General features: G+C 69.1%; 52 protein-coding genes (2 of these 52 running past the window's edge). 25 read left to right on the top strand and 27 right to left on the bottom strand.

The features are described from left to right. From AC1D2H_RS02055 to AC1D2H_RS02070, 4 genes are all read right to left on the bottom strand, one after another. Positions 1-911: the 5' portion of an ATP-binding protein gene (locus AC1D2H_RS02055; protein WP_478009690.1), read on the bottom strand. Its footprint begins 901 nt before the window's first position; only the first 911 of its 1812 coding nucleotides appear in the window; its start codon is at positions 909-911; its stop codon lies beyond the left edge, outside the window. Between the two features lie 13 nt (positions 912-924). After that, positions 925-2265, bottom strand: coding sequence for an MFS transporter (locus AC1D2H_RS02060; protein WP_478009691.1), 1341 nt, complete (start codon positions 2263-2265; stop codon positions 925-927). A gap of 158 nt (positions 2266-2423) precedes the next feature. Further along, positions 2424-2933 carry a hypothetical protein gene (locus AC1D2H_RS02065; protein WP_478009692.1) on the bottom strand — a complete coding sequence of 170 codons (510 nt, stop codon included), beginning with the start codon at positions 2931-2933 and terminating at the stop codon, positions 2424-2426. 126 nt (positions 2934-3059) lie between these two features. Further along, positions 3060-4832, bottom strand: a complete 1773-nt coding sequence (locus tag AC1D2H_RS02070) for a DUF885 domain-containing protein (protein WP_478009693.1) — start codon at positions 4830-4832, stop codon at positions 3060-3062. Positions 4833-5213: 381 nt separating this feature from the next. Between AC1D2H_RS02070 and mfd the strand changes: the two genes are divergently transcribed. Continuing rightward, positions 5214-8678 carry a transcription-repair coupling factor gene (gene mfd, locus AC1D2H_RS02075; RefSeq protein ID WP_478009694.1) on the top strand — a complete coding sequence of 1155 codons (3465 nt, stop codon included), beginning with the start codon at positions 5214-5216 and terminating at the stop codon, positions 8676-8678. Here mfd and AC1D2H_RS02080 read toward each other — a convergent pair. After that, complete coding sequence (locus AC1D2H_RS02080) at positions 8665-11571, bottom strand: AAA family ATPase (protein ID WP_478009695.1); 2907 nt, start codon at positions 11569-11571, stop codon at positions 8665-8667. The two genes, mfd and AC1D2H_RS02080, sit on opposite strands and share 14 nt — an antisense overlap. Before the next feature lie 15 nt (positions 11572-11586). Continuing rightward, positions 11587-12345, bottom strand: a complete 759-nt coding sequence (locus AC1D2H_RS02085; protein ID WP_478009696.1) for a PEP-CTERM sorting domain-containing protein — start codon at positions 12343-12345, stop codon at positions 11587-11589. Between the two features lie 127 nt (positions 12346-12472). Here AC1D2H_RS02085 and AC1D2H_RS02090 point away from each other — a divergent pair, with 127 nt between their 5' ends. Genes AC1D2H_RS02090 through AC1D2H_RS02100 form a run of 3 tightly spaced genes read left to right on the top strand, consistent with a single transcriptional unit; the run spans position 12473 to position 14494 of the window. Then, positions 12473-13012 (top strand): PEP-CTERM sorting domain-containing protein, encoded by a 540-nt coding sequence (locus AC1D2H_RS02090; RefSeq protein WP_477928760.1) that lies wholly within the window; start codon positions 12473-12475, stop codon positions 13010-13012. 52 nt (positions 13013-13064) lie between these two features. Then, positions 13065-13772 (top strand): phosphoserine phosphatase SerB, encoded by a 708-nt coding sequence (gene serB / locus AC1D2H_RS02095; protein WP_478009844.1) that lies wholly within the window; start codon positions 13065-13067, stop codon positions 13770-13772. Beyond that, complete coding sequence (locus AC1D2H_RS02100; RefSeq protein ID WP_478009697.1) at positions 13769-14494, top strand: substrate-binding periplasmic protein; 726 nt, start codon at positions 13769-13771, stop codon at positions 14492-14494. Before serB ends, AC1D2H_RS02100 begins: the two co-directional genes overlap by 4 nt. A gap of 1 nt (position 14495) precedes the next feature. Here AC1D2H_RS02100 and AC1D2H_RS02105 read toward each other — a convergent pair whose 3' ends face one another. The 10 genes from AC1D2H_RS02105 to AC1D2H_RS02150 all read right to left on the bottom strand — a co-directional run bounded on the left by AC1D2H_RS02105 (position 14496) and on the right by AC1D2H_RS02150 (position 24947). Continuing rightward, positions 14496-15377 (bottom strand): PEP-CTERM sorting domain-containing protein, encoded by an 882-nt coding sequence (locus tag AC1D2H_RS02105; protein ID WP_478009698.1) that lies wholly within the window; start codon positions 15375-15377, stop codon positions 14496-14498. Positions 15378-15387: 10 nt separating this feature from the next. Further along, positions 15388-16137: a PEP-CTERM sorting domain-containing protein gene (locus AC1D2H_RS02110; protein WP_478009699.1), complete on the bottom strand. Its 750-nt coding sequence runs from the start codon at positions 16135-16137 to the stop codon at positions 15388-15390. Positions 16138-16151: 14 nt separating this feature from the next. Then, the gene (locus AC1D2H_RS02115) at positions 16152-18521 is read right to left on the bottom strand and encodes a pectate lyase family protein (protein WP_478009700.1); all 2370 of its coding nucleotides are present in this window, start codon (positions 18519-18521) and stop codon (positions 16152-16154) included. Between the two features lie 402 nt (positions 18522-18923). Then, positions 18924-20216, bottom strand: a complete 1293-nt coding sequence (locus AC1D2H_RS02120) for a metal-dependent hydrolase family protein (protein ID WP_478009701.1) — start codon at positions 20214-20216, stop codon at positions 18924-18926. A 49-nt stretch (positions 20217-20265) separates the two neighbouring features. Continuing rightward, the gene (locus AC1D2H_RS02125; protein WP_478009702.1) at positions 20266-20490 is read right to left on the bottom strand and encodes an RNA-binding S4 domain-containing protein; all 225 of its coding nucleotides are present in this window, start codon (positions 20488-20490) and stop codon (positions 20266-20268) included. Continuing rightward, the gene (locus AC1D2H_RS02130; RefSeq protein ID WP_478009703.1) at positions 20483-22195 is read right to left on the bottom strand and encodes a thiamine pyrophosphate-binding protein; all 1713 of its coding nucleotides are present in this window, start codon (positions 22193-22195) and stop codon (positions 20483-20485) included. The genes AC1D2H_RS02125 and AC1D2H_RS02130 overlap by 8 nt, the downstream gene beginning before the upstream one ends. Positions 22196-22252: 57 nt before the next feature. Further along, positions 22253-22675, bottom strand: a complete 423-nt coding sequence (locus tag AC1D2H_RS02135) for a hypothetical protein (RefSeq protein WP_478009704.1) — start codon at positions 22673-22675, stop codon at positions 22253-22255. A 67-nt stretch (positions 22676-22742) separates the two neighbouring features. Then, positions 22743-23159: an NAD(+)--rifampin ADP-ribosyltransferase gene (gene arr, locus AC1D2H_RS02140; RefSeq protein WP_478009705.1), complete on the bottom strand. Its 417-nt coding sequence runs from the start codon at positions 23157-23159 to the stop codon at positions 22743-22745. A 6-nt stretch (positions 23160-23165) separates the two neighbouring features. Continuing rightward, on the bottom strand, positions 23166-23621 hold the full coding sequence (locus AC1D2H_RS02145; protein WP_478009706.1) for a group II truncated hemoglobin: 456 nt from the start codon (positions 23619-23621) through the stop codon (positions 23166-23168). A 66-nt stretch (positions 23622-23687) separates the two neighbouring features. Continuing rightward, positions 23688-24947: an MFS transporter gene (locus tag AC1D2H_RS02150; protein WP_478009707.1), complete on the bottom strand. Its 1260-nt coding sequence runs from the start codon at positions 24945-24947 to the stop codon at positions 23688-23690. A 38-nt stretch (positions 24948-24985) separates the two neighbouring features. Here AC1D2H_RS02150 and AC1D2H_RS02155 point away from each other — a divergent pair, with 38 nt between their 5' ends. After that, on the top strand, positions 24986-25840 hold the full coding sequence (locus AC1D2H_RS02155) for an AraC family transcriptional regulator (protein WP_478009709.1): 855 nt from the start codon (positions 24986-24988) through the stop codon (positions 25838-25840). Positions 25841-25852: 12 nt separating this feature from the next. On the opposite strand, the gene AC1D2H_RS02160 is transcribed toward AC1D2H_RS02155, so the two are convergent. After that, a complete protein-coding gene (locus tag AC1D2H_RS02160; protein ID WP_478009710.1) occupies positions 25853-26386 on the bottom strand; it encodes a hypothetical protein in 534 nt (177 codons plus the stop codon). 268 nt (positions 26387-26654) lie between these two features. Here AC1D2H_RS02160 and AC1D2H_RS02165 point away from each other — a divergent pair, with 268 nt between their 5' ends. The 4 genes from AC1D2H_RS02165 to AC1D2H_RS02180 all read left to right on the top strand — a co-directional run bounded on the left by AC1D2H_RS02165 (position 26655) and on the right by AC1D2H_RS02180 (position 29251). Further along, complete coding sequence (locus AC1D2H_RS02165; RefSeq protein WP_477928733.1) at positions 26655-26852, top strand: YgaP family membrane protein; 198 nt, start codon at positions 26655-26657, stop codon at positions 26850-26852. Positions 26853-26854: 2 nt separating this feature from the next. Further along, complete coding sequence (locus AC1D2H_RS02170; RefSeq protein ID WP_477928732.1) at positions 26855-27391, top strand: RNA polymerase sigma factor; 537 nt, start codon at positions 26855-26857, stop codon at positions 27389-27391. Between the two features lie 83 nt (positions 27392-27474). Then, entirely contained in the window at positions 27475-28152 is a 678-nt protein-coding gene (locus AC1D2H_RS02175) for a hypothetical protein (RefSeq protein WP_477928730.1), read from the top strand. 121 nt (positions 28153-28273) lie between these two features. Continuing rightward, complete coding sequence (locus tag AC1D2H_RS02180; RefSeq protein WP_478009711.1) at positions 28274-29251, top strand: hypothetical protein; 978 nt, start codon at positions 28274-28276, stop codon at positions 29249-29251. Here AC1D2H_RS02180 and nadB read toward each other — a convergent pair. Then, on the bottom strand, positions 29248-30849 hold the full coding sequence (gene nadB, locus AC1D2H_RS02185; protein WP_478009712.1) for an L-aspartate oxidase: 1602 nt from the start codon (positions 30847-30849) through the stop codon (positions 29248-29250). The genes AC1D2H_RS02180 and nadB overlap by 4 nt on opposite strands. A 119-nt stretch (positions 30850-30968) precedes the next feature. Between nadB and AC1D2H_RS02190 the strand changes: the two genes are divergently transcribed. From AC1D2H_RS02190 to AC1D2H_RS02205, 4 genes are all read left to right on the top strand, one after another. After that, positions 30969-32966: an alpha/beta hydrolase family protein gene (locus tag AC1D2H_RS02190; protein WP_478009713.1), complete on the top strand. Its 1998-nt coding sequence runs from the start codon at positions 30969-30971 to the stop codon at positions 32964-32966. A 113-nt stretch (positions 32967-33079) separates the two neighbouring features. After that, the gene (locus AC1D2H_RS02195; RefSeq protein ID WP_478009714.1) at positions 33080-35080 is read left to right on the top strand and encodes a S9 family peptidase; all 2001 of its coding nucleotides are present in this window, start codon (positions 33080-33082) and stop codon (positions 35078-35080) included. Then, positions 35077-35244 carry a hypothetical protein gene (locus AC1D2H_RS02200; RefSeq protein WP_478009715.1) on the top strand — a complete coding sequence of 56 codons (168 nt, stop codon included), beginning with the start codon at positions 35077-35079 and terminating at the stop codon, positions 35242-35244. The genes AC1D2H_RS02195 and AC1D2H_RS02200 overlap by 4 nt, the downstream gene beginning before the upstream one ends. A 103-nt stretch (positions 35245-35347) precedes the next feature. Next, the gene (locus AC1D2H_RS02205; protein WP_478009716.1) at positions 35348-36049 is read left to right on the top strand and encodes a hypothetical protein; all 702 of its coding nucleotides are present in this window, start codon (positions 35348-35350) and stop codon (positions 36047-36049) included. Between the two features lie 120 nt (positions 36050-36169). Here the strand turns inward: AC1D2H_RS02205 and AC1D2H_RS02210 are convergent, their stop codons facing one another. Further along, positions 36170-37045, bottom strand: coding sequence for a sterol desaturase family protein (locus tag AC1D2H_RS02210; RefSeq protein ID WP_478009717.1), 876 nt, complete (start codon positions 37043-37045; stop codon positions 36170-36172). Positions 37046-37172: 127 nt separating this feature from the next. On the opposite strand from AC1D2H_RS02210, the gene AC1D2H_RS02215 reads away from it, so the two are divergent. The 3 genes from AC1D2H_RS02215 to AC1D2H_RS02225 all read left to right on the top strand — a co-directional run bounded on the left by AC1D2H_RS02215 (position 37173) and on the right by AC1D2H_RS02225 (position 40594). Beyond that, positions 37173-38159 (top strand): AraC family transcriptional regulator, encoded by a 987-nt coding sequence (locus tag AC1D2H_RS02215; RefSeq protein WP_478009718.1) that lies wholly within the window; start codon positions 37173-37175, stop codon positions 38157-38159. Next, the gene (locus AC1D2H_RS02220) at positions 38156-39139 is read left to right on the top strand and encodes a DUF2804 domain-containing protein (protein ID WP_478009719.1); all 984 of its coding nucleotides are present in this window, start codon (positions 38156-38158) and stop codon (positions 39137-39139) included. Before AC1D2H_RS02215 ends, AC1D2H_RS02220 begins: the two co-directional genes overlap by 4 nt. A gap of 114 nt (positions 39140-39253) precedes the next feature. Continuing rightward, positions 39254-40594, top strand: a complete 1341-nt coding sequence (locus AC1D2H_RS02225) for a GGDEF domain-containing protein (protein ID WP_478009720.1) — start codon at positions 39254-39256, stop codon at positions 40592-40594. Between the two features lie 30 nt (positions 40595-40624). On the opposite strand, the gene clpB is transcribed toward AC1D2H_RS02225, so the two are convergent. The 3 genes from clpB to AC1D2H_RS02240 form a co-directional block, all read right to left on the bottom strand. Continuing rightward, positions 40625-43219 carry an ATP-dependent chaperone ClpB gene (clpB, locus tag AC1D2H_RS02230; RefSeq protein WP_478009721.1) on the bottom strand — a complete coding sequence of 865 codons (2595 nt, stop codon included), beginning with the start codon at positions 43217-43219 and terminating at the stop codon, positions 40625-40627. Positions 43220-43280: 61 nt separating this feature from the next. After that, on the bottom strand, positions 43281-43637 hold the full coding sequence (crcB, locus tag AC1D2H_RS02235) for a fluoride efflux transporter CrcB (protein ID WP_478009722.1): 357 nt from the start codon (positions 43635-43637) through the stop codon (positions 43281-43283). 5 nt (positions 43638-43642) lie between these two features. Next, entirely contained in the window at positions 43643-44116 is a 474-nt protein-coding gene (locus tag AC1D2H_RS02240) for a molybdenum cofactor biosynthesis protein MoaE (RefSeq protein ID WP_478009723.1), read from the bottom strand. A gap of 113 nt (positions 44117-44229) precedes the next feature. Here AC1D2H_RS02240 and AC1D2H_RS02245 point away from each other — a divergent pair, with 113 nt between their 5' ends. The 5 genes from AC1D2H_RS02245 to AC1D2H_RS02265 all read left to right on the top strand — a co-directional run bounded on the left by AC1D2H_RS02245 (position 44230) and on the right by AC1D2H_RS02265 (position 49018). After that, positions 44230-45258 carry an SPFH domain-containing protein gene (locus AC1D2H_RS02245; RefSeq protein ID WP_477928708.1) on the top strand — a complete coding sequence of 343 codons (1029 nt, stop codon included), beginning with the start codon at positions 44230-44232 and terminating at the stop codon, positions 45256-45258. After that, positions 45251-46843 carry a DUF4178 domain-containing protein gene (locus tag AC1D2H_RS02250; RefSeq protein WP_478009724.1) on the top strand — a complete coding sequence of 531 codons (1593 nt, stop codon included), beginning with the start codon at positions 45251-45253 and terminating at the stop codon, positions 46841-46843. The genes AC1D2H_RS02245 and AC1D2H_RS02250 overlap by 8 nt, the downstream gene beginning before the upstream one ends. Before the next feature lie 12 nt (positions 46844-46855). Further along, on the top strand, positions 46856-47077 hold the full coding sequence (locus tag AC1D2H_RS02255; RefSeq protein ID WP_477928704.1) for a DUF350 domain-containing protein: 222 nt from the start codon (positions 46856-46858) through the stop codon (positions 47075-47077). A gap of 96 nt (positions 47078-47173) precedes the next feature. Continuing rightward, positions 47174-48511 (top strand): M48 family metallopeptidase, encoded by a 1338-nt coding sequence (locus tag AC1D2H_RS02260; RefSeq protein WP_478009725.1) that lies wholly within the window; start codon positions 47174-47176, stop codon positions 48509-48511. 159 nt (positions 48512-48670) lie between these two features. Beyond that, positions 48671-49018, top strand: coding sequence for a YciI family protein (locus tag AC1D2H_RS02265; RefSeq protein ID WP_478009726.1), 348 nt, complete (start codon positions 48671-48673; stop codon positions 49016-49018). Here AC1D2H_RS02265 and AC1D2H_RS02270 read toward each other — a convergent pair. Next, positions 49015-49836, bottom strand: a complete 822-nt coding sequence (locus AC1D2H_RS02270) for a PEP-CTERM sorting domain-containing protein (protein WP_478009727.1) — start codon at positions 49834-49836, stop codon at positions 49015-49017. The genes AC1D2H_RS02265 and AC1D2H_RS02270 overlap by 4 nt on opposite strands. A 184-nt stretch (positions 49837-50020) precedes the next feature. On the opposite strand from AC1D2H_RS02270, the gene AC1D2H_RS02275 reads away from it, so the two are divergent. Genes AC1D2H_RS02275 through AC1D2H_RS02290 form a run of 4 tightly spaced genes read left to right on the top strand, consistent with a single transcriptional unit; the run spans position 50021 to position 54485 of the window. Continuing rightward, a complete protein-coding gene (locus tag AC1D2H_RS02275) occupies positions 50021-50995 on the top strand; it encodes a TolB family protein (protein WP_478009728.1) in 975 nt (324 codons plus the stop codon). Continuing rightward, entirely contained in the window at positions 50992-52545 is a 1554-nt protein-coding gene (locus AC1D2H_RS02280; protein WP_477928694.1) for a polyamine aminopropyltransferase, read from the top strand. Before AC1D2H_RS02275 ends, AC1D2H_RS02280 begins: the two co-directional genes overlap by 4 nt. A 57-nt stretch (positions 52546-52602) precedes the next feature. Beyond that, positions 52603-52860, top strand: coding sequence for a hypothetical protein (locus AC1D2H_RS02285; RefSeq protein WP_477928692.1), 258 nt, complete (start codon positions 52603-52605; stop codon positions 52858-52860). A 38-nt stretch (positions 52861-52898) separates the two neighbouring features. Next, positions 52899-54485 (top strand): flavin monoamine oxidase family protein, encoded by a 1587-nt coding sequence (locus AC1D2H_RS02290; protein WP_477928690.1) that lies wholly within the window; start codon positions 52899-52901, stop codon positions 54483-54485. On the opposite strand, the gene speD is transcribed toward AC1D2H_RS02290, so the two are convergent. The 4 genes in view from speD to thrC are tightly spaced (each overlapping or abutting the next) and all read right to left on the bottom strand, a layout consistent with a single transcriptional unit that may run on beyond the window. Continuing rightward, on the bottom strand, positions 54443-54829 hold the full coding sequence (speD, locus tag AC1D2H_RS02295; RefSeq protein ID WP_478009729.1) for an adenosylmethionine decarboxylase: 387 nt from the start codon (positions 54827-54829) through the stop codon (positions 54443-54445). The two genes, AC1D2H_RS02290 and speD, sit on opposite strands and share 43 nt — an antisense overlap. Next, on the bottom strand, positions 54826-55083 hold the full coding sequence (gene moaD, locus AC1D2H_RS02300) for a molybdopterin converting factor subunit 1 (protein ID WP_478009730.1): 258 nt from the start codon (positions 55081-55083) through the stop codon (positions 54826-54828). The genes speD and moaD overlap by 4 nt, the downstream gene beginning before the upstream one ends. Next, entirely contained in the window at positions 55080-56288 is a 1209-nt protein-coding gene (locus AC1D2H_RS02305; protein ID WP_478009731.1) for a molybdopterin molybdotransferase MoeA, read from the bottom strand. Before AC1D2H_RS02305 ends, moaD begins: the two co-directional genes overlap by 4 nt. Continuing rightward, on the bottom strand, positions 56281-56502 hold the end of the coding sequence (gene thrC, locus AC1D2H_RS02310) for a threonine synthase (protein WP_477928683.1). It continues 1170 nt past the right edge of the window; only the last 222 of its 1392 coding nucleotides appear in the window; its start codon lies beyond the right edge, outside the window; it ends in the stop codon at positions 56281-56283. The genes AC1D2H_RS02305 and thrC overlap by 8 nt, the downstream gene beginning before the upstream one ends.

The raw sequence follows: 56502 nt of genomic DNA on the forward strand, positions 1-56502 counted from the left end.
ATCCAGCCCAGGGCCGCGGCCCAGGCGCGGCCGGCGGCGATCTGCTCGGCGCCGCGGATCTCGGTGAAGGACAGCAGCGTCCAGCCGCGGCTCTGCACGGGCTGCTCGGTGACGAGGGCACGCAGCTTCTTCGCCGCGGTGGCGATGCGCTCGATGCGCAGCTCGGTCGATGCGCGCGAGGGCTCGCGCACCAGCGCAGGCAGCGGCAGGTCGCCGTATTGCTGGGTGTCGTGCAACTCGGCGCGTATCGCATCCGACAGGGGCTGCAGCGTGCGGTACTTCCACTCCGGCCTGCTGGCCAGGAAGACCACGCCGCGCGCATCCGCCAGCATCAGCTCGCCGGCGCTGCGCGCCCAGTTGGCTTCCATCTCGTCCAGCGACACCTTCAGCACCACGACACCCGCCGCGGGGCCGGCCAACCTATGGGCGATGAAATAGCCCGGCGTACCAGTCGTGGAGCCGCGCGCATAGAAGTGACCGCCGCCACTCGCCATCGCGTCGCGGAAGTAAGGCCGGTAGGCGTAGTTCTGGCCGACAAAGGTCTGCGGCTCGCGCCAGTTGCTTGCCGCCAGCGTCAGGCCCTGGGCGTCGATGAGAAAGATGGCCGCAGCCGCCGCATCGTGGGCCACACCCTCGAGCAGCGTGTTGACGGCAGCCTGCTGCGCCTTGGACGTGGGCTCGGCCAGCAGGCCGGCCAGCGCCGGATGACGGGCCAGCACCTGCGGCACGGCCTCGTACTTGTCCAGGGCGCCGGTCAGCTCGTGGGCGACGAAGCGGAGGTGGCGCTGCGCGTCGTCGCCGGTCTGGGCCAGCGCCAGGTCCAGCGACAGCCGCCAGGCGGCATAGGCGACTGCCGCGCCGCCCAAGACCACCGCCAACAGCAGCGCGAGGCTGCGTTGCCAGCGGGCCATCTTCTTTGGGTGGTCAGTGGTGGACGGACTCGGCATCAATTCGCGAATGCCGGCGCGTGTCACGCATCAACAGGTAGACGAGCAGCGAGCAGGCGATCACCGCGGTAGCGTACCAATAGAAGCCGCTCTCCATGCCCTGCTGCTTGAACCACAGCGCGATGTACTCGGCGCTGCCGCCGAACACCGACACGGCGATCGCATAGGGCACGCCCACGCCGGTGGCGCGGATGGAAGCGGGGAAGAGCTCGGCCTTCACGACGGCGTTGATGGAGGTGTAGCCGCTGACGATGAGCCAGGCGCAGGCGATCAGGCCAAAGGCTTCCCAGGGCCCTTGTGCGTGGCGCAGCGCGGTCAGCAAGGGCACGGTGAAGATCGTGCCCAGCACCGCAAAGCCGAGCAGCAGCGGCTTGCGGCCGATGCGGTCAGACAGCGCGCCGTAGAGGGGCTGCAGCAGGGCCGCGAACACCAGGCTGGCGGCGGACACGGCCGTGGTCTGCGCGTCCGTCAGGCCGACCGACAGCTTCAGGAACTTCTGCATATAGGTCGTGTAGACGTAGAAGGCCAGGGTGCCGCCCATGGTCAGGCCGATGACGATCAGGCACTCGCGCGGGTGCTGCAGCAGCAGCTTGAAGCCGCCCATGCGGTCCTTGTTGCGCTGTTTTTCGGCCTTGAAGGCCTGGGTCTCTGGCAGGTCGGAACGCATGATCAGCGCCACGATGGCCAGCAGCGCGCCGATGAAGAAGGGAATGCGCCAGCCCCAGGCCTTGAGCTGGGCGGCGTCGAGCACGAAGTTCTGCAGCACCAGCAGCACGACCAGCGCCGTCAGTTGGCCGCCGATCAGCGTCACGTACTGGAAGCTGGCATAGAAGCCGCGGTGCTTGGACGTCGCCATCTCCGACAGATAGGTGGCGCTGGAGCCGTACTCGCCCCCCAGGCTCAGGCCCTGCAGCAGGCGCGCGAACAGCAGGATGGCCGGCGCCCAGACGCCGACGGCGGCATAGGTGGGCGAGCAGGCGATCAGCAGCGAGCCGCCGCACATCAACAGCACCGAGGCCATCAGCGCCAGGCGCCGGCCGTGGCGGTCGCCGATATAGCCGAACAGCAGGCCACCGACGGGTCGGATGAAGAAGCCGAGCGCGAAGATGGCCGCCGTCGACATCGACTGGGCCACCGGGTCGCTGGAGGGGAAGAAGGACGACGAGAAGTAGAGCGAGAAGGCCGCGTAGCAGTAGAAGTCGTACCACTCGACGAGGTTGCCGAGGGAGCCGACGAGGATGGCCTTCAGGCGGCTGAATTCGATGCGGTCGGGCGCTGCCGCCGAAGCGGTCGAAGCCGCGGGAAAGATCGCTGACATGGGGCTTGTCTCCTGGAGTTGTGCCCCAGGATGAGCAGCTTGCGTGCCAACAGCGTGCGCGGCGCCGCCCCAGGGTGGAGCGGCCATCAGAGAGTTGAATCTGGCGGATTTCCGCCGCCACGGCGGGTCAGCCCCCCGCCGCCGGCGGCGATCCGCCGCTAGAAGCGCAGGTCGATGCTCGCCATGTCGAAGCGGCTGCCCTCGCCGTCCGGTTTCACGCTGACGACACGAAAACGCTTGGCCGTGCCGACACGGTATTCCAGATCGCCAGCCTTGGGCGCGCTGGCCTCGCAGCTGAGCTTGTCGGAGTCCTTGGGCGGCTTGATGCGGTTGGCCGGCTCGCGGCAGTCCAGCACCTCGCCGTAGCGTCCCAGGGCCTTCACATAGAAGGCCGCCACGCGCTCGGGCGACGCGTTGCTGCGGAACTTCAGTGCATGGATCTGCAGCCCGAAGCCGCCGGCCCAGGCGCCCAAGCTGACGCCGGCCTTGTCATCACCGCCCTCCTTGAAGGGCACGGCACCCGCGTACACCGGCAGGCCCACGTCGGCCGCCTCGGTGCGGGCGTTGCCCTGGATGCCCATGCTGAATTCCTTGTTGCCGTCTCCGGCCAGGGCGGCCGAGGTAGCCAGCACGAGGGCGAGGCCGGCGAGGACATGGCGCTTGTTCATGAGGGCTATCCCCTGAGCGTTGTGGATGGATGCGCTCAGGCTATGCGCCGCCGGCCCGGCCTGCGACGCCGCCGCGACGGGCTGCACGCCGGCAGGGACAGGCCGCAGGGCCGGCCGACGGCCGGATCAACGCCTGGACTCGACCCACTCCATGATCAGCTCGCGCAGCACCGGCAAGGGCACCTGGCCGGCCGTCAGCACGACGCGGTGGAAGCCCTTGATGTCGAACTTCGGGCCGAGCGCTTTCTCGGCCTCGGCGCGCAGCTTGGTGATCTCCAGCTGGCCGATCTTGTAGCCCAGGGCCTGGCCGGGCCAGACGATGTAGCGCTCGACCTCGGAGACGACGTCGCTCTCGGCCATGGAGGAGTTGTCCAGCATGAACTGGATCGCGCGTTCACGGCTCCAGCCCTTGTGGTGCAGGCCGGTGTCCACCACCAGGCGCATGGCGCGCAGCTGCTCGTCGGAGAGGCGGCCATACCACTGGTAGGGGTCGGTGAAGAGACCCAGCTCCTTGCCCAGGCTCTCGGCGTACAGCGCCCAGCCTTCCACATAGGCGGTGTAGTTGCTGCCGAAACGGCGGAAGGCCGGCAGCGTGCCATCTTCCTGTGCGATGGAGATCTGGAAGTGGTGGCCCGGTGAGGCTTCGTGCAGAGACAAAGTCTCCATGCCGAAGATGGGCTGGGCCTTCAGGTTGAAGGTGTTGACGTAGAAGACGCCCGGCCGGGAGCCGTCGGTCGTGCCGTTCTGGTAGGACGCGCCGGCCGCGCTCTCGGCGCGGAAGGCCTCGACCTCCTTGACCTCGTAGTCGGCCTTGGGCGCGATGTCGAAGAGCTTGGGCGTCAGGCCGTTGATCTTCTTCTGCAGATCACGGTAGCCGGCCAGCAGTTCCTCGGGCTTGCTGTAGTAGTACTTGGGGTCGTCCTGCAGGTGCTTGAAGAAGGCCTTCAGATCACCCTGGAAGCCGACCTGCTTGCGCACACCCTCCATCTCGCCCAGGATGCGCGCAACCTCCTTCAGGCCGATGGCATGGATCTGGTCCGGCGACAGCTTCAGCGTCGTGGACTGCTGCACGCGCCAGGCATACCAGGCCTTGCCGTCTGGCAGGGCCGACCAGCCGGTGCTGGTGCGCGCCTTGGGCGTGTACTCGTCGCGCACAAAGGCCAGCAGGCGCGCATAGGCGGGCAGCACGCCGGTGGACAGCAGCTTGCGCATCTCGGCCGTGATGCGCTCGCGGTCGGCGGCCGGCACGGCGTCGGGGAAGTTCTTGATCGGCCCCCAGAACAGGCTTTGCTCGGGGTCGGCCACGGCGAGTGCCGTCAGTTGCGGCAGCACCTTCTCCATGACGGCGCGCGGCTGGGTCACGCCGGCCTTGAGGCCGTCGCGCATATTGCCGATCGTGCCGTCGAACAGCGGCACGGCCAGCGCCAGGCGCTTGAGCCAGTCGTCGTAGTCCTTGGTCGTCCTGAAGGGCTGGATGGACTGGCCCGTGCCCATCTGCGCCAGAAAGCTCGGCGTGCCACCGATCTGGCTGATGGGCTGCATCCAGTCCGGGAAGCGCTCGCCGGCCAGGCTCTGCTCCAGGTCGAGCTTGAGGATGCTGTAGGAGACGCGGTCCTTGGGGTCGAGCTTGGCTTTCTGGAAGCCGGCCAGGCCCTTGAGCTGGTCCTGCACGTCGCGCTTGGCCTGGGCGCGGTAGGCGGCCGTCGTGTTGTCGACGAGGCGGTCGTTGTAGCGCGGGTCGCCCAGCGACGTGGCGAGGACGGGCTGGCGCTGCAGCGTCAGCTCCCACTGGGCGTCCAGCCACTGATGGAAGCGTTCGCTCTCAGAGGAGACAGCCCAGGCGGGCAGGCTCAGGGACAGGGAAATCGCGAGCAGGCTCAGGGCGTGACGACGGCGCATGGAGTCTCCGGTTGAAGGCCGCGATGCTAGCGAGGTCCCTGCTGACAAGCCAAAGGACATGGCTTCCCTAGAATCGCGGGCCTGTTAACACCACGGCAATGGGCCGCGAAGGCCAGCCGCCAGGGCCAATCAAGGCGCAACGTGCCGCCCGCACTCATGTGCGGGCAAGCGGTGCAACGCAGAGTGGCCCTGGCAGATGGCCTTCCCGGAGGGTTGTGACCAGAAAAGCCGCGCGCGGCGTTGCAAATCCTCGCCGGGTGACCAACCCGGCTGCGGTTTGCGCCTTGCTCGCGACTTTTCTGGTCGCAACGCGGCCCATCGCCGTGGTGTCAACAGGCCCTTGCCCCGCCTTTGCGGGGCTGTTGTCGTTTGTAGGTACGCATGAGTCTTCCGTCGCTGCCGGCCATCCAGCCAGGCAAGAAGTTCACCCACCCCCGCCCCGTCGGCTCCGCCGACGCCCTGCTGCTCGCCCGCTTCGTGCAGCAGCAGCGCGACGCCGGACGGCTGGCCGCCATCTTCACCGCCGAGCCGGGCGACACGCAGCGCCTGGAAGACGAGCTGAAGGTCTTCGCGCCCGAGCTCAAGATCGCCGTCTTCCCCGACTGGGAGACCCTGCCCTACGACAGCTTCAGCCCCCACCAGGACCTGATCTCCGAGCGCCTGGCCACGCTGTGGGAGCTGCTGCAAAGCAAAAAAACGAAAAGCATCGACGTGGTGCTGATGCCGGCGTCGACCGCACTGACCCGTCTGGCGCCGCCGAGCTTTCTGGCCGGCACGACCTTCAATTTCAAGCAGAAACAGCGGCTCGACGAGGCCTCGCTGCGCTCGCAGCTGACGCTGGCCGGCTACACCAACGTCAGCCAGGTCGTGCAGCCCGGCGAGTACGCCGTGCGCGGCGGCCTCATCGACCTGTTCCCGATGGGCTCGGCCGTGCCCTACCGCGTCGACCTGTTCGGCGACGAGGTCGATTCCATCCGCACCTTCGACCCCGACACCCAGCGCAGCCTCTACCCGGTGCCCGACGTGCGCCTGCTGCCCGGCCGCGAGTTCCCGATGGACGAGGTGGCGCGCAAGAAGTTCCGCGAGCGCTGGCGCGAGAAGATGGATGGCGACCCGAGCAAGGCGCGCATCTACCGCGACATCGGCGACGGCATCGCCTCGGGCGGCATCGAGTACTACCTGCCGGTGTTCTTCGAGCAGACCGCCACCGTCTTCGACTATCTCGGTGGCGAAGCCGGCCTGGCCCTGCACGGTGAGGTCGACGAGGCCATCCAGCGCTTCTGGACCGACACGCGGGAGCGCCACCGCTTCCTGCAGCACGACCCCGAGAGGCCGCTGCTGCCGCCGGCAGAGATCTTCCTGACGGCCGAAGACTTCTTTGGCCTGACGCACTCGCACGCCGTGCTGTCGGTGCGCGGGACCGACCCGGTCGACTTCGCGCGGCCGCTGCCCGACATCAGCGTCGAGCGTGGCGCGCAGGAACCGCTGGCCCGCCTGGCGGCCCATCTCAAGGCCACGCCGCAGCGCGTGCTGCTGCTGGCCGAGAGCGAAGGCCGGCGCGAGAGCCTGCTGGAGCAGCTGCGCGACAGCAAGATCGACACGCCCTCCGTCAAGGACCTGGCGGAGTTCTTCGCCCAGGGCAAGGACGGCGAGAAGTTCGCCATCACGGCCGCGCCGCTGGCCGAGGGCTTCTTCTGGAACGACGCCGAGCACCCGGTCCAGCTCTTCACCGAGACCGAGCTGTTCGCGACGACGCCCACCACGCGGCGCCGGCGCAAGCAGGAGCAGGTCAGCGACGTCAACGCGCTGATCAAGGACCTGTCCGAGCTGAAGGTGGGCGACCCGGTCGTGCACATCAACCACGGCATCGGGCGCTACCAGGGCCTGGTCAACATCGACGTGGGCGACGGCAGTTCGGAGTTCCTGCACCTGGAGTACGCCGACAAGGCGACGCTGTATGTGCCGGTCGCGCAGCTGCACCTGATCGGCCGCTACACCGGCGTGAGCGCCGAGGAAGCGCCGCTGCACAAGCTGGGCTCGGGCCAGTGGGAAAAAGCCAAGCGCAAGGCCGCCGAGCAGGTGCGCGACACGGCCGCCGAGCTGCTCAACCTCTATGCCCGCCGTGCGGCCCGCGAGGGCCATGCCTTCCGCTACTCGGGCCACGACTACGAGGCCTTTGCCGCCAGCTTCGGCTTCGAGGAAACGCCCGACCAGCGCGCCGCCATCCACGCCGTCATCCAGGACATGATCAGCCCCAAGCCCATGGACCGCCTGGTCTGCGGCGACGTGGGCTTCGGCAAGACCGAGGTGGCGCTGCGCGCGGCCTTCGTCGCCGTCATGGGCGGCAAGCAGGTCGCCATCCTGGCGCCGACGACGCTGCTGGCCGAGCAGCATTACCAGAACATCGTCGACCGCTTCGGCGCCTGGCCGGTCAAGGTGGCGGAGATGAGCCGCTTCCGCTCCGCCAAGGAGATCAAGGCGGCGATGGAGGGCATTGCCGACGGCACGCTGGACATCGTCGTCGGCACGCACAAGCTGCTGTCCGCCGACGTCAAGTTCAACCGCCTGGGCCTGCTGGTCATCGACGAGGAGCACCGCTTCGGCGTGCGCCACAAGGAGGCGATGAAGGCCATGCGCGCCGAGGTGGACGTGCTGACGCTGACCGCCACGCCGATTCCCCGCACGCTCGGCATGGCGCTGGAAGGCCTGCGCGACCTGTCGGTCATCGCCACCGCCCCGCAGCGCCGCCTGGCCATCAAGACCTTTGTGCGCGCCGAGAGCAGCGGCACCATCCGCGAGGCCGTGCTGCGCGAGTTGAAGCGCGGCGGCCAGGTCTATTTCCTGCACAACGAGGTCGAGACCATCGAGAACCGGCGCCAGAAGCTCGAGGAGCTGGTGCCGGAGGCGCGCATCGTCATCGCCCACGGCCAGATGCCGGAACGCGAGCTGGAGCGCGTCATGCGCGAGTTCGTCGCCGGCAAGCACAACCTGCTGCTGTGCTCGACCATCATCGAGACCGGCATCGACGTGCCTTCAGCGAACACCATCATCATTGCCCGCGCCGACAAGTTCGGCCTGGCCCAGCTGCACCAGTTGCGCGGCCGCGTCGGCCGCTCCCATCACCAGGCCTATGCCTATCTGATGGTGCCCGACATGCAAGGCCTGACCAAGCAGGCCCTGCAGCGCCTGGACGCCATCCAGGCCATGGAGGAGCTGGGCTCGGGCTTCTACCTCGCCATGCACGACCTGGAGATTCGCGGCGCCGGCGAGATGCTGGGCGAGCACCAGAGCGGCAACATGATGGAGGTGGGCTTCCAGCTCTACAACGACATGCTCAGCGAAGCCGTGCGGTCGCTCAAGGCCGGCCGCGAGCCCGACCTGCTGTCGCCCTTTGCTGCCACCACCGAGATCAATCTGCACGCCCCGGCCCTGCTGCCCGACGCCTACTGCGGCGACGTGCAGGTGCGGCTGAGCCTTTACAAGCGCCTGGCCACGGCCGAGAAGAACGAGCAGATCGACGCCATGCTGGAGGAGATCACCGACCGCTTCGGCAAGCTGCCCAACCAGGGCCAGACGCTGTTCGACACCCACCGCCTGCGCGTGCTGGCCAAGCCCTATGGCGTGGCCAAGATCGACGCGTCGCCGGCGCTGATCAACATCAACTTCAGGCCCAACCCGCCCATCGACCCGATGCGCGTCATCGAGCTGGTGCAGAAGAACCGCAACATCAAGCTGGTCGGCAACGAGAAGCTGCGCGTGGAGAAGGCTCTCTCCAGCCCGCAGGACCGCGCCCAGGCCGTGCGCGAGGTGCTGAGGCTGCTGGGCCAGCCGATCAAGGCAGACTGAGCACCCCGCGCAGGGCCGCATCGGCGCGGCCCTGCAGCTCCGTGAAGCCCTGGTGCTGCGCCAGCTCCACGGCCTCCAGCAGCAGCGGCCGCGCGTCGCGGGCCGGCAGGGTGCAGGCCTGCAGCAGCAGGCCCTCGGCCAGCGGCTCCAGCAGGCCGGCGTCACGCGCGATGGCCACCTGGCGGGCCGCGGCGCCCGCATCGCCGGTCAGCAGTTCCAGCCGCGCCAGGCGGATCAGCAACAGCGGATGCTGGCTGCGCTGCGTCAATGCACGCAGGCGCTCTGCCAACGCCGGGTCGGGCGGCAAGCCCTGGGCTTCGCGCAGCAGGCCGCGCAGCCAGGCCAGGTGCGACACGCGCAGCGGGTCGCGACTCTCGGCCAGCAGCGGCTCGGCGACGGCCAGGTCGGCCGCGGCGAGGTCGATGCGACCACTCTGCCAGTACAGCCGCGCACGCCGTGTCAGTGCCTCGGCTTCGAACAGCGCCGAGCCTTGCGAGCGGCCCAGTTCCAGCGCGCGGTCCAGCACGCCGCGGGCCTCGCCGTAGCGGCCGGCACTCGTCAGCGTCAGGCCCAGCATCAGCAAGGCCAGCGTTTCCGTATGCGCCACGCCCTCCCAGCTCAGCAGGCTGCGCCGCGCCATGGCTTCGGCGCGCGCCAGCTCCCCCAGGGCCTGCAGCATGACGCCCAGGTCGCTCTCTATGGTCAGGCCGCGGCAGTAGTCGGGGTGGCGGTCGAGCAGCAGCTCGAAGGCATCGCGCGCGGCCCGCACCTGGCCGCCGAACCAGTGGATCTGGCCCTCGTAGCTCAGCAGCGAGGGCCGTGCCGGCGCCAGCTGGCGCAACTGCCCGAGCAGGGCCCAGGCGGCGGGGATGTCGGGCTCGCGCATGGCCAGCTCGATGAGCACCTCACAGGCATTGCAACGCTCGGCCAGCGCCAGGCGCGGCAGCAGCGGCCTCAATCGTTCCGCGAGCGCGGCGGCTTGGGCCAGGTCGCCCGAGAACACCGCGTTGTCGACCAGGCCGGCCAGCGCCTGGCCCTCGATCTGCTCGCGCTGCGCCGGGTCGGCCACCGCGCCGGCCAGCTCCAGCACCTGCTGCAACGCTTGCCGCCCGGCGGGCAGGTCATGCAGCAGCGCACATTCGGCCAGGCTCAGCCGCGCCTGCAGCGCCAGGGCCGGCTCGCGCGACTCGGCCGCGACCCGCTGCCACAGCGCCTGGGCCTGGTCGTAGCGGCCGCGCAGCTTCTGCTGGGCGGCGCCGCGGTGCAGCCAGGCCAATGCCGTCTGCGCCTCTCCGGCGGCCTCCCACAGGGCGGCCACGGCCAGCGGCTCGGCCGCGCCCTCAGCGCGCGCGCCCAGCGCCAGTGCGGCGCGCTGGCGCAGCGACTGCGCTTCAAACGCCGGCAGCACGGCGAGCACCGCCTCACGCACCAGGTCGTGTCGGCACTGCAGGCCGCCATCGGCCTCCTCGCGCAGCAGGGCCGCCTCGAGGGCCTGGCGGGCCGCGGGCAGCTGCTCGCCGTCGGCCACAGCAGCGACGCTGCCCAGCACCGCCAGCGGCAGCGGCCGGGCCAGCACGGCGGCCGCACCGATCAGGCCGCGCGCAGCAGGGCTCAAGGCCTGCCAACGCCGCAGCAGCAACTCGCGCACACGCGGCGAGACGGCCACGCCTTCGGCCCGCGCGCGCAGCAGCTCGCCCAGCACGAAGGCATTGCCGTGGCTGGCCGCGAGCAGGGCCGGCGCATCGGCGCTGCTCTGGCCGGCGCGGTCCAGCAGTTGCCGCACGGCGTCCAGCGCCAGCCCCGGCAGGGCCAGGCAACGCAGGTCCTGCTGGCGGGACAGCCACTGGCGATGTTCCGCCGGCAGCTCCTCACCGCGTGCCGCGCCGCGCCAGTGCAGCCGGCCACGGTGGCTCAGCAGGGCCAGCAGCTCCAGGCTGGCCGCGTCCACCCATTGCAGGTCGTCGACCAGCAGCACCGGGCCCAAGGCCTCCAGCACACGCGCCAGCGCCTCCAGCAGCCGGGCACGCGCGCTCAGTGCGTCCAGCGGTGGCAAGGCTTCGTCGACGGCCAGTTCGGGCAGCAGCCGCGCCAGGTCCAGCCGGTAGGCGGCCAGGCCGCGCTCGGGTTGGCGCAGCAGCGCGCGCAGCGTGTCCAGGCGCGGCAGAAGCAGCTCGACGACGGGGCGGTAGGGCATCTGCGCCAGCCCCTCGCGGCCCTGCAGCAGCGGCGCACCGGGGAAGGCGGCCTTCAGCACGCTGGTCTTGCCCACGCCGGCCTCGCCCAGCAGCACCAGGGCCGGTGCGGCCTCGCGGCGGACCTGGCCCAGCCAGTCGGCCCGGCCGCACAAGACCTCGTCGGCGGCGGGCTCAGGCGCCCCGCCCTGCTCCAGCAAGGCCCGCAGCGGTGACTGCCAGGCGGCGCTGCCGACGCGCCGCAGCGCACGGCGGGCGGCGTCGTCCCAGCGGCGCTGCAGCAAGGCGCCATGGTCGTCGGCCCAGCGCCAGAACTCGTCGAAGCCGGCAAACCTGAAGCCCTGCAGCCAGGCCGCGGCCGGACGGGCCAGCAGTTCGGCGCCGTCGGCCTCGGCGCACGCCATCTCCAGCAACGCCAGATCGTGCGGCAGCTGCAGGCAGACGCGTTGGCGCTCGGCCACCAGCGCGTCGGCCTGGCCGAAACCCGCCAGCAGCTGGCGCAGGCGGTGCAGGTTGATGCGCAGATGGTGGCGGGCCTGCTCGCGCTCGGCGTCGGGCCAGAACAGCGCGGCGAGCTGGCCGCGCTCCGCCCATTGGCCTGCGCAGGCCAGATGGATCAGCAGGCAACCCGGCAGCGTGGCGGGCAGCGGTGTTTCGGCGGCACCGGCCTGCCAGGTCGGCACTCCCAGCAGCTTGAGCATGCCGAGCAGTGTGCTTCAGCCGCGGCGGCGGCGCAGCAGGGTCAGGCCCAGGCCCGCCACCAGCAACATCCAGGTCGAGGGCTCCGGCACTGCCGCGGCCATCGGCGTCAGCGTGGCCGAGAAGTTGTCCAGGCTGAGGAAGGCGCTGCCGCCGGTGCAGCCGTTGGCGCTGTTGCAACTGGTGCCCAGCGTGTAGCGGAAGCCCACGTAGATCGGCAGTGCGCCGGCGCTGAAGTCGGGGCGCTGCGCAGACCCGGCCACCGGTGGCACCCAGTCGGCCGCCGTGGCCGCGAAGGACCACTGCTTCGACAGGTAGTCGGGCTGGATCATCGCCTTGCCGGTCACGAGGTCGCTGCCGACGACGGTGTAGGTCACGCCGTTCTGCATCAGCGCCGGGCGGATGCTGCCGAGCGTGTCGAAGGCAAAGCTGCTGGACAGCCCGCGGATGTCGGCACTGAACTCCAGCTTCTGCAGCGCGCCCGACTGCGCCGGGTCGTAGGCCAGCGCCGTGTAGAAGGCGCCCAGCCGGTTCGTCGAGCTGGACAGGCCGGGGCTGCTCGGCGTGACATAGCTGATCACCCAGTGCGAGCCCGGGTTACCCAGGTTGGCGTCGATGACCATGTTGGCATCCGCGGGGCCATCGTCGGTGATCTGCAGCAGGCTCCAGTCGGTGGCATGGAAGTCACCGATCTGCAGGCTCAGGCCCGAAGCTGTGGCATGCGTGGCGAGGGCCAGCGCAAGGCCGGCGGCGGAAACAGAGGCGAGGCGAGACATGAGCGGGCTCCACGGCTGAGGGACTGGCGCACTGTGCGCGGCCAGCGTCTCCGCACCGTCTCAAGCTAGGGGCTGCGGGCGCTCGAAGGGCTGCCTAGACTGCGCCACCCGCTGCCTGGAGACCGTGATGAAGAAGCTGGCTTTCGTTGTTGCCGCCCTGCTGCCCGCCCTGGCCGGCGCCACCGGGCTGACGGGCACGTCGGTCGACGTGCGCTACGACTTCATCAATGGCGGCAACGGACTCCACACGATCGACAACGTCCTCGTTGGCAGCGGCGTGGAGATCAGTTGCCCGGGCGTCGCCCAGATCTGCCAGGTGCTGACCTCGCCGACGCAAACCCTGGACTTGTTCGACAGCGGCATCCGTTACGACTACGTCGGGCCGGGCAGCGGCTTTGACGACATCGACATCAACCGCTTCAACTTCGTCCTGCAGCCCAGTGGCCCGCAGATCGTCAATCTGCAGTTGCAGACCAATATCGTCGGCCTGACGCTGTCGCGGATCACCGCCTCGGCCGACAGCATCCAGGTCGACATGCGCAACCTGCCGTTGTCGAGCCAGGCCTTCTTCCAGCTCGACCTGCAGACGACCACCGTGCCCGAACCCGCCGGCGCCGCCCTGCTGCTTGGCGGCCTGGCCTTGCTGGCCGCCCGACGCCGGGCCTGAGCGCACCGGGATAATGCGGGCCATTGATGGCCTGCCCTAACCCGACTCCGTGATCTCTCCCGCTTCCGACGGCCTTGTCCTGCGCGACGGCCCTGCACTGCCGCCACTGTCCCATTTCAAGCTCGCCGCCTTCGACATGGACTCGACGCTGATCAGCATCGAGTGCATCGACGAGATCGCCGCGCTGGCCGGCAAGGGGACCGAGGTCGCCGCCATCACCGAGGCGGCCATGCGCGGCGAGATCACCGACTTCAAGGACAGCCTGCGCCGCCGTCTGGCCATCCTCGCCGGCGTGCCCGCCACGGTGCTGGACCGCGTGCTGGCCGAGCGCCTCACATTCAACCCTGGCGCGCGCGAGCTGTGTGCGGCGCTGAAGGCAGCCGGGCTCAAGCTCGTGCTCGTCTCCGGCGGCTTCACCTTCTTCACGCGCTTTGTCGCGGCCGAACTCGGCATGGACTTCGTGCGCAGCAACGAGCTGGAGATCGACGGCGGCGCCCTCACCGGCCGCGTCGTCATGCAGGACTGGGGCGACATCTGCGACGGCGAGCAGAAGCGCTTGATGCTGCTGCAGAGCTGCCGGGCGATCGGCTGCAGCGCCGACCAGGCGATAGCCGTCGGCGACGGCGCCAATGACCTGCCCATGATGGGCGCGGCCGGCCTGTCGGTGGCCTACCACGCCAAGCCCAAGGTGCGCGAGCAGGCCCGCATCGCGATCAACGACGGCGGGCTGGACCGGCTGCTGGAGCTCGTCAGGCCGTGAGACGTCTGGCGGCGCTGCTGCTGGCCACCGTGCTCGCGGGCACGGCAGCGGCGCAGTCAGCGCCTCCTTTGCGTTTTGCCGCGGCGACCAACAACGCGCTGCCGATTGCCGACTTCGATGCCAAGGGGCAGCTCGTCGGCGGCATCGCCAAGGACCTGGGTGAACTGATCGCGACCCGGCTGGACAGACCGGCCCGCTTCATCCCCCTGGCCGGCACGCGGGTCAGCGCCGCCCTGCTCGCCGGCGAGGCCGATGCCGTCTGCTTCGTGCTGCCTGAATGGCTGCAGGGCGATTTCCGCTGGACGCGCGGCCTCATCCCCGACGCCAGCCTGGTCGCCGCCCATGCCGATGCACCCGCGCTGAAGACGCTGGAGCAACTGGCCAGCCAGCCCCTGGGCACGGTGCAGGGCTACAGCTACCCGCGCGCCGAGCAGGCCCTGGGCAAATGGTTCAGGCGCTCGGACGTGCCCAGCATGGCGGCCAACCTGCGTCGCCTGGCCGCCGGCAAGGTGCGCTATGCCCTCGTCGAAAAGACTTCGCTGCAGTTCTTCCTGCACGAGCAGCCGGACGCGCCGGTGCGCATCGCCTGGGTCATCGCCCAGTTCGATGCGCGCTGCGCCTTCTCGCCGCGCTCGGGCGTGCCCTTCGCCGAGGTGGCCCAGGTGCTGGACCGCCTCGTCAGCGACGGCAGCATCCAGCGCATGCTGGCCCGCTACCGCTGAATCAACGGCGCATGCGCCGGCGCGCGTAGGCGCCGAGCAGCAGGCCGCCGGCCAGCGTCAGCGTGGCCGTGCCCGGTTCGGGTACCGGCGTCGCGACGATGGCGAAGTTGCCCGCACCCACGCCGACGGCAGCACCGGTGACGACGGCCGTCTGCCCCGCGCCCTCGAGCAGGCCCAGGCCCTTGAAGGCACTGGTCGACGTGTCGCTGCTCCAGTTGGCGAGGTTGCCGATGGCGGCCTTGTAGCCCGCGGCGGTCAGGTTCGTGGTCGGGCCGCGATACCACTCGGTGCGCTCGAACACGCCGTCGCCCCCCGCCGAGGCGTAGTTCAGCACCTGGATGTTGCTCAGGCCGCTGGCCAGCGGGTTGTCACTGGTGCTGGCGGGCACGCTCGGGAAGGCATTGATCGCGGCGATGAAGCTGCTGCCCTGCCTGGCATACAGGACCTCGCCGCTGCTGGAGAAGTCGAAGGCATAGGCCGCCGCGTCGGCGGTGGGCCGGATGGCCAGCGTGCCGGTCGACACGTTCTTGCCCCCCTGCCCCGAGCTGCTGCCGCTGACGCTGCCCGCCGCGGTGCTGAACGTGCCGCCGTAGACGACGACCTGGGTGCCGGCCGCGACGGCGCTGGTGGCCGTCCAGGTCCAGGTGTTCTCCTTGGCCACGCTGCTCTTGAACGTGCCCGCCGACGTGAGACCGTTGTCGGAGAAGCTGATCGACGTGCCGGCGGCGATGTCGACGAAGCTGACGAAGGAGAAGCCCCCGTAGGCCGACTCGCGGGCGAGGCCGGTGAACCAGAGATCGCCGGCGACCAGCGTCGTGGCCGCTGGGGCAAGGCTGGCCGCGGCCAGCAGGGAGAGGGCGAAGGCGGTGTTGCGGATCTTCATGGATGTCTCCTCACAGGGCTTTGGATGAACGGCGGCGGACGGCCAGCAGCAGCGCGAGGCCGGCCGGCAGCAGCAGGGCCGCGGCCGGTTCCGGCACGGGTGCGGCGGCCAGCACGAGGTTGTCGAGCGACACGCCGTAATAGCTGTCGCGGTTGGTCAGCGTGAAGCCGGCGATGTCGGCCGCGCCGCCGCTGCGCGCGAAGGCATAGCGGCCGTCGCTGCGGCCACTCAGGTCCACAGCCTGGATCAGGCTGCCGTCCGTGCGGTACAGGCTCAACGTGATCGCGCCGCCATCGGCATCGCGCAATTGCAGGCCCAGGGCCGACACCGGCGCGGCGAACCGGGCCGAGATGGCACCGAAACCATCGGCGGCGCCGACCAGCGGGCCGGCACCGAACAGGGCCATGCCGTCGGCGTCGCCATAGTTGTAGGCGCCGAGGTTGGCGCCCGGCGCACCGGCCAGCAGCGCCAGGCCCGCCGTGGGGCTGCCAAAGCTGAGGTCGTCGAACCAGTCCTGGGCCACGGCACCCGGCCGCGGCGCCTTGGCCACGGCGAGTTCCTGGCCGGCGAAGCGCTCGCCGAACAGCACGCCGCCGCTGCTCAGCAGGCCGTCGATGACGGCCCCGTCGGCCAGCTCGGTGAAGCTGACGGCCGTGCCGCCGAGCGAGGCGTAGCCCACCTCGTGGGTCGCGGCGGCCTGGGCGGTGCCCAGCGTGAGGCCGAGCAGCAGCACGGCCAGAGGTTGAAGTCGGAATCGCATGGTGTTCTCCTGGCTCAGTGGCCGCCGCCGACGATGCTGACGTTGTCGAAATCGGCCGTGACGACCGTGCCGTTGTTGCCCGATGAAAGGGCCAGGCCGACATAGAGCGTCGACGCGGACACGGTGAGGTTGGTGGGGGTCTTCTCGGTCCAGGTCACGCCGTCGGTCGATGCGGCCTGGAAGACCGAGTTGCCGGCGCGCCGCACCCGTACCCAGACCGGCAGCGCCGAGGCTGCGAAGCCGCTGATGCTGGCCTTGTTGTTGGCGTTGATGGCCGCGCGGATCTCGCCGGTGGACGAGTAGCGCGCCGTCCAGGCATAGGCCGGCGTGCCGGTCAGGCCGTCCATGGCCACGACGCCGGCGCGTGCCGAGTCGGCGCTGCCGCCCTGCATCACCACGCGTGCCGTGAACGTGAAGTCGCCCGTCAGCGCCGTGTACTTGAAGTTGAACGCATAGGGCGCGCCGGTGCTGATGGCGCCCGCACCGGACAAGGTGTAGGTGCCGGTGGCCTGGGCATAGGCCGCTGCCGGCACGGTCGCCGTGACGGCGGCGCTGAGCGTCTTCTCGCCGCTGCTGCTGTCACAGGGCAGCGTCGGCGTGCAGGCGGTGCCGGGGATGGTGGGCGGGACCGGCGTCGGCGCAGGCGCCGGGGCGGGGGTGGGAGCGGGTGTCGGCGCGGGCGTGGGCGGTGGCGTGGGCGCGGGTGTCGGAGCGGGGCTGGGCGCGGGTGCGCTGGGCAGCGGCGCGGGCACCGGCCCCTGCACGGCGAACGGGCCCAGCCGGCCGGCGCCGGCCGCAGCCTGCACGGCGGCGCGCGTGGCATCTGCCGTGCGCAGCGTGTAGGCATAGGGCGGCACCCAGTTCTGCGCCACCGGCACGCCGTCGCAACCCTGCAGCTCGATGTCGATGACGCCGGCCATGGGCTTGCCAAGGTCGTCCTTGTCGCTGATGAAGCGGTGGCCCGAGCTGCGCATCGAGATCGCATCCTTGCCGCCGGCCAGCTTGCCGCAGACCTCCTTGGGCTTGAGACCGGTGAACTCGTAGAAGTTGCTCTCGTTGATGACGTCGGACTGGTAGCGCGCGTCCAGGCCGGAGGCGAACTTCAGGTCGGCGTCGGAGGTCGTCGTGCTGCCGCTGACGAGGTTGTTGTACATATGCAGCTGGCCGAAACGTACCAGCGGCAGGCGCGAGCCGGTGCTGTTCCACCAGTTGCCGGTCATGGTCACGTGCAGGCGTCCGGCGTCGCTCCAGGCGCGGCCCGAATCGCCGTTGCCCACCAGCGTCGTCTTGTGGTGCTTGCTGAAGACGCTGTTGGAGATGGTCACGTAGTCGCTGCCGCGCACGACGTCCAGCGCGCCGTCATGCCGCGTGTCGCTGGCCAGCGAGTCGGGCGTGTCGCCGTCGCTGATGGTCACGTGGTCGATCCAGATCTGCTGCCCGCGCGTGACGGTCAGCCCGTCCATGTAGGCGTTGTCGCTGTCCTCGGGATTCACGTCCCAGGGCGTGTCGATCTGCAGGTTGCGCAGGATGATGTTGCGCGTCCAGGTCGGGAAGGCTTCCGGGTCCTTGCCGGCAGCGACCCAGGCCTTGAAATCGGCCTCGGAGCCCGCCGCCGTCGTCGCGGCCTCGATGCCGATCAGGACCTGCGTGCCGGTGATGCGCGCCGGTCGGCCATTGCTGTCGTTGATGCCGACCATCGTCGTGTTGGACGGGATGGACAGCGAGCCGCCGTTCTTCTGGTCCAGGAAGCCCGTGTACTCCTCGAACACGGTGTTGCCGTCGCGCCAGCGGAAGTCGATGTGGCCGACGATGCGGATGATCTTGGGCTGGTTCTTGGCTTCGCGCAGCGCCGCCAGCAACTGCTCCTTGTTGAAGACCGTGTAGACGCGGTTGGCGGGGGCCGAGGAGCCGCCGGTGACCAGCACCTTGCCGGCCCGCGAGCGGCCATGCCAGCCGATGTCGGGCGCGGTCTCGCGCTCGAAGGTGAGCTGGCCGCCGGTGGGGTCGACGCTGGTGAACTGCCAGGCCGGCAGGCGCGGCGCGGCGCGGTAGTTGCTCGGGTTGTGCAGGCCGCTGATCGTCGTCGGCGCGGCGTAGTTGCGCGTACCGACGTCGAAGAGCAGTGGTGCCGCCGTGTCCGTCAGGCTGACGGCGTCGATGACGGGCGCCGGCGGCGGCGTGACCGGGCGAGGGTCGCGCACGGCCAGGGCCTTGGCGGTCGCGGCATCGGTCGCAGGGGTGGCGTCCAGGCGGCTGGCGCTGGCCTGCTCGCTGGATTGCGGGGCGACGAAGTTCGCGGGGCTCTCCTGGCCGCCACCGCAGGCCAGCAGGCCGAGCGAGATGGACGAAGCCAGCAGGCCCAGCTTGGGCTTGCTCGAGGTCATGGCATGTCTCCGGCGCGCTCTTGCGGCGCGCAATCGTGGGTGTTGCCGCTCCTGGGGCCGGCGCTGTCGGCGAGCAGGCGCGAGCCCGCCCGGCACCCGGCCCGTCAGGGGTCAGGCGCGCAGCGCTTCAGCAGCAGGAAACGGGGGATCGGCGGCAGGCCGAGGTGACGCTTGACACCCGTGCGGCACCGGCTCGCTTGGGCATCAGGAGGGAGAGCGGGCGCAGCAGGCGCCTCGCACTGCATCGGCTGACGAGGCCCCGGTCACCCGGCGGTGTCCGGTTCGCGGTCTCGGCTCAGCGAGCAGTTGAAACAGTGTTTCGTTTTTTTGATTTCGGGTCAACGCCGGGCTATCCCTGAGGGCATTGATCTGCGGGGCGGGACCAACCCGCGGACAAGGTTGTCAGCTGCCAGCCGCCGGGATGACGCGCCCGGCCTTCATGACGAAGTCGACCTTTTCCATCAGCCGGATGTCGGCCAGCGGGTCGCCCTTGACGCCGACGATGTCGGCCCAACGCCCGGGCGTGATGGCGCCCAGCTGGCCGTCCTGGCGCAGCAGCTTCGCGGCGTTGATGGTCGCGCTCTGGATGGCCGCCATCGGGGGCATGCCGGCTTCCACGAGATAGCCGAACTCCCTGGCATTGGCACCATGCGGGCCGACGCCCGAGTCCGTGCCGAAGGCGATCTTCACGCCGCCCTTCCAGGCCCGGGCCAGCGCCTGCTGCACGAGGATGCCCACGCTGATCGCCTTGAGCCGCACGACTTCGGGGAAATAGCCCGGCTGCTGCGCCTTCTCGCTGGCGAAACGCCCGGCCGACAGCGTCGGCACCAGCCAGGTGCCGTGCTGCTTCATCGCCGCCACGACCTCGTCGTCGAGATAGGAGCCATGCTCGATCGAGTCCACGCCGGCGCGGATGGCGCGCAGCATGCCCTCCTTGCCATGGGCATGCACGGCGACGGCAAAACCATAGTCCTTGGCCGTCTCGACGACGGCCTTCAGCTCGGCGTCGGTGAACTGCGGGTTGACGCCGTTGGTGGCCAGGCTCAGCACGCCGCCGGTGCCGGTCAGCTTGATGAGGTCGGCGCCTTCCTTGTAGCGCTGGCGCACCGCCTTGCGTGCCTCGTCAGGCCCGTTGATGACGCCCTCGGCCGGGCCGGGGTCGCCGCGCAGCTGGTTGTTCAGGCCGTTGCTGGGGTCGGCATGGCCGCCCGTGGTGCCGATGGCCTTGCCGGCGGCGTAGATGCGCGGGCCGGTGATCCAGCCCTTGGCCGTGGCATCCCGCAGGCTGATGGCCAGGCCGTCCGGCGCGCCCAGGTCGCGCACGGTCGTGAAGCCGGCATCCAGGATGCGGCGCAGATAGACCGTCGCATGCAGGGCCGCATCCGCCGGGTTCTGGAAGAAGCGCTCGGCGTAGGCGCCCGGGTTGCTTTCATGGCTGACGTGCACATGCGCGTCGATCAGCCCGGGCATCACCGTGCGGTCCTTCAGGTCGATGAGCCTGTCGTAGCCCGCCGCGTCGGCATAGCCCGGCTTGACCGCGCTGATCTTGTCGCCGAAGACGACGATGGACTGGCGCTCCAGCACGCGGCCGGCCTCGGTGTCGACGAGGCGGCCGGCATGAATCAGCGTCTCGCCCGGGGCGGCGACGGCGGCGTTGCAGGCAGCGAACAGCAGGGCAAGGGTGAAGCGGCGCATGACGACCCAAGTGAGCGGCAAAGAAAGCCGCCCGCGAGTGTCGTGCCGCTCAGCCGCCGGCCGGCCCCTGGATGACCCTGACCGAGTCCGTCCCGAAAGTCACGGTCTGGCCGGCGCGGATCTTGGCCGTCTTGCGCAGCTCGACCCGGCCGTCTACCTGCACTTCGCCGGCCGCGATCAGCACCCGCGCCCGGCCGCCGCTCTCGACCAGGCCCATGGCCTTGAGCAGCTTGTCGAGCTCGATGTAGTCGCCGCGCAGCGTCAGCTCAAGCATGCTGGGCTTTCTGCGCCGCTTCGCGGATGGCGGTCAGCGTCGAGCGCGAAGTGCTCACGTCGCTGGACAGGCGCAGATGCAGCAGCGCCGGCTTGCCCGCCGCGATGGCCGCATCCAGCGCCGGCCCGACCTGCTCGGTGCTGTCGGCCTTGAAGGCCACGAAGCCGAAGGCTTCGGCCAGTTTGGCGAAGTCGGGGTTGAACAGATCGCTGCCCGACACGCGGCCCGGGTACTCGCGCTCCTGGTGCATGCGGATGGTGCCGTAGGTGCCGTTGTCGACGATGACGACGAGCAGCTTCCTGGCGCCATAGCCCGTGGCCGTGGCCAGCTCCTGGCCTGTCATCAGGAAGTCGCCGTCGCCGGCGATGTTGACGACCCAGCGGTCCTGCAGCAGCGCGGCGGCCACCGCGGCGGGCACGCCATAGCCCATGGCGCCCGAGGTCGGTGCGAGCTGCGTCTTGCCGAAGCGGTGCAGCCCCGTGTAGCGGTGGAAGCGATGCAACCAGCCGCTGTAGTTGCCGGCGCCGTTCGTGAAGATCGTGCCTTCGGGCAGCTTGGCGTCGATGAGGCGGATGACCTCGGCCATGTCCAGCGGCGCCACGGGTGCCGGCACGAGGTTGGCCTGGTAGTCGGCATTGGCCGCGGCCGTCCAGTCGCGCCAGGCGACGTCAGTCGGCGGCGCCAGTGCGGCCAGCGCCGGCGCGGCCTGGCTCATGCTCGCGTTGATGAGCAGCTCGCCCGTGTAGACGCGGCCCAGCTCCTCGGCGCCGGCGTGGATGTGGATGAGCTGCTGCGTGGGACGCGGTGCCTGCAGCAGCGTGTAGCCGCCGGTCGTCATCTCGCCCAGGCGCGGGCCGACGGCGAGGATGAGGTCAGCCTCCTTCACGCGCGCGGCCAGCTTGGGATTGATGCCGATACCGACGTCGCCGGCGTAGTTCGGATGGCCGTTGTCGAACAGGTCCTGGAAGCGGAAGGCGCAGCCGATGGGCAGCTGCCAGGCTTCGGCAAAGGTCTGCAGCGCGGTGGTCGCCTCGGGCGTCCAGCCACCGCCGCCGGCGATCACCAGCGGCTTCTTCGCCGCGGCCAGGCGCTCGCGCAGCTCGGCCAGGGCCGCCGGCGTGGGCGCGGCTTCGGCGGGGCGAGCCGGCGCGACGATGGGCGCCGTGATCGGCTTGGTCAGCATGTCCTCGGGCAGCACCAGCACGACCGGGCCAGGCCGGCCCTGCATGGCGGTGTGGAAGGCGCGGGCCACGTACTCGGGCAGGCGCTCGGCGTCATGCACCTCGCCCACCCACTTGGCCATGCCCAGCGTGCCCGGGCCGAACATCTGGCGGTAGTCCACCTCCTGGAAGGCCTCGCGGTCGCGCTGGTCGCTGGCGACCTGGCCGATGAAAAGGATCATCGGCGTCGAATCCTGGAAGGCCGTGTGCAGGCCGATGCTGGCATTCGTCGCGCCCGGTCCGCGCGTCACGAAGCAGATGCCGGGCCGGCCCGTCAGCTTGCCCTGAGCCTCGGCCATGAAGGCCGCGCCGCCCTCCTGCCGGCAGGCGATGAAACGGATCTTGTCGGCGTACTCGTGGAAGCCGTCGAGGACCGCCAGAAAGGATTCGCCGGGCACGCCGAAAGCGGTGTCGACGCCCTGGGCGATCAGCGCCTCGACCAGCTTGTGGCCGGCAAGGGCGGGGGTGGTAGCTTGTCTAGTCATGTGGGGACTTTAGCTGGCGTCGCGGCCTCGCATGCCCCCTGAGCATGGGCTTGCCCGTCAGCGGGTCGCCCCGTCGATGGCGCGATCGATGGCTTTTTCCTTGAGGGTGTCATCGCGCGTGATGCCCAAGGCCTTGTGGAGCGACGACGGCCCGCTGCTAGCCTCGGCAGGCTTGGGAACGGGCGTGGCGGGCACGACGGTGACAGAGCCGCCGGTCACGGCCTGGTCGCGGTAGCCGGGCGGGCATTCGGCATTCGTGTAGGAAATCTCCTGGCCCTTGACGCATTTGCGCAGGCCACCTGGCCGGGCCTTGGGCCCAGAGGCACCCGCCGCCGGGCGACTGTCGGTCGAAGCTTCGGCCAGGCTCTGGACCTTGGCGGCCGACGTCCCCAGCCAGGCCTGCAGCGGCTCCCGCTGTTGCCAGGCCAGGCCGAGGGCGCCCACCAGGAGCAGTGCAATGACAAGACCGCGAATCGACATGGAAGGCGCAGATGAAGTGGATGGTGTCCACTTTAGCGGCGATGCCTGCGGGCGCCGCCAGACCGGCTCAGTCGTCGACGGCCTCGATGCCCAGCTGCCGCATGCGTTCCACATGCGCCTGCATGACCTGCAGTTGCTCGGCCGAATGCCCCTGCCACTCCAGCACTTCGCCCGCCACACGCAGGGGCGATTGGCTGCGGTAGGACTGGGTCGGGTTGCCCGGGAACTTCTTGTCCGTCAGGTTGGGGTCGTCGGCGATCTCGCCGGTCGGCTCGACGACATAGATGCGACCGCGCCCATCCCCCACTGCCAGCTCGGCACCCCAGACCGCCGCCTCCAGCGTGGCGGACAGGTAGACGTGGTTCGCCTTCCGGCGCGTTCCGTAGTTGGACGTGTGGCCGACCTGGATGAGGTCACCCACCTTCAGGTCGGCCTTGGTGCCGTGGTAGTAGCGCGGGGCGCTCGGGTCGATGTCTTGCGTCATCGCGGACTAAGCCCTCACCAGGCCCTGCCACGACCAGTGCGGCAGCCTCAGGTCGTCGGGCACGGTCTGGCCGCGGCTCGGGTAGGCGGCCATCGCCTGCGTCGTAGCCCAGGCGAAGTAATCATGCAGCACCTGGCGCAGCTCGGCGTCGGCCACACCGACGTCGGCCAGTGCCTCATCGAAGCAGGCAATCGCGCGACTGTCCATCTCCTCGTGCGGGCCGTTGCCACTGTGGCTTCGCACGACCGCCGAGTGGCTGCCGAGCTGCCCGCTGTACAGCGCCGGGCCACCCCAGGCCTCGGCCCAATAGGCCGCGAGGCGCTCGGTGTGCTGCGGATGGAAGCCATGGCTGAAGGCATGGGCGACGACTTCGTCGGCCAGCACCCGCGCGTGCCAGGCCCGGGCCAGGCGCAGCACGGCATCCTGGCCGCCGAGGGCATCGAACAGACTGTCTTGTCGCATGGCTCCTCCTGGCCAAATCGGGCCGCGACGATGCCCGGCACCAGGCCGCCCGTCAAGCCGGCGCGTTCAGGTGGCCGCAGCCACCATCGCGCGCCGCCGCGCCAGGCCCATGCCCACCAGGCCGGCCGACGCCACGCCCATCAGCAGGGCGGCCGCCGAGCCGGCGAACACGCCGCGCGGCATGCCGTGGTCCAGGATGGCGCCGAACACCGGCGCGGCCAGCGCGAAGCCGATGTCCAGGCCCGAATAGACGGTGCCATACACCCGGCCCGTCGCTCCCGGCGGCGAGGCGCGCTTGATCAGCATGTCGCGCGAGGGGCCGGCCAGGCCGGTGCCGAAACCGGCCAGCGCCGCGACCGTTGCCGCCAGCAGGCCGGACAGCACGCCCGTCGCGACCAGCAGCAGCAGCCCCGCGGCCAATGCCAAGGCCAGCGCGATGGTGCGCTCCAGCCGCTCCGCCTTGGCCACCAGGAAGCCGCCGCAGACCATGCCGGCCGCGCCGGCCAGCATGTAGCCGGTGACGACATAGGCCGTCAGTGCCAGCGGCAGGCCGTAGATCTGGTGCAGGGCCGGGCTGGCGAAGCTCTGGATGGCCGACAGCGCCGCCGTGCTCCAGAAGAAGAAGGAGAAGCACAACCAGACCGAAGGCAGCTTCAGGAAGGCCATGGGGTGCTCGACCTGAGCGCCGGCGGCAGGCTTGGCGTGCCCCCACGATCCTTGACGGTCATCAATGGCATTCCGCTGCCAGAACAACAGGCCCATCACCGCCAAAGCGACCAGGGCCGTGCCCAGGTACGCAAAGCGCCAGTTGCCCGTGGCCTGGGCAATATTCATGGAAAACACTGGCGCCAGCGCCCAGCCCAGGTTGCCGCTGATGCCGTGCACCGAGAAGGCATGACCCAGGCGCGGCTGCGACACGCGCTTGTTCAGGATGGTGAAGTCGGCCGGGTGGAAGGGCGCGTTGCCCACGCCGGCCAGCGCCGCCGCCAGCATCAGCCCGCCAAAGCCCTGGGCCAGGCCGGCGGCGACAGAGGCGAGGAAGAAGCTCGCCATCGCGGCAAACAACACCGGGCGCGCACCGATGCGGTCGACGATGAAACCCGACAGCGCCTGGCCGGCGCCCGAGATGACGAAGAAGGTCGTCACCAGCAGGCCGAGCTCCGAGTAACTCAGCCCGAACACGGCCTTGAACACCGGAAACAGCGGCACCAGCAGCATGTGAAAGAAATGGGAGGTGCCATGGGCGACACCAATGGTGGAGATCGTCGTGACGTCGCGCCGGCGCTGCAGGCCGGCGTCGAGAGAAGAAGCAAGGGTTGCACTCATGACCCTACTCTAGGCAACGCCGAATCGGCGCAGTTACGATGATTCGTCAAGTTCTGTCGAAATCCAGCCACCCGATCGCCGTGTCCTCCAGCCGCCGCAGCTTCCCCGCCTTCTCGCCCGAGCTCTTCGCACCGACGCCCGACCGGCCTCTGCGCGCCAAATCGCGGCTGCTGGAGCATCTGGCCGACATCCAGCCCCACCGCCATGACTGGGCCCAGCTGGTCTTCTCCATGACCGGCGCGGTGCGCGTGAATACCGAGGTCTCCACCTACATCGTGCCGCCGTCGCGGGCAGTGTGGATCCCGCCCGGCATCGTCCATGCGGTGACGGCCATCGAGCAGTGCGACCTGCGCACGCTCTACCTCGGTCCCGCGCTGCTGGCCGGCGAGACCTGGCAGGTGGGCCGCGTGCTGGAGGTGTCGCCGCTGCTGCGCGAGCTGGTGCTGGCCCTGCCCGCCGTGCCCGACCCGGCACCGCAGGAAAGCCACGAGGACACCGCGCGGCGCCGCGGCATCGAACAGCTCGTGCTCATCGAACTGCAGCGTGCCCGCTCGCTGGCACTGGGCGTCGCCCTGCCCCAGGATGCGCGCCTGCGCAAACTCTGCGAGGCCATGCTGAACGAGCCGGGCCGCCATGCCGGCCTCGACGAATGGGCCGCCGAGGCCGGCGCGAGCCCGCGCACGCTGAGCCGGCTGTTCCGCGAGCAGCTTGGCACCAGCTTCGCGCAGTGGCGCTCGCAACTGCTGCTGGCCCATGCGCTGACGCTGGCGGCGCGCGGCCGCCCCATGAGCCATATCGCGGCCGAGCTGGGCTATGCCAGCGCCAGCGCCTTCACGGCCATGGTCACTCGCACGGTGGGCATGCCGCCGAGCCGGTTCTTTGCCGAAGCCTGACGGCGGACTCCGCTATTTGGCTGGTGTTGGCGGCGACCCAAGGGCGAATGCAGTCAGCTCCCCCGCGCAGCCCAGGTAGAACAGCACCAGACCCACGACGAGCGTGATCGCGTGAGGGAAGGCGAGGTGGGGCATGAAGCCGGCGAAGCGATAGAAGCCGTTCGCGCCCCTGGCGGTGATGGCCTTCGGTGCGACGGCCCCATTGCCAAGCGTGCGGTGCGCCGTCGACCACGACCAATCGATGCGTGGGCTGGACACCTGCTTGTCGCCTGCGGCGGCCGCGTCGTACTGATGCATTTCGATCTCGCGCATCCGCACGTAGTGGCGCATCTGATGCCGCTTGCCGGCATGCTCGATGATCCAGAACGCCACGCTGCTGGCGGCGGCGATCAGGAAGTAGCCATAGGCCCGGTACTGGAAGCCCAGGCCCAGGGCCGCCAGGCTGAGCGTCACGCCCCAACCCTTGACGGTCAGCATGCGCTGGTCAAAGTCCGCGATCGACTTCACCAAGGCAAAGTACTCTTCCTTCTCGTATCCGTCAGCCATGACGCCTCCCGGTGCGTGTGAGCCGGCTTCAGTATTGGAGGCTCAAGCTGCACGCCACATCCTCAGCTTGGAGGATGGGCCGCGTGGCCGCCGCTGGCGCCGGCTCAGCGGCGCTTCTGGGCAAGCAACTCTCCCCCGACGATCCGCCTCTGCCGGGCGGCGCGCGGGTATCGCGCTGCAAAATATTTTCTTTCGACCGCGAATCCTTTTCGCCAGCCGGCGCCTCTTAGTGTCCGAGGGTCGTCCTCGATGCACTTGGAGTTGAACCATGTTCTATGTGAAGAATGTTCCGACCGGCGAGCGCGTGCTGCGCGTGCTGGCGGGCGCCATGGCTGCCGGCCTGGGCCTGACGATGCTGGGTGGCGCGGCGGGTTGGCTGGTCGCCGCGAGCGCCATCGGCCTGGTGGCCTCGGGCCTGTTCGGCTATTGCCCCGCCTGCGCCCTGGTCGGGCGCAAGCTGAAGTAGCCGTGGCCCTGGCCGCCCATCACCTGCCCTTGCTCGCCGCCGCCCACGGCGGCGACCCAGGGGCGCTGGAGCAGTTGCTGCGCATCACGCGGCCGGACATCCGCCGCTATGCCCAGCAGCACTGCCTGCTCAGCGACGTGGACGACGCCGTGCAGGAGGCCCTGCTCATCGTCGCGCGCAAGCTGCCGTCGCTGCGCGTGCTGGCGGCCTTCTCGGGCTGGGCCATCCGCCTCGTGCAGCGCGAATGCCGTCGACTGGGCCGCGTCACGCTGCGCTACGACCCCTACGACGAAGAGAAGCTGGAGCAATGGCTGGTCGCGCATGACGAGGTGGGCCTGCGGCGCGAGTTGGTGGCGGCACTGGAGTCGCTGCCGGCCCACTACCTCGAGGTCATGCTGCTGCGCGACGTGGAAGAGATGACCATCGAGGAGATCGCCACCCGCACTGGCCTGACGCGGCCCAACGTGAAAAGCCGCCTGCACCGCGCCCGGGCGCTGGCACGGGAGTACCTGCTCGGAGGGCGGCCCGCCCGTGGCTGACGGGCGGACTTCCTGCCGTCCGACTTGGCACCGGCATGCCCGGTGAAAGCATGGTGACCTCCATAACTTCGGAGACATCCACCATGAATCGACGCCACTATGTTCTGGGCGCGGCCACGCTGCTCGCTGCCATCTCGGCCCCCGCCCTCGCGCAACGCGGCGATGACGACGGCGAATTCGTCATCCTGCAGGCCCGTTACGGCACCGACCGCAACCACGTCGACGTGACCGACCGGCTGCGTGAGTTCGCGCGCCGCGATCGCCGCGTGAAGCTCACCAACGACCTCTTCGGCGTGGACCCCGACCCGGGCCGCGACAAATACCTGCGCATCTACGCCCGCGACCGTGACGGCCGTGAGCGCCGCTTCGACTACCCCGAGCGCGCCTGGATCGACGGTGGCCAGTTCACCGCCTGGGGCGGTGGCCGCTGGGGTGACAAGAACTACAACGGCGGCTGGGCCGGCAACCCCTATCGCGACCGCCATGACGGCGGACAGTTCACCATCGTCGCCGCCAATTACGGCAACCCGGGCCGCGAGGTGGATGTGACCGGCCGGCTGCGCGAACTTGCGCGCCGCGACGAGCGTTTCCGCATGGGCAATGACACCTTCGGCGTCGACCCCGACCCGGGCCGCGGCAAGCGGCTGATCATCATTGCGCGCGACGGCAACGGCCAGCAGCGCAGCTTCGAGTACGCCGAAGGCAGCACCGTCGACGGCGCCCAGTTCACCGGCTGGGGTCGCGGCGACTGGGGCCGCTGACCGTCTCGCGTTACCAACCCTTACGACGGCCCACGCCCATGGGCCGTCTGCGCTGCCGCGGATCTGCGCGTTGTGACATGGCGCGTGCGACGATCAGTCGCACCATAACAAGGAGAACGCCATGAGAAGACGCCAATGGACTCTGGGTGCGGGCAGCGCCCTCTTTGCCGGCCTGCTGGCTGGCGTGGCATTGCCGGCCACGGCCCGCGATGACGACGACGGCGAGTTCGTCATCCTGCACGCTCGCTACGGCGGCGAGCAGAACCATGTGGACGTGACCGGCCGCCTGCGCGAGCTGGCGCGCCAGGACCGGCGGTTCCGGCTGACCAACGACCTCTTCGGCGTTGACCCCGAGCCCGGCCGCACCAAGACGCTGCGCATCTTCGCCCGCGACCGCCAGGGCCGCGAACGCAACTTCGATTTTCGCGAGCGCGATTGGGTCGACGGTGCCCAGTTCGTCGGCTGGGGGCGCGGCAACTGGGGCGATTCCAACTGGCAGGGTGGCTGGCAGGGCGGCGCCAACAACGCCGGCGGCGGTGACCGCCATGACGACGGCCAGTTCACCATCCTCTACGCCACCTATGGCGCCAGCGGCCGCGACGTGGACGTGACCGACCGCCTGCGCGAGCTGGCACGGCGCGACCAGCGTTTCCGCCTGACCAACGATCTTTTCGGCGTGGACCCGCTGCCGGGCCAGACCAAGATCCTGCGCATCTTTGCCCGTGACCGCAGCGGCCAAGAGCGCGTCTTCGAATACAGCGAATACGGCACCGTCGACGGCAACCAGTTCGTCGGCTGGGGCCGCGGCGACTGGGGCCGTGGTGGTCGCGGCGGCAACCGGGGCCCGACCCGCCCGAGCGGCGGTCGTCTCGTCATCGAAAGCGCCAGCTACGGCGCGGAGGGCCGCTGGAAGGATGTGACCCAGGCCCTGCGCGCCCAGATTCGCGGCGAACGCTTCGAGGCCGAGGTGCGCAACGAGCTTTTCGGCTTCGACCCCGCACCCGGCCACCGCAAGCTGCTCAGCGTCACCTATCGGCTGGGCAATGAGCCGCCGAACACGGTACGCGTCAGCGAGCGCGACACCCTTCGGCTGCCCTAGCGCCGATGGCGCTCGCTGATCAGCACCGTCGGGAAGCTGACCGGTAGCGTGCGCGGATAGTCGCGGCTGAAGTGCAGGCCGCGGCTTTCGTGGCGCATCAGGGCGGAGCGGACGATGAGCTCGGCGCATTCGACAAGATTGCGCAGCTCCAGCAGGTCGCGCGTAACGCGGAAGCTGCCGTAGTAGTCGTCGATCTCGCCGCGCAGCAGCGCGATGCGGTGCAGGGCCCGCTCCAGGCGCTTGGTGGTGCGCACGATGCCGACGTAGTTCCACATCAGCAGGCGCAGTTCGTCCCAGTTGTGGGCGATGACGACCTGCTCGTCGGCGTTCTCGACCTGGCTCTCGTCCCAGCTCGGGATGGGCGCGGACTCCAGCGGAGCGTGCGCGAGGATGTCGCCGGCGCAGGTCTGGCCGAGCACGACGCATTCCAGCAGCGAGTTGCTGGCCAGGCGGTTGGCGCCATGCAGGCCGGTGTAGCCGGTCTCGCCCACTGCATACAGGCCGGGCAGGTCGCAGCGGCCCAGCAGGTCGGTCACGGCGCCGCCGCAGGTGAAGTGCACGGCCGGCACGACGGGGATGGGCTGCCTGGCGATGTCGATGCCGAGCTTGAGGCAGCGGGCGTGGATGGTCGGGAAGTGCTCGATGAGGAAGGCTTCGCCGAGATGGGTGGCGTCCAGCCACACATGATCCAGGCCGTGCTTCTTCATCTCGAAGTCGATGGCGCGGGCGACGATGTCGCGCGGCGCGAGTTCCATGCGCTCGTCGTGGGCCGCCATGAAACGGGTGCCATCGGGCAACTTCAGGTGGCCGCCTTCGCCGCGCAGCGCCTCGGTGATGAGGAAGCTGCGTTCCTGCGGGTGGTAGAGGCAAGTCGGGTGGAACTGGATGAATTCCATGTTCGCCACGCGGCAGCCGGCCCGCCAGGCCATGGCGATGCCGTCGCCGGTCGAGGTGTCGGGGTTGGTCGTGTAGCGGTAGACCTTGCCGGCGCCACCGGTGGCCAGCACGACGGCGCGCGCCGGCAGGGTCTCGACGCGCTGGGCGTCGATGTCCAGCGCATAGACGCCGTAGACGCGCGGCACTTCGTCGCGCTGCACGTGGCGCGACGTGATCAGGTCCAGCGCCATCCAGCGCTCGCGCAGCGTGATGTTGGGATGCTTGCGGGCCACGTCCAGCAGTTGGTCGTGGATGGCCTTGCCGGTGGCGTCGGCGGCGTGGGCGATGCGGCGTACCGCGTGGCCACCCTCGCGCGTCAGGTGCAGGCCCATGGGGCCGGTGTCGTCGGTCGTGAAGGGCACGCCCTGGTCGACCAGCCAGCCCACGGCGGCGGCGCTGCGCTCGGCGATGAAGCGGGCCGTGGCTTCGTCGACGAGGCCGGCGCCGGCGTCCTGGGTATCGCGCACATGGCTCTCGATGGAGTCGTCGCTGCCCAGCACGCCGACGATGCCCCCCTGGGCCCAGGCGGTGGCGGCCTCGGTCAACTCGCGCTTGGCGAGGATAACGACAGGCACGCTGTCGGCCAGGTGCAGGGCCACGGTGAGGCCGGCCAGGCCGGCGCCGATGATGACGACGGGGGCGTCTTGGGGAGCAGCAGTCATGGCCGGGCATTGTCCAGCAGGGCTGCAAGCCCCAGGCCAGGGTGAGGATTGCCCAATCGATGACCCAGCCTACTCGCTATGCTGCGCGCGCTGTCGACGAGGAACAGCCGAGGAAGCCCATGAGAACAATGACCCGGGCCGGCGTGATTGCCGGCTTTTTGCTGGCTGCGAGGCTCGCCCAAGCTGCCCCACCGCCCACCGAGGTGTTTTTCAAGGACGCCGACATCATCGAGGCCGTGCTGTCGCCGTCGGGCCGGCGCCTGGCCCTCACCTCGGCCAAGGGGGGCGAGCGCGTCGGCCTCGCCATCGTCGACCTGGGGCCCGAGGGCAAGACGCAGCGCGTGGCCCAGTTCGGCGACGGCGACGTCAGCCGGGTGCGCTGGGTCAACGAAGACCGGCTGATTTTCAGCCTCGTGGAACTGTCGGAGACCAACGGCCGCGGCGGCGGTGGGCCAGGCCTGTTCGGGCTCAATGCCGATGGCAAGCAGCTGCGCGTGCTGGTGCGCCGCTGGGGCAAGCCCGTCTTCAGCACCGGCAAGGTGGACGACCGCATCCTGGACTGGAACCACATGCTGCTGCGCGTGCCGGAGCCGCTGCCCGGCCAGGCCAACGAGGAGGTGCTGATCGGCGAGCACACCAACGAGCATGGCTACAGCCTGTTTCCGCTGTGGCTGAACACCCGCAACGGACAGACTCGCTCGACGGGGATCAAGGCGCCGCCGCACACCGTGGATTGGCTGACCGATAACCGAGGCGAGCCCCGTGTCGCCATCACCGGCCACAAGGATCGCCAGGCAGCCTATTGGCGCGCGCCGGGCAGCGCAGAGTGGGTGCAGCTGTATGAGAGCGGCCTCTTCGACTCGCCTTTCCAGCCCATTTCGGTGGACAACGCGGGCAGCCTCTACGTCACGCGCCAAGAAGGACCGCAGGGCTACCACGTGCTGACCCGCTACGACTTCGCCGCCAAGGCAACGGAGGCCAAGCCCCTGGTCGTCACGCCGGGCTTTGATTTCGCCGGCAGCCTGATCACCGACAGCAGCAGCCGCCCCCGCGGCGTGCGGGTGACGGTGGACGGCGAGGCAACGGTGTGGTTTGACGAAAGGATGCAGGCCCTGCAACAGCAGGCCGACCGCCTTTTCCCCGGCCGCATCAACAGCATCAGCTGCCGCCGCTGCGAGGCACCGGACATGGTCGCCCTGGTGCGCAGCAGCAGCGACCGCGACCCCGGCCGGCTCTGGTACTACCAAGCCAAGCCGCCCGAGGGGGAAAAAGCCTGGCAGGGCCTGGGCCGCGTGCGCAGCGATGTCAAGCCCGAGCAGATGGCGACGCTGGAACTGCACCGCACCCAGGCCCGCGACGGCCGCGACCTGCCGGTCTGGGTCACCCGCAGCGCCGAGGCCAAGGGGCCACTGCCGGCCGTTGTGTATGTCCACGGCGGCCCCTGGGTGCGCGGCGGCAGCTGGGGTTGGCAACCGATGCAGCAGTTCCTCGCCTCGCGCGGCTATGTCGTCATCGAACCCGAGTTCCGCGGCAGCACGGGCTATGGCGAAGCGCATTTCAAGGCTGGCTTCAAGCAATGGGGCCAGGCGATGCAGGACGACGTGGCCGACGCCCTGCGCTGGGCGCAGCAGCAAGGCCTGGCCAGCGACAAGGCCTGCATCGCCGGCGCCAGCTACGGCGGCTACAGCACGCTGATGGGTTTGGCGAAGCATCCAGAGCTCTACCGCTGCGGTGTTGCCTGGATCGCCGTGACCGACCTGGACCTGCTGCTGCGCGGCTCTTGGTGGGTGAACGACGACACCAGCAGCTTCCACCGCAAATACACCCTGCCAGAACTGGTAGGCGATGCCGACAAGGACGCAGCCCTGATCGCCGCCCACTCCCCTGTCAATCAGGCCACGCGCATCAAAGCGCCTGTGCTGCTGGCTTTCGGCGAAGCCGACATGCGGGTGCCGCTGGCCCACGGCAAGCGCATGCGCGAGGCACTGATCGAGGCCGGCAACGACCCCGCTTGGGTCAGCTACCCGCGCGAAGGCCACGGCTTCGCCATCGCCAAGAACCGCGTCGACTTCGCCGAGCGCATGGAAGCCTTCCTGGCCAAGTACCTGCAGCCCTGAGCGTTTGGTGCCAGGCTTTGCCACCCGTCCTTGGGGGGCGTTCCCCGGCGCCGGCTCGCAGGCGATCCACTATCCTTCGCGCCGAAAAAATATTCGCCATCAGGGAGAAGGTCATGACATCACGCCTGCGTGCCACCGCGCTCGCATTCGCATTCGCCTGCGTGGGCGTTCCACTCGCCCAGGCGGCCCCGCCGCCGGCCGAGGTGTTCTACAAGGACGCCGACATCACCTACGCCGTGCTGTCGCCCTCGGGCCGACGCCTGGCGGTCACGACGGCCAAGGGCACGGCACGCATCGGCCTCGTCGTCTACGACCTCGCACCGGGCGGCCGCATCCTGCGCGTGGCCCAATTCCCCGAGGCGGACGTGATGAATGTGCACTGGGTCAACGACGAGAGGTTGGTGTTCGGCGTCATCGACTACAGCGCGGGCAGCGGTCGGCCCGCCGGCGCACCGGGACTGTTCACGGTGAAGACGGACGGTTCGCCGGCCCGCCAGCTGGTGCGGCGCCAGTGGAAGCCGCTTGTCAACGACGGCCGCGACGACCGCATGCTGGACTGGAACCATCGCCTGCTGGCCGTGCCGCCCTCGCGGCCCGGCAAGGTCAACGAGGAGGTGCTGCTGACCGAGTTTTCCTATGGTGGCGAGGGCATCGAAACGCCCGTCTGGCTGAACACGGCCAGCAACACCGTTCGCAGCGTCGACTACAAGGAGCCGGTACACACGGTGGGGTTTGTGGCCGACAACCTCGGCGAGCCGCGCATCGCGCTGACCCAGTTCAAGAGCCGCCAGGCGGCCTATTGGCAGCCGCCCGGCACCCGGGAATGGAAACAGCTCTACGAGACGGACCTGAACACCGTGCCCTATCGCATCGAGGCGGTGGACGACACCGGCGTGATGTTCGTCTCGCGCGACGAAGGCGCGCTGGGCCACCGTGCGCTGTCGCGCTATGACTTCGCGACCGGCGCGCCGGAGGCCAAGCCCCTGGTCGCCGTGCCGGGCTTTGACTTCAGCGGCAACTTCGTCACCGACGAGGCCGGCCGCACGCTGGGCGTTCGCGTCACCGCCGATGGCGAGACGACGATCTGGTTCGACGCGGCGATGCAGGCCTTCCAGCAGCGCGCCGACAACCTCTTTGCCGGCCGCATCAACCACATCGATTGCCGCCGCTGCGGCACGCCGGACATGGTGGCCCTGGTGCTCAGCTACAGCGACCGCAACCCGGGCCAGCTCTACATCTTCCAGGCCAAGCCGCCCGAGGGCGAAAAGAACTGGCGGTTGATCAAGGCCGTGCGCGAGGACATCAAGCCCGACCAGATGGCCGCGCTGGAACTGCAGCGCATCAAGGCGCGGGACGGCCGTGACCTGCCAGTGTGGGTCACCCGCAACCCCGATGCCAAGGGACCGCTGCCGGCCGTCGTGCTGGTGCACGGCGGCCCCTGGGTGCGCGGTGGCGAATGGCGCTGGAATGCCGATGCCCAGTTCCTGGCGTCGCGCGGCTATGTGGTCATCGAGCCCGAATTCCGCGGCAGCGCCGGCTATGGCACCGCCCACCTCGAAGCGGGCTTCAAGCAATGGGGCCAGGCCATGCAGGACGACGTGGCCGATGCGCTGCGCTGGGCGCAGAAGGAGGGCCTCGCGAGCGACAAGGCGTGCATCGCCGGTGCCAGCTACGGCGGCTACAGCACGCTGATGGGCCTGATCAAGGACCCGACGCTGTACCGCTGCGGCGTGGCCTGGCTGGCCGTGACCGACCTGGAGCTGATGGTGACCGGCTCCTGGCTGGTGGACGACAGCACGCATGACGACTTCCGCAAGTACGCCATGCCCGAGCGCGTCGGCGACGCCGTGAAGGACGCCGCCATGCTGGCCGCCAACTCACCACTCAAGCAGGCGGCCCGCCTGAAGGCCCCGCTGCTGCTGGCCTTTGGCGAGCAGGACCAGCGCGTGCCGCTGGTCCACGGCAAGCGCATGCGCGATGCCTTGCGGGCGGCGGGCAACGACCCGGTGTGGGTGACCTACGCCGGCGAGGCGCACGGCTTCGGCGTCGTCAAGAACCACGTCGATTTCGCGGAGCGGATGGAAGCCTTCCTGGCGAAGTATCTGAAGCCTTGAACATGGAACTGCGCTGTCAGATCCACCTCGCCCGCCTGGCCACACAGCGATGCCTGGCCAGCAGCGCGCTCGCCGCTCCGCCCGCCGAGCTGTTCTTTAAGGACCCCGACACCGGCGAGGCCATGCTGCCGCCTTCGGATCCTCAAATTTGTGGGTGCGATTAATAGAAGCTGTTGGCATCGTCTAGAGGAACCGGCAAAACGCGCCTCGCGCTTCAACGGCGATCCCGGGAGGGGAAAAATGCGATACCTGAGTAGCATCCAAGTCATGGTCACCTGGATTGCGTTGGCGCTTCTTGCGGGGTGCGCCACAACTAGTGATCGCGGCTCGAAGACCCCTAGCTATCTAGCTGGTGAGGACGTTGATCGAACGGTTAGTGCTGCGGCAACATGTGAACAGCCTCTGGTCTCAAAGCGCATACCAAAAAGCACCTTTAAATATGGATGCTTCTGTGGCGCAGGCCACCCGGGTCTGAAGCATCCGAGCGGCAAGCCCGAGGCTGACCTCTCGGACGACGAGCGCCGAGAGCTGGCGTTGTCTTACATGAGCAGACGGCCAGTTGACGATATTGATGGGGCTTGTCAGGCGCATGACGTGTGCTGGCTCCTAAAAGGCAATGGCGCGGCAAACTGCAATCGCGACTTCATCGATCGCTTGGACTACCTCCATGGAGTATTCAAGAAGGGCGATCGAGCCTTAAGTCCCTCCGAAACGACGCCGCGCGCATGTGCGTCGATGGCCCTGGACATCCAGATTGCGACGCTGCACATGATGGATGACAGCAGTGCCGGAGTCATGGCCGCGCGAGTTGTCGCCCTTCCGATTGCACTGTTTGACTACCTGGCCATCCACGGTCTACGAAAGGGTGGCTGGGGGTACCCTGCAGAGCCCGGCAAATGCCTTGCCGCCAATTTCGAACCTGCATCGCCAAAGCCACTAGCTGGGGCAGGCGCCAGTGCCAAGCCATAGTGGATGGCTGGACGCCTTCGACCTCGAAGAGCCTACCGGCAGAGTGGCGAAAACGGGCGCCAGCTCACTTGTGCATTTCTCCGGGCGCTTGTAAACCTGCCCCGCCCTATCCGCGCCCGACTAGCCCTTGAACCCGTTGTAATGCCGCCGCCACTCCGGCGGCTTCCACAGGTGGGCCAGGCGCATGCCCCAGGTCTTTTCCTGGGCCATGTCGTGGAACATCGCCCGCCATTCGTGGGCGTTCAGCCAGAACAGGTTGTGCGTGTAGAAGGGGTGCTCCAGCCCGTAGTCCACCGCCTCTTCCTCGGGCTCGAAGGTGCCGAACATGCGGTCGAAGATGATCAGCATGCCGCCGAAGTTCTTGTCGATGTACTGCGGGTTGCGGCCGTGGTGGGCGCGGTGGTGCGAGGGCGTGTTGAAGATGAACTCGAACCAGGCCGGCATCTTGCCGACCCAGCTCGTGTGCACGAAGAACTGGTAGCCCAGGTTCAGCGACAGCGCGAACAGCACCCAGCGCGGCTCGAAGCCCAGCCACACGGCCGGCAGGTAGAACAGCCAGTTGCCGGCGATCGGATAGAACCAGCTCTGGCGCAGCGCCGTGCCGAAGTTCATCTTCTCCGAGCCATGGTGTACGACATGGGCGCACCAGAACCAGCGGATGCGGTGGCTGCCGCGGTGAAAGCCGTAATAGAGGAACTCGACGAAGAGGAACAGCGCGACGAAGCGCCAGACGGTGACGTCGATGGTGAAGAGGCGGTGGTCGTAGACCCAGCCCATGGCCGGCAGCACGAGGACGACGAGCAGGATCAGGTCGGCCACCAGATAGCTGCCGCCGCTGTTCATGCTGTCGAAGGTGTCCCAGAGGTCGAAGACGCCGGTCTTGCGGAAGCGCCAGGCCTCCATCGCGATGAAGACGCCGAAGATGGGCGACAGCATGACCAGCGTCAGGTCGCGCCAGTCGCCGTGGCGGTGGTAGAGGTCGAGCAGCCAGTCCATGGCGGGATGATGCAACTTCGGCGCCACGCCGGCTTGACGGGCGACCCCAGGTTTTTGACAAATCACGCCAGCGCTGGCGTTATCCCGGCCGCCCGCGCCCAATGTGCTGCTGCATCATCGCGCCCCCATGGATGAGACCCGTGTCGCCGCCAGCTATGTCCAGCTGCTCTTCGAGCACCTGGCCAAGCTGGGCCGTGCCGACGCCCTGGGCGCGCCGCCCGCGGCGAGCGAAACCTTCGTGTCCATGCGCCGCTGGCAGGCCCTGCTGGAGCAGGCCCGCGACCTCGACCCCGGCGCGAAAACCACCTTCCCGCTGCGCCTGGCACGCGGCATCGCGCCGCGCCATTTCGGCGTCGTCGGCTTCGCGGCGCTGGCCAGCGGCACTCTGGCCGAGGCGCTGATGCGGCTGGAGCGCTATCACCGCTCGGTCTATGACGCCAACGTGGCCCAGGTCCATCCCGTCGCTGAAGGCCTGTGCATCGAATGGGGCGTGGAGCGCGGCCGGCCGGGCGCGCTGGTCGACGAGACCGCCATCGCCGCCCTGGTGCAGCTGGCGCGCGAGTTCACCGGCAAGCCGGTACGCGCCCTGGCCGTCGACTTCGTCAACCGCCGCCCGGCCGACCTGCGGCCCTACGAAGACTTCTTCGGTGGCCCGGTGCGTTTCGACCAGCCGAGCACGCGCATCGTGCTGTCGCTGCGCGACCTGGCCCTGCCGATGCGCGGCGCCGACGCGGCCCTGCTGGCCTTGCTCGACGCGCAGGCCGAACGCCTGCTGCAGGAGGTGGCCGCCGTCAGCGAGCCGGTGGGCGTCTGGCGCCAGGCCCTGGTGGGCCTGATCCGCAGCGGCCGCACCTCACTGGCCGACCTGGCCCTGAGCCTGCAGATGAGCCCGCGCAGCCTGCAACGCCGCCTCACCGAACAGGGCCACAGTTTCCAGACCCTGCTCGGCCAAACGCGCCAGCAGCTTGCCGAGGCCTATCTGCGCGACGCCAATGTCGAACTTGCCGAGGTGGCCCTGCTGCTCGGCTATTCCGAGCAAAGCGCTTTCACGCGCGCCTTCCGGCAATGGACCGGCCAGGCGCCGCTGCAATGGCGCCGCCAGCATTCAAGATGACCCCAGCTCCAGCATCCGTCATCATCGACGGCACCCCCGCCCATGGCCGGCATGCCGGCCGCATCCCGCGCATCGACTGGTCCCTGTTGCGCGAGCGCCGCTCCTGGCTCTGGCACAAGCTGCACCACAAGCGCTGGCACTACGTCGGCCTCGGCAACGAGCAGCTCTTCATCGGCGTGGCCATCGTCGACCTGGGATGGGCCTGCAGCGCCTTCGCCTACCTCTTCGACCGCCGCCGCCGCAAGCTGCTGGCAGACTGGAGCCAGGACGGCCTGCCGGGCTTGCAGGCGAGGGTGTCCGACGAGCCACTGGCGGGGGCCGACGCCTGGTTCCGCGGCCTGGGCGCGCAGCTGTCGCTGCAGCACGCGCCTGGCGATGTGCTGCGCCTGCGTGTCGCCACGCGGGCCCTGCGCATCGACGCCGAACTCGACTTGCACGACATGGCCGCGCCATTGCTCGCCGTCGGCCCGATCGCAGGCGGCCTGTCGCATGCGACACAGAAGACCAGCGCCCTGCCCGTCCTCGGTTCGGCCGAGGCCCACGGCCAGCGCTTCGATCTCGACGGCGCCTGGGCCGCGGTCGATGCGTCCAACGGCCTGCTCGCGCGCGACACCGCCTGGCGCTGGGCCAGTGCCCATCGGCCGGATATCGGCTTCAATCTGCAGCAGGGCTATTTCGGCAATCAGGAGAACGTGCTGTGGCTGGACGGCCAGCCCATCGCGCTGGGCGCGGCGCACTTCGAGTTCGACGCCGCTCGGCCGCTGGACCCGTGGCGGGTGAGCACCGAGGACGGGCTGCTCGACCTGGTGTTCACGCCCGAGGGTGCGCGTGCGGCCAACAAGGACCTGGGCTTTGCTGCCAGCCGCTATGTGCAACCGGTGGGCAGCTTTGCCGGCAGTGTGCGGGCTTCGCCCGACGCGCCGGCCAGACCGGTCACGGGCTTGCTCGGCGTGACCGAAGACCACCATTCGCGCTGGTGACCCGGGCAGGCGGCATCCTCGAAGATCACGCATGCGCTGATGATTCCTCACGCTTCGACCGGCTGGCGGGTTCCCGCCAGCCGGCCGGGTCGATACAGTGAGCCCCGCCTCGGCATGCCCGCAGCCGCCAACACATTGCAGCAACCCAACCCCTTCCACGTCCGCCCTCTGTTGGCCGGCATTGCGCTGACCGTGCTCCTTCTGCTGGGTCAGGCCTGGTTGCCCGAACGCAGCCTGGATCTGGCGGCACCCGGCGCGGTCAGCAACTTCTTCCTGATCGCGCCGGGCGAAGTCCAGGGCGAGCCTCCGGTGCAATGGGTCGACGCCGACCGTCGGCACTGGCGTTGCCGCTACCCGGCCCAGGCACCTTCGCAAGGCTGCGGCATGACCCTCGTGCTGAGCGGCGAAGACCCGAAACGCGGCCTGGACCTCAGTCGCTTCGAAACCCTGGCGGTGGACCTGGCCTACAAGGGCAGTTCGCCCTATGTGCGGGTGGCGCTGCGCAACTTCGACCCAAGGTTTTCCAAGCTGGAAGACGGCAACAGCTCGCGCATGCAGTCGGTCAATATCAGGCAGCGCGACATCGCCACCCCCCTTCTCCTCGACCTGGGCGAGCTGACAGTGCCGGAGTGGTGGATCACGCAGTTCAATCTGCCGCGCGAGTACAACCGCCCCAGCGTCGAGAACGTGACGACCCTGTCCATCGACGTGCCTGCCGATGTCGCCGGTCAGCCCCAGGACATGGAGTTGCGCCATCTGACGCTGAAGGGGCCGTGGATCGGCCGCGACACCGTCTATCTCGGCCTGCTCTGCGCCTGGCTGCTGGCGGCCTGCCTGGTCGTGACGCAACACTGGCGGGCGCTGCGACGCAGCCACAGCCACCAACAACGTGAGATCGACGCGCTGACCGCGCGCACACGCCTGCTGCGCATCGAACAGGACAAGCTGCGCCGCCTGGCCACCATCGACGAGCTGACCGGCGTGCTGAACCGACGCGGCCTGGAATCCGCGCTGGAAGACTTCGAAGGCCAGCCCGATGGTGTCGCACTCGTGCTGCTGGACATCGACCACTTCAAGCACATCAACGATCGCTGGGGCCATGCCATCGGCGATGAGGTGCTGCGCCGCATGGCCGCCGTCATCACAGCCAATCTCAGGGCCAGCGACGTGATCGGCCGCTGGGGCGGCGAGGAGTTCCTCGTCGCCTGCCAGGGCCGCCACGTCGACGATGCCATGCGCCTGGCGGAAAAGCTGCGCGAGGCCGTGCAAAACGGCAGCTTCGACGCGAAGGGCCGCTTCGCCATCACGGCCAGCTTCGGCGTCGCGCTCGCACCGCCCGGCACATCGACCCACCGCGCTTTCAAGCGCGCGGATGCGGCGCTCTACCGGGCCAAGTCGGCTGGCCGCAACCGCGTCGAACTCGACACGGCACACGACACCGCCACCACGCTTTGAGCGTGGCGCGGTGCCGGCCTTGGCCAGCCCTCAGTGCACGACGCGCCCGAAACTGAACTCGCCGCCCTCCACCTGCACCGGGATCACATCCTTGGGCCCGAACTTGCCCTGCAGGATGAGCTTGGACAGCGGGTTCTCGACGCGCTGCTGGATGGCACGCTTCAGTGGCCGCGCACCGAAGACCGGATCGAAGCCGACCTTGGCCAGCTCGTCCAGGGCTGCTTCGCTGACGTCCAGCTTCATCTCCATCTTCTCCAGGCGCGCTTCGAGCAGACGCAGCTGGATGCGGGCGATGGACTTGATGTGGTCGGCGCCCAGCGCATGGAAGATGACGGTCTCGTCGATGCGGTTCAGGAACTCGGGCCGGAAGTGGGCCTTGACCTCGCCCCACACCGCGTCGCGGATGACCTCGTCCTTCTCGCCCGACAACGCCATGATGTGCTGCGAGCCGAGGTTGGACGTCATGACGATGACGGTGTTCTTGAAGTCCACGGTGCGGCCCTGGCCGTCGGTCAGGCGGCCATCGTCCAGCACCTGCAGCAGCACGTTGAAGACGTCCGAGTGCGCCTTCTCGACCTCGTCGAGCAGCAGCACCGAATAGGGCTTGCGCCGCACGGCCTCGGTCAGCGTGCCGCCTTCCTCGTAGCCGACATAGCCCGGGGGCGCGCCGATCAGCCGCGAGACCGAGTGCTTCTCCATGAACTCGCTCATGTCGATGCGCACCATGTGGTCGTCGCTGTCGAACAGGAAGCCGGCCAGGGCCTTGCACAGCTCGGTCTTGCCCACCCCCGTAGGGCCGAGGAAGAGGAAGCTGCCCAGCGGCCGGTTCGGGTCGCTCAAGCCGGCGCGTGAACGGCGGATGGCGTCGGACACGGCCTGGATGGCCTCGTCCTGGCCGATGACGCGCTCATGCAGCTTGGCTTCCATCTGCAGCAGCTTCTCGCGCTCGCCCTGCATTAGCTTGGAGACGGGGATGCCGGTGGAGCGCGCCACGACCTCGGCGATCTCCTCGGCGCCGACCAGCGTGCGCAGCAACTGCGGCCTGCTCGCGTCCCCTGCCTTGCCGGCCTCCTTGGCCTGGGCTTCCTTGAGCTGCTTCTCCAGCTCGGGCAGGCGGCCGTATTGCAGCTCGGCAACCTTGTTGAAGTCGCCCTTGCGCTTCCATTCCTCGATGTGCTGGCGGGCACGATCGATCTCTTCCTTGACGTGGGCCGATCCTTGCGCCTGGGCCTTCTCGGCGGTCCAGATCTCTTCCAGGTCGTTGTACTCGCGCTGAAGCTTCAGCAACTCGTCCTCGATGAGGCCGAGGCGCTTGATGGAGCCCTCGTCCTTTTCCTTCTTGACCGCCTCGCGCTCGATCTTGAGCTGGATCATGCGGCGGTCGAGCCGGTCCATCGGTTCGGGCTTGGAGTCGATCTCGATCTTGATCTTGGCCGCGGCCTCGTCGATGAGGTCGATGGCCTTGTCGGGCAGGAAGCGATCGGTGATGTAGCGGTGGCTCAGCTCGGCCGCGGCGATGATGGCCGGGTCGGTGATCTCCACGCCGTGGTGGACCTCGTACTTCTCCTGCAGGCCGCGCAGGATGGCGATGGTGGCCTCCACCGTTGGCTCGTCGACCAGCACCTTCTGGAAACGGCGCTCCAGGGCGGCGTCCTTCTCGACGTATTTGCGGTACTCGTCCAGCGTCGTCGCGCCGATGCAGTGCAGCTCGCCGCGCGCCAGGGCGGGCTTGAGCATATTGCCGGCGTCGATGGAGCCTTCGGACTTGCCCGCACCCACCATGGTGTGGATCTCGTCGATGAAGAGGATGGTCTGGCCCGCGTCCTGGCTGACTTCCTTCAGCACGCCCTTCAAGCGCTCCTCGAAGTCGCCGCGGTATTTGGCGCCGGCCAGCAGCAGGGCCATGTCCAGCACCAGCACGCGCTTGCCCTTCAGCGAATCGGGCACCTCGCCGTTGATGATGCGCTGGGCCAGGCCCTCGACGATGGCCGTCTTGCCCACGCCCGGCTCGCCGATCAGCACGGGGTTGTTCTTGCTGCGGCGCTGCAGCACCTGGATCGTGCGGCGGATCTCCTCGTCGCGGCCGATGACCGGGTCCAGCTTGCCCATGCGGGCGCGCTCGGTCAGGTCCAGCGTGTACTTCTTCAGCGCCTCGCGCTGGCCTTCGGCCTCGGCAGACTCGACCTTCTGGCCGCCACGCACCGCCTCGATGGCGGACTCCAGGGAGCGGCGCGTCAGCCCATGGCCGCGCACGACGCCGGCCAGGTCGGTCTTGGCCTCTGTCAGCGCCAGCAGGAACATCTCGCTGGCGATGAACTGGTCACCGCGCTTGGTGGCCTCCTTCTCCGCCGCCTGCAGCAGGCTGACGAGGTCGCGCCCGGCCTGCACGGTCTGGCCCGAGCCACTGACCTGGGGCAGGCCGGCGATGAGGCCGTCCAGCGCCGTGCGCAGGCCGCCGGCATTGACGCCGGCGCGCTCCATCAGCGCGCGCGGGCCCTCGTCCTGGGCCAGCATGGCCGCCAGCACATGGACAGGCTCGATATAGGGGTTGTCGCGGGCCAGGGCGAGGCTCTGGGCCTCGCCCAGGGCCTCCTGGAAGCGGGTGGTGAACTTGTCGGCACGCATGGTGAAGAAATCCTCCGGTTGCGAAGCCAAGTGGGCGCCCTTCAGCGCTTTTCAAGTTGCGCTAAATCAAGGCCTGCATGAGACGCATGCCCAGCCACGCGGCAAAAAGCGCTCCCAGCACATGGGCCAGCGTATGGGCAGCGGCCATGCCGAGGTCGCCATGGCGCAGCAGGGCCAGCGACTCGCCCGAGAAGGCCGAAAACGTCGTCAGCCCGCCCAGGAAGCCGGTCACCAGCAAAAGTTTCAGCAACTCGTTCGGCTGGCGGCCGAACCACTCCAGCGCCATGCCGATCAGCAGGCCGCCCACCAGGTTGACCAGCAGCGTGCCGAGGGGAAAGCCCGCCCAGCGGGTGTTGAACAGCACGCCGGCCTGCCAGCGCGCCAGGGCGCCCAAGGCGGCGCCTATCGAAACTGCCAAGGCGTTCAAACCGCATTCCCCCTAGCAATCCCCCAGCGCGCCGCCGCCTCGTCGTCCGCCACGCGGGCGTCCACCCAGTGGGCGCCGCCCGGCGTGTGCTCCTTCTTCCAGAACGGCGCCTGGGTTTTCAGATAGTCCATCAGGAATTCGCAGGCTTGAAAAGCCTGCCCTCGGTGGGCGCTGGTGACCAGCACGAGAACGATCTGGTCTCGGGCTTCGAGCCGGCCGACGCGATGGATGACCTTGGCGGCGCGAATGTCGAACCGGCCCAAGGCCTCGTCCACCATGGCCTCGATGGCCGCCTCCGTCATGCCGGGGTAGTGCTCCAGCTCCATGGCGGACACGGCCGCGCCGCTGCTGTGCTCGCGCACGGTGCCGACGAAAGCGACGGCGGCACCGACGCCGCCATCCCCTATCCGCAGGGCGGAGGTTTCGGCGCCGGCGTCAAAGTCCTGCGTCTGGATGCAAACTCTGGGCATGGCACGGATTCTCACCTCGGCCCGCGGTGAGATTCACATGTTTGGGCGTCGAAGCGCCCAGCCGCGGCCGGATACTTGTCGTCATTTCTTTCTCACCGCACGCAGGAACCAACATGGCCCTGATGGATTTCATCAAGAAACAGTTCATAGACGTCATCCAGTGGACCGAGGACGGCGATGGCACGCTGGCCTACCGCTTCCCGATGTCGGGTATGGAAATCCAGAACGGCGGCCAACTGGTGGTGCGCGAGTCGCAGGTTGCCGTCTTCGTCAATGAAGGCCAGGTGGCCGACGTCTTCGGCCCCGGCACGCACAAGCTGACGACCCAGACCCTGCCGGTGCTGACCTACCTGAAGAACTGGGACAAGCTCTTCGAGTCGCCCTTCAAGAGCGACGTCTACTTCTTCAGCACCCGCCAGCAGATCGACCAGCGCTGGGGCACCAGCCAGCCGGTCGCCATCCGCGACAAGGACTTCGGCGCCGTGCGCCTGCGCGCCTTCGGCAACTACGCCTACCGCATCCAGGACCCCAAGGTCTTCCACACGCAGATCTCCGGCACGCGCGAGCGCTACACGGTGCAGGACCTGGACGGCCAGCTCCGCGGCCTGATGCTGCAACACATCAGCGACGCCGTCGCCAGCAGCGGCACGCCCTTCCTGGACCTGGCCGCCAACCAGGTCGAGTTCGCCGCCGCGCTGAAGAACGCCACCGCCGAATCCTTCACGGCCATCGGCCTGGAGCTGATCTCGGTGACGATGCAGAATGTGTCGCTGCCCGAGGAGCTGCAGAAGATCCTCGACCAGCGCATCGGCATGGGCATCATTGGCCAGAACATGGGCCAGTTCATGCAGTACCAGGCCGCGCAAGCCCTGCCCGAAATGGCCAAGGGCGGCGGCGACGGTGGTGGCATCGCCGGCCAGGCCGTGGGCCTGGGTGCCGGCGTGGCCCTGGGCCAGACGCTGGCTCAGACACTGGGCCAGGGCCTGGCCGGCGTCGGCACCGCCGCACCCGCCCCGGCGGCCAGCAAGCCCGAAGACATCGTCTCGCTGCTGGAAAAGCTCGGCGACCTCAAGGCCAAGGGCATCCTGACCGATGAGGAATTCGCCGCCAAGAAGGCTGACCTGCTGAAGAAACTTGGCTGATCAGGCGCCAGCCGCGCAGCGACGCTGGCGCGCTGCCTGCCCCAACTGCGGCGCGCCCGTCGAGTTCGCGAGCGCGGCGTCGGCCAGTGCCGTCTGCGGCTTCTGCCGCAGCACGCTGCTGCGTGACGGCGACACGCTGAGCCAGATCGGCCAGAGCGCCGAGATCTTCGAAGACTATTCCCCGCTGCAGCTCGGCACCACGGGCCGCTGGATGGGCCGCAGCTTCGCCGTCGTCGGCCGCGTGCAGCGCGGCTCGGAGCTGGGCAACTGGAACGAATGGCATCTGCTGTTCGACGCCGGGCCGGAAACGCCCCGCGTCGCCTGGCTCAGCGAGGACAACGGCCAGTTCGTCCTCAGCCTGGAGGCGCCACTCAACGAAACACCGCCCGAGGCGCCTGGCGTCGGCCTGCCGCTGACCCTGGCTGGCCAGCGCTGGCAGGTGGCCGCCATCGTCGAGGCGGCCCTGCGTGCGGCCGAGGGCGAGCTGCCAAGGCCGCCCAAGGCGGGCCGCGTCGTCGAGCTGCGCAACGCCCAGGGCGAGGTCGGCAGCCTGGAATACCGCGACGGCCAGCCGCCGGTCTGGTCGCTCGGCCGCAGCGTCGTCCTGGCCGAGATGGCCCTGCAGGGCCTGCGCACGACGGCCGAAGGCGAGTCCATCGCCGAGGCCAAGTTCAAGGGCCGGGCCATCGCCTGCCCCAGCTGCGGCGCGCCGCTGGAGCCCAAGCTGTCGCAGACCAAGAGCATGGTCTGCGCCCAGTGCAACGCCGTCGTCGACCTGCCGGAGGGAGAGTCCAAGGCGCTGGGCTTCACGGCCCAGAACCCCGGCCTGCCGCCGCTGATCCCGCTCGGCCGCACCGGCACGCTGGGCGTCGACGGCAAGCCCGAAGTCTGGACCGTCGTCGGCTACCAGGAGCGCTGCGACCTGCCCGAAGATGCCGACGACGAGCAGAGCTTCTGGCGCGAGTACCTGCTCTACAACCGCCTCGCCGGCTTCGCCTTCCTCGTCGATACCCGCGAAGGCTGGAGCCTGGTGCGCACGCTGACGGGCGCCCCCTCCCAGGCCCGTGGTGGCGTCAACTGGCAGGGAAGGGACTACAGCCAGCGCTGGGTCTACGGCGCCAAGACCACGCAGGTACTGGGCGAGTTCTACTGGCCCGTGCGGCTGGAGGACCGTGTCCAGGTCACCGACTACATCACCCGCGACGGCCAATACCTGCTGAGCCGCGAACAGCAAGGCCCCGAGATCACCTGGAGCGGCGGCAGCCCCGTGCCCGCCGACGCCGTGCAGAAGGCCTTCGGCCTGCGCGCACCGGCGGCACCCTTCGCGCGCGACGCCTCGGCCTTCAAGAGCGGCGGCAATCTGCTGCGCAACATCATCATCGGCCTGTTTCTCATCGTGCTGCTGTTCGCGCTGCTGCGCGCATGCTCCAGCGATGACTGCCAGCAGTACAAGACCAGCTTCGGTGAGAACAGCAATGAATACCGGCAATGCCGCAGCAGCTCGCGCGGCGGCAGCTATTTCGGCAGTGGCAACAGCGGTGGCAGCTATGGCGGCTACAGCAGCGGTGGCGGCGGCCACAAATAAGGAGCACGCACCATGACCCTCGACTGGCTCAAACCCGAAGTCGTCCTCGGCTCGACGATGTACGCCCTCATCGGCGTCGTCATCTTCTGGGTGGCTTTCATCATCGTGGACAAGATCACGCCCTACAAACTCTGGGAAGAGCTCGTGGAGCACAAAAACATCGCCCTGGCCATCGTGGTGGGAGCGATGTGCATCTCCATCGGCAACATCGTCGCTGCAGCCATCCACGGCTGAAGCCGTCCATCCTCCTCTGCACGCAGCCTGTCGCACCGCACCTCCGGGTGCGGTGAGCGTCGCCACAATCGCGCCGCTTCAAAACAGGAGGATTCGATGAAGACATGGTTGACCGCAGCCACCCTGGCGCTCAGCCTCACGCTGGCCCACGCCGCAGACGATGCCGCGAAGGTTCAAGCCCAGGCCCAGAAGGCCGACGCCACCGCCCAGGCCTCGGGCTTCAAGATCCGCCCCGTCGACGACGCCTGGCGCGCCGCCCTGCCCCGCAATGCCGAGGCCGCCACCCAGGCCTATATGGACAGGCTGCCGGCCGACGTCGTCGCCAAGTCCGACGCCTACTACACCGGCGGCTACTGGCTGCAACTGTGGAACCTGCTGCTTGGCCTGGCCGTCGCCGTGCTGATGATGAGCGGCCGCCGCGCCGCCCGCGTCCGTGATTGGGCCCAACGCGTGGGCAAGGGGCCGGTGCGCCGCGACATGCTGTTCGGCGCCGTCTACGTGGCCGCCTCGACGCTGCTGACCCTGCCGCTGGCCGTCTACGAAGGCTGGTGGCGCGAACAGGCCTACGGCATGTCCACCCAGACCCTGCTCGCCTGGCTGGGTGAGGCGGCAATGATGCAGGCCATCAACATGGCATTGATGGCCATCGTCGTGGCGGGCTTGTATGCGCTGATGCGCCGCACCGGCGCGCGCTGGTGGATCTGGGGAACAGCCGGCAGCATGGCCGTGCTCATCGTCATCATCGCCATCTCGCCGGTGCTGATCGAGCCGGCCTTCAATACCTACAAGCCGGTGGAAGAAGGCCCCATCAAGAGCGCCGTGCTGCAAATGGCCCACGCCAACGGCGTGCCGGTGGACAACGTCTACGTCTTCGACGCCTCGCGCCAGACGACGCGCATCAGCGCCAACGTGGCCGGCCTGTTCGGCAGCGCTGCCGTGCGCCTGAACGACAACCTGCTGCGCCGCACCTCGGAACCCGAGATCCGCGCCGTGATGGGCCATGAGCTGGGCCACTACGTGATGAACCACATCGCCAAGACCATGGCGATGCTGACGCTGGTGCTCTTCGTCGGCTTTGCCACCGTGCAGTGGCTGCTCGGGCGGCTGCTTGCACGCTTTGCCGGCGTCACCGGCGTCAGCCGCATCGACGATGTGGCCGGGCTGCCCATGCTGGCGGCGGTGTTCTCTGTCTTCTTCGCGCTCGCCACGCCTGTCAACAACAGCATCACCCGCGTGCAGGAAACCGAGGCGGACCAGTTCGGCCTCAACCTGTCGCGCGAGCCGCATGGCTTTGCCGAGGCCCAACTGCGCCTCGTCGAGTACCGCAAGGCTGACCCGGGCGCGCTGGAAGAATTCATCTTCTTCCACCACCCCAGCACCCGCCACCGCGTCTACGACGCGATGCGCTGGCGAGAGGCAATGAGCAGTCCCTGAAGCCCCTCGCCCAGTCGCGCCCCACTGAACGTGGGCGCGCCTGAACGGTCCCCCGAGGGGACGGCGATGCTTGCGGCATCGAGCCGCTAGCACATCGCCAACGCGGGCCGGCTCGGGAGCGGCCCAGCGCTCGGCCCGAAGACAACAAGGAGAGATGTAGTGCCCGCCACACACGACTTCGCCACGCTGACCAACAACGCCCACGAGGACTGGACGCTGTTCGCCATCCGCTTCCACGACAAGCCGAGCGCCGGCGAGCTGCGCCGCCAGCTGCTGCAGGCCCATCTGGAATGGGCAGCAGCCAATGCCGAGATGGTGAGGGCCATCGGCTCGCTGCGCGAGTCGCCCGAGGCGACGCCCGTCGGCGGCCTGTGGGTGGTGCGGGCACCGGACAAGGCCGCCGTGGAGGCGCTGATCGCGACCGACCCCTTCACCACCGGCGGCCTGCGCGCCGGCTGGGACATCTTCTACTGGAGCAAGGCCCTGCCTCAGCCGGTGTCGTTCTAGCGCGGGCGCTGGCGGCGCAAGGCTGCACCCATGACCGCGACGCCGGCCAGCAGCAGCGCATTGGTGCCCGGCTCCGGCACGGGCGCGGCGCCGATGGCGTTGGTGATGGACGAGTCAAACACCAGGGCGGCGTCGGGGTGGCTGGCGAGATAGGCCGGGTCGACGCTGATGACCGGGTCGACCCAGGCGCTGGCCTGGGTGGCATAGGCCGAGTTGTTGAGCTTGGCGCTCGCGAACAGGCTGATGCGCGCGATCTCGCCGGGTTCGGCGAAGGAGAAGGCGCTGACGTAGAGCTTGAACTCGAAGTCGAACAGGCCGCAATCGTTGCCGCCGCCGCCGCAGTTCCAGGTGGTCAACTGGTTGGTGAAGGACCCGTTGTTCACGCCACCCGCGGTCGACGAGTGCACCACGCGCGCGTAGCCGCTGCCCACTGCGCTGCCCGTGCTGGACATGAAGGCCCGGCCCTTGATCGTGATCGGCACGAGGTCGCTGAAGGTCAGACCGTTGGTTGCGTAGAAGTCGTACTGCACCGTCGCGGAGGACGTCGCATTGGCATTGGACTGGCCGGTGCCGATGTAGCCCGAGGTGCCGACATAGGCCTGGGCCATCGGGCCGTTCAAGGTGGCCATGGAGGCAAACGCCGCGTTGCTGTCGGCATGGGACTGGCTCCCCGGCGTGAAGACGGTGTGGTCTCCGGTGGCGGGGTTGTAGTAGCCATAGGCGCCGTAGACATACGGCGCCGGCAGTGCCTGCACGGCCGCCGTCGCGGCAACCAGCAGCAGGCCCGCCAAAGTCTTGCCCATTCTTGTCAGCGTCATCTCCGGCTCCTTGTCTGAATGCGGCAGTGTGGCCGCCGGCATGCCCTGGAACCGGCCGCGCCGCCCTACCGAGAGAGGACGAGAAGCCCCCGCGTCCTCGGGTCGGCGCCGACCCGCGTTGCGGCCCCATGGACAGGCTCTAGACTGCCTCGCCCCGCTTCACCCCCTCCTCAAAGGCCCGCTCATGCCATTGCCGGCTCCGACCCGCCGCCTCGCCCTGCAGGGGCTGGCCGCATCTGCCCTCGCGCTGTTCACGCTGTCTGCCGGGGCGGCCGACGCCAAGCCCGACGTGGGCCTGTTCCTGGCCCGCCTGGACACAGCCGCGGGCACGGTCAGCGACGTCCGCAACGTCACGCCCGCCAAGGGCGCCAACTTCCAACCGTCCTTCCTGCGCGACGGCAGCGCGGTGCTGTTCGCGTCGGACCGCCCGGGCTCCAACAACATCTACCGCCACGACCTGGCCAAGAACACCACCTCGGCCGTCACGGCGACGACGGAGAACCTCTATTCGCCCACGCCGCTGGCCGATGGCAGCGGCTTCTCGGCCATCCGCGTCGTCACCGCGGATCCGGCCTATGGCATCGAGATGAACGAGCCCTCGCTGTGGCTGTTCGGTTGGGACGGCAAGCCCGTCGCGCCCGTCGTGCCGACCAAGCGCATCGGCTACCACGCCTGGATCACTCCCGACCTGATCGCCGCCTTCCTCGTCGACGACGTGCCCGAGCGCAACAACCACCGCGCCGTGCTGATCAGCCGCACCACCGGTCAGCAGACGCTGCTGACCTCCAAGCCCGGCCGGTCGCTCGGCCGCACGGCCGACGGCAAGCGCGCCCTCTTCGTCGACCAGACCGACCCGGCCCACTGGTTCATTGCCGCCATGGGTGTCGGCGACGCCAAACCCCAGGCCCTGGTCGAGACGCCGGCCCTGCCCGAGGGCGAGAAGGAATCCAACCGCAGCCAGTATTTCGTCGCCCTGCCGGACGGCTCGATGCTGATGGCGCGCGGCAACCTCTTCCTGCGCTGGGACGGCAAGCCGGGTGGCGGCTTCAAGCCCTTGGCCGAACTCACCGATCTCGGCGGCGCCATCCGCAACATCGCCGTCAGCCCCGACGGCAAGCGCCTGGCCTTCTCGGTGCTGCTGGCCCCGGCCAAGCCGTGACGGAACCCGGCTCCTCGCGCGCCTCGCTGCCCGAGCTGCTGCTGCTCGCCAGCGTCTTCGTCATCGCCGCCTGCGGCCTGGTCTACGAGCTGGCGGCGGGCGCCCTCGCGAGCTATCTGCTCGGCGACTCGGTGCTGCAGTTCTCCACCGTCATCGGCGTCTACCTGTTCGCGATGGGCCTGGGGTCCTGGCTGTCGCGCTTCGTCGAGCGGCAGCTGGTGGGCGTCTTCCTGCAGGTGGAGCTGCTCGTGGGCGTCATCGGCGGCCTGATGCCGGCGGCGCTGTTCGCCGTGCACAGCCTGCTGCCGCCGGGCGAGGCCGCGGCCTTCCGCGTGCTGCTGTATGCGCTGGTGCTGCTGGTGGGCACGCTGGTGGGGCTGGAGATTCCGCTGGTCATGCGCATCCTGAAGCGCCACTTCAGCGCACGCTACGGCCTCAAGGATCTGGTCTCGCAGGTGCTGACCTTCGACTACCTCGGCGCCCTGCTCGTGGCCCTCGCCTTCCCGCTCGTGCTGGTGCCGCATCTCGGCCTGGTGCGCACCGGCGTGGCCTTCGGCCTGCTGAATGTCGCCGTCGCGATCTGGGCGCTGTGGCTGTTCCGTGCCGACCTGCGCGCCAAGCGTGCCCACACCGCCGCCTGCGCGCTGTCGGCCGCGCTGCTGCTCGCGGCCCTCGCCGGCGCCGAGCAACTGACGACCTGGGCCGAGGACCGCTTCTACGGTGAACACATCGTCTTCAAGCAGAGCAGCGCCTACCAGCGCATCGTCGTCACCGATGGCCGCGCCGGCACCCGCCTGTTCCTGAACGGCAATCTGCAGTTCCACTCCAAGGACGAGTACCGTTACCACGAGGCCCTGGTGCAGCCCGCGATGGCGGCGCACGGGGCGCCCAAGCGCGTGCTGGTGCTGGGCGGCGGCGACGGCATGGCCGTGCGCGAGGTGCTGAAGTACGCCAGCGTCGAACAGGTCACGCTGGTCGAGCTGGACCCGCAGATGACGACGCTGTTCCGCGACAACCCCAAGCTGTCGGCGCTGAACGGCCACGCGCTGTCCAGCCCCAAACTGCGCATCGTCAATGCCGATGCCTTCGGCTGGCTGGAGCAGCAGCAGGACAGCTTCGACGTCATCGTCATCGACTTCCCCGACCCGTCCAACTTTGCGCTGGGCAAGCTCTACACGGCCAGCTTCTACGAGCTGGTGGACCAGCACCTGAGTGCCGGCGGTTATGCGGTCGTGCAGACCACGTCACCGCTGATCGCGCGGCGAAGTTTCTGGACCGTCGTCACGACGATCGAAGCCACCGGCCTGACGACGACGCCCTACCACGCCCATGTGCCGAGCTTCGGCGAATGGGGTTTCGTGCTGGCGTCGCGGCGGCCATTCCGCCGGCCCACGAAGTTCCCCGACGGCCTGCGCTTTATCAGCCCCAGCAGCCTGCCGGCCCTGCTCGACTTTCCGCCCGACATGGCGCGCGTGCCCACCGAGGTGAACCGGCTCAGCAACCAGGTGCTGGTGCAAGAGTTTGAAACCGAGTGGGGGCAGGTTCACTAGGAGCGCCTTTTGCCGGAAGATGGGCTCGCCGGCGAGGCGCCGGCGCAGGAGCCACCCATGCAGACTGCCACCCTGAAACCTGAGGCCCTGGCCCAGGTCGACCTGCCTTCGACGCCGCCCGGCACCGATGCCAGGAATATCGACAGCATCTACGACAACCTCGTCCACGGTGTCGGCCACGAGCACGTGACCGAAGCCAACGTCGAGGCGCTGATGCAGCGCGCCGCGGCCGACCACCACCCGGTGCTGGCCGAAGAGCTGCGCGAATGGCGCTCGAACAGTGACGGCGCCGACGTGAAACCCACCGGCGGCTGACGGCGGGATCACGGCGCCAGGCTGCTACCCTGCCGCCCTTGCGTCCGCCCCCGCCCGTCCATTCCCGCATCGTCTCTCCCGGCCCGTCACGCCGGGCGGTTGTGCTCGGCCTGCTGGCCAGCGGCTGCACGCCCGAGGCGCCGGCCTTGCAGGGCGGCTGGGTCGGCACGCATCCGGAACGTGGCCATCGGCTGCGCGGCGAGCCGCCCAAGGCCGACGGGCCGCTGAAAACCACCGGCGTCCTCATCGTCGGCGCTGGCATCGCCGGCCTGGCCTGCGCGCGTGCCCTTGCCACGCGCGGTGTCGACGACTTCGCCCTGCTCGACCTCGAAGACCAGGCCGGCGGCAACAGCCGCGGCCACAGCCTCGCCGGCTCGCCCTGCCCGCTGGGTGCACATTACCTGCCCGTGCCCGGCGCCGAAGCGCATGAGGTCAGCGAGCTGCTGCACGAGTTGGGCCTGGCCCGCGAACAACTGGGCCGCACCGTCTGGGACGAGAAGCACCTCTGCCACAGCCCGCAGGAGCGCCTCTTCATCGACGGCGAATGGCGCGACGGCCTGCTGCCGCCGCCCAGCGGCGCTGCCTCGTTGGCCCAATACCGGCGCTTCAGCGTTCTCGTTGAAGATGCGCAGCGCAACATGGGCTTTGCCATGCCTAGCCGTCGTGCCCGGTGGAAGGTCTATCACGACGCATTGGATGCTCAGACCTTCGCTACCATGCTCGACAACGATGGTCTGGATGATCCTCGCCTGCGCTGGTATCTCGACTACTGCTGCCGCGACGACTTCGGCGCCGGGGCCGACACCGTGTCGGCCTGGGCCGGCCTGCACTATTTCGCCAGCCGCCACGGCTTCCATGCGCCGGGCGACGAGGCGGGCGAGCGCGAACCGGTGCTGACCTGGCCCGAAGGCAATGGCTGGCTCAGCGCCCGCATCGCCGCGCCGCTGCGCGAGCGCATCCATCTGGGCCGTACGGTGCTGCGCGTGACCGAGCAGCGCCAGGGCGTCGAGCTGCTGGCCTGGAACGAGGCCACCGGCGCGACCGAGCGCTGGGCAGCGCGTGCCGTCGTCATGGCCACGCCGCTGTTCGTGTCGGCCCGGCTGCTGGCCGCCCCGCCCGCTGCGCTGCGCTCGTTGAAGCAGCGCCACGCGCCCTGGCTGACGGCCAACCTCTCCCTGCGCGAGCCGCTGCTGCAACGTGCCGGCGCGCCGCCGTCCTGGGACAACGTGCGCTACGGCACCACGGCGCTCGGCTATGTCGATGCCCACCATCAAACCCTGGACCCGACACCGCATGCGCCGCTGCTGACCGCCTATCTCGCCCTGCCCGAAACCCAGCGCGGCGAGCTGCTGAAACAGCCCTGGCAGCACTGGGCGCGGGTCGTCACTGACGAACTGGCCCAGACCCACCCCGATCTGCCCGCCAAGCTGGAGCGCATCGACCTGTGTCGCTTCGGCCATGCGATGAGCATTCCCACCCCGGGCCTGCGCGGCTCCGCCGAGCTGGCAGCGCTGAACGCCCAACGCGGCCGCGTCGTCTTCGCGCACAGCGACCTGGCGGCGTATTCGGTGTTCGAAGAGGCCTACACGGCCGGCGTCGAGGCGGCGGCGCGGCTCAGCCTCTGAATCTCGGCCTCGCGCGGCGCAAACGCCTTCAGCAAGGCATCCAGCAAGGCCTCGGCCTTGGTGCTGTTGTCGGCGCCATAGTTGCAGACGTAGACGTCCAGCGTCACGCCGCCCAGCTCGGGCCAGGTATGCACGGCCAGATGCGATTCGGCCAACAGCACCACGCCGGTGACGCCACTCTGTTCTTCCTTCGGTGCAAACCGGTGGAAGAGTTCAGCAACGCCGGTAAGACCTGATCTAGTCACCGCGTCACGGCACAGCAGGGCGAGCGCATCCGCATCGCGCATGACCGCCAGCGCCGGGTCGACGCCGTGCAGGTCGGCGGTCAGGTGCAAGCCGTTCATCCGCCGGTAACCGGGGGGAAGAAAGCCAGCTCGTCGCCGTCTGCCAGCTCGGCGGATTCGGCGCACATTTTCTGGTTCAGCGCCGCCCGCACCGCGCGGCCGCTGGCCAACGCCTCGGCGTGAAGGCCGCCACGCGCCATCAAGGCCTCGCGCGCCGCAGCAACGGTGCTGCATTCGGGCAGGGCCAGTGCTTCACCTTCGCCCAGCTTCTCGCGCAAAGAAGCGAAGAAGCGCAGCTTCACCGTGATGCTCACGCCAGCAGCTCCGCAAACGGAATGAAGCGCACCGCGTCGCCGCCCTTGAACGCCTGGCCGGCGGGGTTGTCGAGCAGGCCGTCGGCCCAGAAGGCCGAGGTGAGCACGCCGCTGCTCTGGTTGGAGAACATCGCCAGGCCGCCCTCCTCGTCCAGGCGAACGCGCAGGAACTCGCGGCGCTTGTCGGGCTTGGGCCAGTCGAAGCCCGCCGCCAAGCGGTAGCCGCGCGGCGTGACACGGTTCGCCCCCTGCAGCCTCAGCAAAAAGGGCCGCACCAGCACCAGGAAGGTCACCAGGCTGGACACCGGGTTGCCGGGCAGGCCGATGAAGTGGGCCTCGCCAACGCGCCCATAGGCGAACGGCTTTCCCGGCTTGATGGCGATGGCCCACAGGTCGAGCTGGCCCTCGGCCTGCACGGCGGGGCGCAGATGGTCTTCCTCACCGACGGACACGCCGCCCGAGGTCAGGATGACATCGGCCCGGGACGCGGCCTCGCGCAGCGCGGCGCGGGTGGCGTCCAGACGGTCGGGCACGATGCCCAGGTCGATGACCTCGCAGCCCAGGCCTTCGAGCAGCGCCCGCAGCGTGAAGCGGTTGGAGTTGTAGATGGCGCCCGGCGGCAGCGGCTCGCCGGGCATGACGAGTTCATCGCCGGTGGAGAACAGCGCCACGCGCGGGCGGCGGGTCACGGTCAGCTCGGCGGCACCGGCAGTCGCCGCCAGCCCCACGGCCACGGCATCCAGCCGCGTGCCGGCCGGCAACACGACGGCACCGGCGCGCACATCCTCGCCGCGCAGGCGCACATTGGCGCCGGTGGTGATGGGCTGGGTCACGCTGACCTGGTCGCCCACCAGCTCGGTGAACTCCTGCATGACGACGGTGTCGGCACCCGCGGGCACCTGGGCGCCCGTGAAGATGCGCGCCGCCTCACCGGGCGGCAGCGGGGCGGGCACGCTGCCGGCGGGAATGCGCTGGGTGACCGGCAGGGATTGGCCGGCATCGGCGGCGCGCAGGGCGTAACCGTCCATCGCCGAGTTGTCGGCAGGCGGCACGTCGACCGGCGACACCAGATCGGCCGCCAGCACGCGGCCCGTGGCGGCGCCGGTCGCGAGCGTCTCGCGCCCGGGCAGCGCTTCAGCCCCGGCCAGCAGCCGGGCCAGTGCTTCGTCCAGGGGGATCAGCGGCGATTTCTTGGCTTCAGACATGGGCGTGAATGTAGGCCTTCACCTGGCCCACATCGGCCGGCATGACCTTCACGCGCTTGGGGAGTTGCTCGATGCCTTCGAGGTTCGCGGGCCGCGGCGGCTCGGTGCCCAGCGCTTCGACGATGGTGGCCGCGAACTTGGCCGGCAGGGCCGTCTCCAGCACCAGCATCGTGACGTTGGGATCGCGCTTCTCCAGCGCCACCTTGAGGCCGTC

Source organism: Roseateles sp. P1_C1_2 (genome assembly GCF_056406535.1).

Coding starts and splice junctions, on each gene's coding strand:
- AC1D2H_RS02285 (WP_477928692.1), top strand. CDS start 52,603: ATGCAGACTGCCACCCTGAAACCTGAGGCCCTGGCCCAGGTCGACCTG.
- AC1D2H_RS02240 (WP_478009723.1), bottom strand. CDS start 44,116: ATGCCCAGAGTTTGCATCCAGACGCAGGACTTTGACGCCGGCGCCGAA.
- AC1D2H_RS02165 (WP_477928733.1), top strand. CDS start 26,655: ATGTTCTATGTGAAGAATGTTCCGACCGGCGAGCGCGTGCTGCGCGTG.
- AC1D2H_RS02065 (WP_478009692.1), bottom strand. CDS start 2,933: ATGAACAAGCGCCATGTCCTCGCCGGCCTCGCCCTCGTGCTGGCTACC.
- AC1D2H_RS02275 (WP_478009728.1), top strand. CDS start 50,021: ATGCCATTGCCGGCTCCGACCCGCCGCCTCGCCCTGCAGGGGCTGGCC.
- nadB (WP_478009712.1), bottom strand. CDS start 30,849: ATGACTGCTGCTCCCCAAGACGCCCCCGTCGTCATCATCGGCGCCGGC.
- AC1D2H_RS02115 (WP_478009700.1), bottom strand. CDS start 18,521: ATGACCTCGAGCAAGCCCAAGCTGGGCCTGCTGGCTTCGTCCATCTCG.
- AC1D2H_RS02305 (WP_478009731.1), bottom strand. CDS start 56,288: ATGTCTGAAGCCAAGAAATCGCCGCTGATCCCCCTGGACGAAGCACTG.
- AC1D2H_RS02090 (WP_477928760.1), top strand. CDS start 12,473: ATGAAGAAGCTGGCTTTCGTTGTTGCCGCCCTGCTGCCCGCCCTGGCC.
- AC1D2H_RS02080 (WP_478009695.1), bottom strand. CDS start 11,571: ATGCTCAAGCTGCTGGGAGTGCCGACCTGGCAGGCCGGTGCCGCCGAA.
- AC1D2H_RS02210 (WP_478009717.1), bottom strand. CDS start 37,045: ATGGACTGGCTGCTCGACCTCTACCACCGCCACGGCGACTGGCGCGAC.
- AC1D2H_RS02060 (WP_478009691.1), bottom strand. CDS start 2,265: ATGTCAGCGATCTTTCCCGCGGCTTCGACCGCTTCGGCGGCAGCGCCC.
- AC1D2H_RS02195 (WP_478009714.1), top strand. CDS start 33,080: ATGACATCACGCCTGCGTGCCACCGCGCTCGCATTCGCATTCGCCTGC.
- AC1D2H_RS02245 (WP_477928708.1), top strand. CDS start 44,230: ATGGCCCTGATGGATTTCATCAAGAAACAGTTCATAGACGTCATCCAG.
- AC1D2H_RS02105 (WP_478009698.1), bottom strand. CDS start 15,377: ATGAAGATCCGCAACACCGCCTTCGCCCTCTCCCTGCTGGCCGCGGCC.
- AC1D2H_RS02120 (WP_478009701.1), bottom strand. CDS start 20,216: ATGCGCCGCTTCACCCTTGCCCTGCTGTTCGCTGCCTGCAACGCCGCC.
- AC1D2H_RS02220 (WP_478009719.1), top strand. CDS start 38,156: ATGACCCCAGCTCCAGCATCCGTCATCATCGACGGCACCCCCGCCCAT.
- AC1D2H_RS02215 (WP_478009718.1), top strand. CDS start 37,173: ATGGATGAGACCCGTGTCGCCGCCAGCTATGTCCAGCTGCTCTTCGAG.
- AC1D2H_RS02145 (WP_478009706.1), bottom strand. CDS start 23,621: ATGCGACAAGACAGTCTGTTCGATGCCCTCGGCGGCCAGGATGCCGTG.
- AC1D2H_RS02260 (WP_478009725.1), top strand. CDS start 47,174: ATGAAGACATGGTTGACCGCAGCCACCCTGGCGCTCAGCCTCACGCTG.
- AC1D2H_RS02150 (WP_478009707.1), bottom strand. CDS start 24,947: ATGAGTGCAACCCTTGCTTCTTCTCTCGACGCCGGCCTGCAGCGCCGG.
- AC1D2H_RS02135 (WP_478009704.1), bottom strand. CDS start 22,675: ATGTCGATTCGCGGTCTTGTCATTGCACTGCTCCTGGTGGGCGCCCTC.
- speD (WP_478009729.1), bottom strand. CDS start 54,829: ATGAACGGCTTGCACCTGACCGCCGACCTGCACGGCGTCGACCCGGCG.
- AC1D2H_RS02205 (WP_478009716.1), top strand. CDS start 35,348: ATGGTCACCTGGATTGCGTTGGCGCTTCTTGCGGGGTGCGCCACAACT.
- AC1D2H_RS02110 (WP_478009699.1), bottom strand. CDS start 16,137: ATGCGATTCCGACTTCAACCTCTGGCCGTGCTGCTGCTCGGCCTCACG.
- AC1D2H_RS02125 (WP_478009702.1), bottom strand. CDS start 20,490: ATGCTTGAGCTGACGCTGCGCGGCGACTACATCGAGCTCGACAAGCTG.
- mfd (WP_478009694.1), top strand. CDS start 5,214: ATGAGTCTTCCGTCGCTGCCGGCCATCCAGCCAGGCAAGAAGTTCACC.
- AC1D2H_RS02070 (WP_478009693.1), bottom strand. CDS start 4,832: ATGCGCCGTCGTCACGCCCTGAGCCTGCTCGCGATTTCCCTGTCCCTG.
- AC1D2H_RS02270 (WP_478009727.1), bottom strand. CDS start 49,836: ATGACGCTGACAAGAATGGGCAAGACTTTGGCGGGCCTGCTGCTGGTT.
- AC1D2H_RS02085 (WP_478009696.1), bottom strand. CDS start 12,345: ATGTCTCGCCTCGCCTCTGTTTCCGCCGCCGGCCTTGCGCTGGCCCTC.
- AC1D2H_RS02255 (WP_477928704.1), top strand. CDS start 46,856: ATGACCCTCGACTGGCTCAAACCCGAAGTCGTCCTCGGCTCGACGATG.
- AC1D2H_RS02130 (WP_478009703.1), bottom strand. CDS start 22,195: ATGACTAGACAAGCTACCACCCCCGCCCTTGCCGGCCACAAGCTGGTC.
- AC1D2H_RS02180 (WP_478009711.1), top strand. CDS start 28,274: ATGAGAAGACGCCAATGGACTCTGGGTGCGGGCAGCGCCCTCTTTGCC.
- AC1D2H_RS02225 (WP_478009720.1), top strand. CDS start 39,254: ATGCCCGCAGCCGCCAACACATTGCAGCAACCCAACCCCTTCCACGTC.
- AC1D2H_RS02155 (WP_478009709.1), top strand. CDS start 24,986: ATGATTCGTCAAGTTCTGTCGAAATCCAGCCACCCGATCGCCGTGTCC.
- AC1D2H_RS02160 (WP_478009710.1), bottom strand. CDS start 26,386: ATGGCTGACGGATACGAGAAGGAAGAGTACTTTGCCTTGGTGAAGTCG.
- clpB (WP_478009721.1), bottom strand. CDS start 43,219: ATGCGTGCCGACAAGTTCACCACCCGCTTCCAGGAGGCCCTGGGCGAG.
- arr (WP_478009705.1), bottom strand. CDS start 23,159: ATGACGCAAGACATCGACCCGAGCGCCCCGCGCTACTACCACGGCACC.
- AC1D2H_RS02175 (WP_477928730.1), top strand. CDS start 27,475: ATGAATCGACGCCACTATGTTCTGGGCGCGGCCACGCTGCTCGCTGCC.
- AC1D2H_RS02190 (WP_478009713.1), top strand. CDS start 30,969: ATGAGAACAATGACCCGGGCCGGCGTGATTGCCGGCTTTTTGCTGGCT.